A 57671-nucleotide genomic window follows, 5' to 3' on the forward strand; every position below is an offset into this window, starting at 1 on the left:
CTTATACAGAAGATTTTGAAAAAGAAGTAGCATCACAAGCAGGAATTAGTTCTTCTGAATTAGACATTACTGCCAAGCATCAATTTATCAACTTAGGTTTAGCTTACAAGTTTTAAACCAACACTAATACATCATTAATCTCAAGCCTATTTGTGTAAACAGATAGGCTTTGTTAATTTTGCAGAGAATCTTTTTATGAATGAAGCCTACCAAAACTTATACTGTAGAAGAAGCCAAAAGAGCTTTAGAAAACTATTGTGTCTATCAAGATCGATGTCACAAGGAAGTAGAAGAAAAATTGGTAAAAATGAACATGATTCCACAAGCACAAGAAGTAATTCTACTCCATTTAATGGAGCACAACTTTTTAAATGAAGAACGTTTTTCAAAAAGTTTTGCCAGAGGTAAATTCAGAATAAAAAAATACGGTAAGGTTCGAATTGTTCAAGAATTAAAATACCGTGGCATTTCTGAATACAACATCAAATCTGCATTAAAAGAAATCTCTTCGGAAGAATATACTAACACCTTAAACGAACTTAGTCATCAAAAATGGGCACAAACCAAAGAGCCTAATTTTTATAAAAAAAAGAAAAAAGTAGTCGATTTTTTAATCAGAAAAGGCTACGAATATCATTTAATTTTAGAAAACTTACAGGTTTACGATTTATAGTTTTATTGAATTGAATCTATTTTTGAAAAGATAAAATCTTCTTGTAACATTTCTTTCTCAAAATCTTGCTTTCTATAAATTGCATTCGCTTTTCTATTTATCATCCTAAAAATAACAAACAGCCCTTGGGTTTGCTTTTTTACTTCAGGAATGGTAATGGCTGGAATACTTTTCATTTCCTGCAAACGCAAAGCCTGATTGTACAGTGCATTGATTCTAGCCCTCATTCCCTTTTCATCCAAAGTCTTTACAGTAATAGAATCCCTCATTAAAGTTACGTTTTCTACCAATTGCTCAGATAAACTCAACACTTCATTTGTTGTATTTTTTTTCATCAACTTTAGAGTCTCTTGCACTTTATGATACCCTTTCCAGTTTATAATAGAGTCTTTGTATACCAATTTTACACCAACAACAGTGTCAAACACTTGTTGGCTGTCTTTAGGACTAGCATACTTATTTTCTAATGAAACCGTTTTGTCATCAGACTCTTTTTTTTCTGATTGACAAGCCACAAGAATCACAACAATACAACTGATTAAAAGAATATTTTTCATGGTATCAAATATAACAAGAATCTTGCCTTTTTAAGGTGTAAGTATTTAAATTAGTAACGTCTAACGTAGGTAATAAAACTGAAAATCATGAACGTACCTAAACCCCTTATTTCAAAAGCTCTTAAGCAGTCTTTTGATTATGAAAACTATCTAGAGCAAATGCGAAACTTTATGAAAAATAAAGCTACCTCTGGAGTTCAACAAACCGAAGAATTAATTTCGTACACCAAGCTGAACCAAGTCCGAATGAAACGTTTGACCAAAACAACACAGTTAAACGATGCCATAATAAACACTTTAGGCCAGCTAAACGACTCCTATACTTGGTTAATACTTACAGAAAGTTGGTGCGGAGATGCAGCTCAATCTTTACCAATTCTTAATAAAATAGCAGAACAATCAGATCTTATTGACCTAAAAATTGCTTACCGTGATGAAAACTCAGAACTAATGCAATATTTTTTAACCAACGGTGGTGAAGCAATTCCAAAACTTATTGTTATTAACCAAGAGCAAAAAGTACTTGCCGATTGGGGACCAAGACCTAGTACTGTTTCCAAAATGGTAAAAGCATACAAAGAAAAATACGGAAAACTACAGCCCGAATTTAAAGAACAGCTACAAGTTTGGTACAATAAAAATAAAGGAGCAGATATTATAGATGACATCAACGTTATTTTGCTAAACATTATTCTACAATACGAAAACGTGATTTTAAATAAATAAGTACCATAATTGGCCGATAGCTAATATATTTGCATCAAAAGTTTTTTGTATGCTAGTTACATTTGATGATTTAGAAGATTTGGCTAAGGTGTTTTTATACCCTAGTAGTAAAAAATTCTATCCAGAACTATTGCATCAAATAGAAGAATCCGTTCGTGATTTTGTAGAAAACTGGTCTAAAAAACACGATTTTGAAGCTGGATACAAAATCGTGTACCAACGTTTTTTAATTGTAGCAATCAATCCCAATGCAAAGGTAACAACCTTAGTAATAGACGAGTTGGTTTCTTTTATTTTCAAACTACAATCTGAACATGAAATAGAGCTACTAGACAAACTAAATGTTTGTTTTAAACAAGGAGAACACGTTCAATATAAAGAAGTAAAAGAGTTTAAAAAACTTATTAAAAACAAAAGCGTTACCAAAAACACCGTTGTTTTTAACAACCTCATCAACACCAAAGCAGAATTAGAATCTGACTGGGAATTACCAGCTGAAGACACTTGGTATAATAGAATGTTTTAGAAACGTTTTGTAGATGATTCTAATCCTACAAAGGAATCTTTTTCACTACTAGACTTAACTCTAAATCTTAATGGCAAAGAAAATAATATATTTACGGGTCTATCGTTATGAAATACGGGTATGAACGTAGGCAAACCACTTAAGACTCTTCTAAATTCATCTTCTAAGATTTTATACTTCGACCTAACCTTAATATCACTCACTTCACCTAAAGTATTTATTTTAAAAATCGCTGCTAATTTAAATATCTCATCTTTGCCCTTAGAAACATTTAATGATTCTGCTAAACCTGTATTAAAGTTCTCAGCAACATAGTTATTTATTGCGTCTGAAAAAGCTTTTTTAGAACTTGAAACTTTTTTACCATCATGTTCCATTAAAAGACTTTGACTTTTTATGGATGCAAAAGGCACATCTTTTTTCTCTTTTATTTTATTCGCTAAAGATTCCCAATACGCTATTGTTCCTCTTTTTTCATCAATCTCATAAGTCTTTTCAATATACTTATTCTTCTTAGAAAGCCACAATCTCCACACGCCTATCCTCTTATTTTTATGCCTCATTCCCGACTGAATTAGCTTTCCCTCTAGATTATATTGTAAGTACATTCCAAACGGCACACTGTCTTTATAGGTTGTTGCACTTTGAACCTTAAACTGTCCTTTTATTAAAGGATTAGGAAAATAATTTAGGAAAACTCCTTTACCATCTAAAAATTTTACTTTTTTTTCTATTTCACCGTTTTTTTTGTAAATATCCGAAAGTGAATATAACTTACCGTGTTCGTACTTTCTTTCCTGAAATAGCTCACCATTAGGATATAATACTTTTAAAACACCGTGATATTTAGTCAACGAATCTGCTTCATACTCCATTACAAAACCAGTACTCATGATCTTTCTACCCTTACCTACCCCAATCGATTTATCATATTGGAATTCTTCCGTCACTCCTCCCTCCTTATTATATGCTTTATAACTACTCAAAGTATTATTCATTGTATAAATACATTCAAATCTTCTTTTACCATCTTCATATATTTCCCAAAATCCAATCTCCTTACCTTCTAAAAAACTTCCTTTTTGTAAATAACTACCTTTAGGACCTTTGTATGTCCAATCTCCACTTTTTTCCCCCATCCTATACTCTCCTTCTACAATCATTTTTTTTTTATAATATTCTTTATAAATACCATGCTTAATTTCTGGCTGTTCTTTCAAAACATAATACTCTTTTGTAGTTTTCTTAAATCCTTTAACTTTTTCTATAACTTTTTGAGTATCTAAATCCTGACTAAAAGCTACAATACAGAACAACAAAGTAAATAGTGAGATCAATCTTTTCATAATATTAATTTTTAAGCCCTTTAAATATAATTCATACAGCACAAAAAAAGTCATACTATAGTATGACTCTTTTGTGTTTTTTTATTTAAATCGAATTTCAATTTTCTTCTACAATACCAAAATCCTTTAAGAACTCTGTAACTGAAACACTATTATCAACATTAAAATCTCCAATTTTAGTTCTTCGTAGTGCAGATAAATGAGAACCTGAATTCAATGCCAATCCAAAATCGTAAGCGAGAGATCGGATATAGGTTCCTTTGCTACATGCTACTCTAAACTCTACATTTGGCAACTCTATTTTGGTGATTTCAAATTCTGAAATCGTAATTTTTCTTGATTTTATTTCTGTGGTTTTACCTTCTCTAGCCAATTCATACAAACGTTTTCCTTCTTTTTTGATGGCTGAAAAAATTGGAGGTTTCTGATCTATTTCTCCTACAAATTTTTTGGTTGTAGCATGTATCAAAGCTTCGGTTATGTGATTTATAGAATAAGTTTGGTCTATATCCGTTTCCAAGTCGTAACTAGGTGTTGTTGCTCCTAAGGTAATAGTACCTGTATACTCTTTATGCTGAGCTTGATAAGTTTCTATTTTTTTTGTGAATTTACCTGTGCATAAAATCAACAAACCTGTAGCTAAAGGATCTAAAGTGCCTGCATGTCCTACTTTAATGTTTTTTATACCATAGTGTTGTTTAATTGCCCATCTAAGTTTGTTTACCACCTGAAAACTTGTCCAATGCAAAGGTTTGTCAATCAACAATACCTGCCCTTCTTTATATGCTTCTAAACTCTTCATGTATTATTTTGCGTAGGTATATACAATAGCAACAACCCCTACAAAAGCACAATAAACAGAAAAGTATGTCAATTTACTTTTTCTTACCAAAGCAATCATCCACTGACAAGCTAAAAGTCCAGCTACAAAAGCAGCCACAAATCCTACTCCCATAGGAACGGCTTCTGCAGAGGTAAAATGAATATCTCCTCCTAAAACATCTTTAGCTATTTTTCCAAAAATTAAAGGAATTACCATTAAAAAAGAAAACCTTGCCGCTTTGCTTCTATCAATCCCCAATAAAACAGAGGTAGAAATAGTAGCCCCTGAACGAGAAATCCCTGGTAGCATAGCTATAGCTTGCGAAACTCCTACAATTACAGATCCTATAATAGAGACATCTTTTTCTGTTGTTTTTGCTTTATCTGCTAGCAGTAGTAGAATTGCAGTTACAATTAACATACATCCCACAAAAAAGATGTTTCCTCCAAAAAAAGACTCTAACTGTTTTTCAAACAGCAAACCTACAACGACTGCAGGAACCATTGATAGCACAATTTTTATAGAGAACTGCAACTCTTGATTATTTTTAAACTGAAACAGGCCTCTTAGAATTTCTCCTATATCTTTTCTAAAAATAACAATCGTACTCAGTGCTGTTGCAAAATGCAATACCACAGTATAAGTTAAACTTTCTTCTGGCACAGAATGATCTCCTAAAAGAAATTTTGCCAATTCTAAATGCCCACTAGAAGAAACGGGTAAAAATTCGGTTAATCCCTGAATAATTCCTAAAATAATTGCTTCGATAATTCCCATGATATTTACTTAGTTGGTTTTGTTAAAATAGCCCAAATTTCAATTCCAAAACCCAACAATACTAAAGTAGGTGCTAAGCGAATTCTTCTAAAATTGTACATTGCTTGGTTAAAAACTTCTGGGTCATCAGAGCCACCTCCAGACATTAGAACAAAACCAACAGCAATAAACACCAGCCCTATAATCATCAATTGGTAGTTTCTTTTTCCAAACACAAAATCTTGTGCAAATTTTTGTTTCATATCTTAAAAATAAAGTTGATCTGTTTTTAATCGCAAAAAGCGTTGGGTAGCTAAAAAAGAGCTAATGGCCGTAATAACAAATGCTACAGCAAAAATTCCACCAATAACAATGGCTAAAACTTCTACATCTTCCATTAGAGACAGTACTGGCAGTTTGTGATCTACCTTGTAACACAAAGTCAGAATAATAACAGATGCCAAAAAAGCACCTAACAAGCCTAAACGAACACTACCCCATATAAACGGTTTTCTAATAAAAGATTTTGTTGCACCCACCATTTGCATGGTTTTAATAGTAAATCTTTTAGAGTATATTGACAACCGTATAGAGCTGTTAAGTAATAACACAGCAATAAACGAAAGCACCGATGCTCCTACCAACAACCAAAAACCAATTGTTTTGATATTCTTGGTTAGCAAATCTACCAAAGGAGCATCATAAGCTGCTTCTGTAATATATGCATTTTTTTCCAAGTCTTTGGTAATAAAAATCAATTGTGAGGGACTTACAAAATCTGCTTTCAGTTTAATTTCGTAATAGCTTTTAAGCGGATTATCACCTAAAAAAGTAAGAAAATCTTCTCCTATTTCTTTACTAAAGTCTTTGGCTGCCTGATCTTTTGATACAAAGTGATAAGTATTGACAAATTCCTTTTCTTTTAAAAATTTTTCCAATCCCTTTTTTTCAGTTTCAGATAAATTATTTTTTAGATATAACGTAACCGAAATCTTTTCTTTAAAGTAGCCACTAAGCTTACTGTATTTTAATACTGCCAACCCTAAAAATCCAACCAACATTAACACCAATGTAATACTTAGTACTACAGAAAGATATGAGGCTTTTAATCGTCTTTTCTGATATTTTTCAAAAGATTTAGACATCTACTATTTTGTTGATTTTTGAGTTGCAAGGTAGTATTTCGCAAGTAACTATGCAATTTTGATGTACACCTTTGCATTGTGTTTTCTGCTTTTATTTTTGTTTGATACAATTCGCTCTTAATCTCCGCGTGAATTCTTTATCTTTGCAACATGGAAGAAACTAATAGACAGAAAAAAATAGCTGGGGTCATTCAAAAAGATTTGGCCGAAGTACTACAAGCAGATGCTAGAAACGGAATGCGTGGTGTAATTATTTCTGTATCTAAGGTACAAGTAACAGCAGATTTAGGACAAGCTAAAGCTTATTTAAGCGTTTTCCCATCCGAAAAAAGAGAGGAAATTATCAAAGCGGTTACCAAAAACACTCCTGCAATTCGTCATGAGCTAGCACAACGTACCAAACATCAATTAAGACGTATGCCCAACTTACTTTTTTATGGTGATGATACGCTAGACTATATAGAAAACTTAGACAATTCTTTAGGCGGAAAAGACACCAACCCAATTCAGAATCCTGAAATTCTTGACAAAAGAAAAAAACTGTAATCATTCCCCTTTTGAAGTTTCCGTTCTACATTGCACAACGTTATCTTAAATCTAAAAGTGGTAACAATATTATCAACATTGTAACCATTTTGGCTTGCTTGGGTGTAGTAGCCGGAACCATGGCTTTGTTTATTGTGCTATCGGTATTTTCTGGCATTAAAAGTTACAGTGCGCAAATGTTGCAGAGCAATACACCCGATATTAGAATATATCCCTCTAAAGGAAAAACCTTTGCTGTATCTTCTGACTTTTTAAAAAAATTAGAACAAAGCCCATCAAACATAAGGTACGCAAAAGTATTAGAAGAACGTGCTTTTTTTAAAAATGGTGAAAAAGAAGAAATTGCCTATATCAAAGGGGTAGACTCGGTTTTTAACAAAGTGGTTCCCATAGATTCTTTAATGATTTTAGGAAATTGGTTTGCTTCAGAAAGCAAAAACACTTGCATTGTCAGTTACCAGCTCTATCGTCAGCTAGACTTAAACATCTTTACAGATCGATTAGACACCTATGTTCCCAAAGCAGGGAAAGGATATATTAGCAATCCTAAAAATGCTTTCCGAGAAGTATTTCCGCAAGTAATCGGAGTTTTGAGCAGTCCTAACGAAGAAGATAAAAAATACATTTATGCTCCTTTACAGTTAACTCAAAACTTACTAGACAAACAAAAAAATGAAGTAAGCTATGTTGATGTAAAAGTAGCTGACTTAAAACAACTGAATTCTGTTGTTTTGTTTTTACAAAAACAATTGCCTGATTATAGAATTCTAAAGAATGAAGAAATTAACAGTTCTTTTTATAAAATTCTAAATTCCGAAAAACTTATTGCGTATTTGGTTTCTCTTCTGGTCGTGGTAATGGTTTTATCTAATACTAGCGGAACCATTATTATGGTAATTGTAGACAAAAAAGAAAATATTAAAACTTTGCTAAATATAGGAGCGTCCTTAAAAAGTGTAAGACGAATTTTTGCACTTTATGGTTTTCTTCTCAATCTCTTTGGTATGTTTTTCGGACTGCTACTTGGTGGATTTCTTGTATGGATTCAATTACATTTTGAACTTATAATGATAACACCAAACATAGCTTATCCGGTAGGCTTTGAATGGCAAAATGTTATTTTAGTTTGCTGCACTATTGTAACTTTTGGAGCATTGGCTAGTTTGTTAGCTAGCGGAAGAATTTCAAAAAGATTTGTAAAAAAACACTAAACACTAGTTCAAAAAGATTCTTACGCTAACTAGTTTGAAATTACCACTATTATTTTTGCATAAAATTTTCTAGGTTTCCAAAACGCTCTAAGATTTCATCCATTACGCTAAAAACTCCAGCAGCGGTATCTTCGGTAACCAATCGGTTTCTGTATTCTTTTACATCACGAATTCCTTTAAAATAGTTGGCATAATGTCTACGTGTTTCCATCACTGCCTGACGTTCACTTTCTTTCCAATCAATTTCCATTTGCAAATGCCTGCGAGCTACTTCTACACGATCTGCAATAGATGCCGTTGGCAAATGCTTTCCTGTTGCAATAAAGTGCTTTACCTCTTTAAAAAACCATGGGTTTCCAATACTTGCACGTCCAATCATAGCTCCGTCCAGTCCATATTCGTCTCTCATTTCAATAGCACGTTCGGGCGTATTTACATCACCATTTCCAAAAACAGGAATGTGCATTCTTTGGTTATTTTTAACAGCAGCAATTCTTGTCCAATCAGCATTTCCTTTGTACATCTGGGCACGTGTCCTTCCGTGTATAGAAATGGCTGCACACCCTACATCTTGCAAACGCTCTGCTACCTCTTCAATCATAATAGAATTCTCATCCCAACCTAGCCTAGTCTTTACTGTTACAGGCAATTTAGTGTGCTTTACCATTGCATCTGTCAACTTAACCATCAGGTCTATATCTTTTAAAATTCCTGCTCCTGCTCCTCTACTTACCACTTTTTTTACTGGACAACCAAAGTTGATGTCAATAATATCTGGCTTAGAAGCCTCTACAATTTCTACCGTTCTAAGCATCGATTCTAGATTGGCACCAAAAATTTGTATTCCAACAGGACGTTCTTTTTCGTAAATATCTAATTTTTTAACACTTTTGGCAGCATCTCTAATCAATCCTTCTGATGAAATAAATTCTGTATACACCACATCTGCTCCTTGTTCCTTACACAAAGCTCTAAATGGTGGATCGCTAACATCCTCCATAGGAGCTAGTAACAACGGAAAATCTCCCAATTCTATATTGCTAATTTTTACCATAATCGTTTGATTTTAAAGGGTTGCAAAGATACAAAAAAGTCCTTCTTAAAAAGCATTAAGAAGGACCTTCTGTATATTTAGATATTTTTTAGACTTCAGATTCTGGGGCCAATTCTATTTCCAACCCATCCAAATCTTCTGTGATGGGAATTTGACATCCTAAACGAGAATTGTCTTCTACATAAAAAGCTTGATCTAACATATCTTCTTCAGCATCTTGCATTTCTGGCAACTGATGCTCTGACAATACATAACACTGACAAGAAGCACACATAGCCATTCCTCCGCAAGTTCCCTCTACTGGCAACTCATAGGCTTTACACAATTCCATAAGATTCATTCCCATATCCGTAGGGGCCTGCAACTCATGAATTTCTCCTTCTCTATCTTTTATTTTTATGGTAATATCAGACATAGTCCAAACTTTTTATGATGTACTAAAAATTAGTTCGCAAAGATACAATCAATTCCTTATAGATAAAAGAATCTTATTGATTAAAAATCATCCACAACTTGACTAAGAACAACATCTACTAAACAATAACAAACATTAACCTTAAAAAAATTGACAGAAATCACCTTTAATCCAAAAAAATAGTTATTTTTACGTTGTATGAATGTTATTCATTATACACTAGTTATTTATTATACCCCAAATTGCTTTAAAATGACTAAGTTAAATTACAATGTTTTTGACAAAATGATAGAAGGTGTTCAGGTTTTAAGTGAAAATCTAGAATATCTTTACGTCAATGAATCTATGGTAGAACAAAGCAAAAATAGAAAAGAAGATTTGCTAGGTTATACCGTGATGGAAAAGTATCCTGGTTTTGAAAAAAGCAAAGCCTACGATTTTTTTATAGAGGTTTTAAAAAATCAAAAGCCACATTCTTTTATAAATGAATTTGAGTTTCCGGACGGAAGCAGGGCATGGTACGATTTAAGAGTTCATCCTGTTGAGGATGGAATTCTTGTTTTAACTTTTGATATTACTGAACAAAAACGTTTGGAAAAAGAACTACAACAGCTAAACGAAATACTCGAATTTAAAGTTACTGAAAGAAATAAAGAGCTGTTAGAAGCTTTGGCTCGTGAAAAAAAATTAAATGCTATGAAAACTGATTTTGTTTCTATGGCATCCCATGAATTTAAAACTCCTTTAACTGCCATTATGTCTAGCTTATCTTTAATTGAAAAATATTATGAAATTAATGATTTTGCTAAATGTGAAAAGCATTATCAAAGAATCAAAACATCGGCTCATAATCTTACGCATATACTAAACGGTTTCTTGTCTTTGGATCAGCATCAAAAAGGAAAAACAACAAGTTCTGAAGAAGTATTTAATGTAAAAGCTTTTTTTATTGAGACTCTTACACAACTAGACGGAATTAGAAAGAAAAAACAAAACATACAATTTACACACACAGGAGACGATTTAGTTTCTTTGGATAAAAGATATTTAAGAAACATTGTATTTAATTTAGTTTCCAACGCTATAAAATATTCAAATCAGGACATAACAATACAAAGCATAATTGATCATGAAAAGTTTTCAATATGCATTGAAGATCAAGGAATAGGTATTCCAGAAGAACAACAAAAAGAATTATTTAATAAGTTTTTTAGAGCCTCTAATAGCAATCAAATAGAAGGTACTGGCCTTGGAATGAATATTGTAAAACATTACTTAGAAATTATGAATGGTAAAATAACTTTTGAAAGCAAAGTTAACCAAGGAACTAAATTTACTGTTATCTTCCCTAAAAATAAATCAAACTGTTTTCAAAATGCAGCAACCGCCTAATAATATATACTACTGCCAATAAGACAAACAACTACCTAAACTACAACCCTAACTCTCCCCTTGCCACATGAATAAAGCCCTATCAAACCAAAACGATTACCGTGTTTTTGATAACATGATGGAAGGTGTACATGTATTAACTCCAGAATGGAATTATTACTATCTAAATGAAGCAGTTATAAAACAAAGTAAGCTTGATAGAGAAACTCTTGAGAGCGGGACAATGTTAGAGATTTTTAAAGGGATTGAAAATCTGCCTGTTTATAAATTTTACTATGATTGTATGCATACCAGAGTCCCTATGAGCATGATAAATGAATTTGAACACCCTGATGGCAGTATTGGTTGGTTTGAATTAAGAGTCGAACCTGTCCCAGAGGGGATACTGGTAAGATCTTATGATATTACGGAACAAAAAAAACTAGAAAAAGAATTCAGTAAACTGAATGATATATTAGAATTTGAAGTTTCTGAAAGAAATAGAGAATTATTATGGGCACTTGAAAGAGAAAAACATTTAAACAAACAAAAATCTGAGTTTGTTACCATGGCTTCTCACAACTTTAAAACACCATTAACAGCCATTTTATCAAGCTTGGCTTTGATAGAACGATACAGTAAAACCAATGAAATAGAAAACTGTATCAAACATTTTAAAAGAATAACTTCTTCTGTACATAATTTATCACATATTCTAAACAATTATTTATCTTTAGACGAACATCAAAAAGGAGTCAAAAAAAATAACCTCGAAAAGTTCTACACTCTTTCTTTTTTTAAGGAAATCATTTTACAATTAGAAGGAATTACAAAAAAAAATCAAACAGTTATTTTTAATCAAAAAAAAGACTGTTTTGTTCTTCTCAATAAAAAAATATTAAAGAATATAATTTTTACACTTATATCAAACGCTATTAAATATTCCAATAAAGATATTGTTGTAACTACATTGGTTCAGAAAAATAATTTAACTATATCTATTGAGGATAAAGGTGTTGGAATACCTGAAGAAAAACAAAAACAACTATTTATTGAATTCTATAGGAAATCTAGCACCCAGACTCTTCCATCGTCTGCTCTAGGCTTAAACATTGTAAAGCATTATGTTGATTTATTGGGTGGTAAAATTTCTTTTACAAGCGAAATAGACAAAGGTACTAAATTTACGATTGCCCTTCAGAATTGCGTTATTAACGAAAACATCGGAAAAGATGAAGATTTAATTTACGCTTAGTTTAATAATCTTTTCATTATATCTAATAGCTCTGAACACTCAAATGGTTTCAGTAAATAATCATCCGCACCTAAATCTAATCCTTTAAAAACACTCATTTTTTCAGACTTAGCTGTTAAAAATATAAAAGGTATTTTAGCAGTCTTTGGGCTCGACTTTAATTGTTTTAGTACATCATAACCATTCAATTTTGGCATCATGACATCGCATATAATCAAATCAGGACAAAATTTTTTGACAACCTCAAGGCCTTTTAAACCATCCTCAGCAATTTCAATCTGGTAACCATAAACCTCTATAAGTTCAGAAATATTTTCTCTTATTAAAAAATCATCTTCAATGATCAGGATCTTTTTCATAATCGATGAATTATACATAGCAATAGTGTAAATATACATTAAAAAGTTGTAATTAAAACTAAATCATTTGTTACAAAATATGCCAGTATACAACAACACCATTCTTAAAATTAACATTGTTTTATAACAAAACAAATATATAAAAAAACCTTTATTACTCGTAATAAGCAATAAAGGTCGTATATTTTTATAAATTCTGTAATTTTATGCCATTGAATGATATACGTTTTGAACATCGTCATCATCCTCTAGTTTTTCTAAAAGCTTTTCAACTTCAGCTTGTTGCTCTTCATTTAGTTCTGTGGTAGTGGTTGGAATTCTCTCAAAACCAGAAGACAATATTTCAATATTATTTTCTTCCAAATACTTTTGAATGTTTCCAAACTGACCAAACTCTCCATAAATTAAAATCCCATCTTCTTCTTCAAAGACTTCTTCAACCTCAAAATCTAACAATTCTAATTCTAGCTCTTCTAAATCCATAGCTACCGTTTCTGGATTTATTCTAAAATTACAAGTATGATCAAACATAAATGCTACCGAACCAGAAGTTCCTAAATTTCCATTGCATTTATTAAATGCAGCTCTAACATTGGCCACTGTTCTATTATTGTTGTCTGTAGCAGTTTCTACCAAAATGGCTATTCCATGAGGAGCATATCCTTCAAACAAAGTCTCTTTATAGTTAGCAGTATCTTTATCAGAAGCTTTTTTAATGGCTCTTTCTACATTATCTTTGGGCATGTTAGCTGCCTTAGCATTCTGAATTACTGCACGAAGTCTAGAGTTGGTATCAGGATTTGGACCTCCTTCTTTAACTGCCATTACGATGTCCTTTCCAATTCTTGTAAATGTCTTGGCCATTGCAGACCAGCGTTTCATTTTTCTCGCTTTTCTAAATTCAAATGCTCTACCCATTTTATGACTGATTTAATATTAAAATTGAAGCTGTAAAACGTATCAAACTTCAATTGTTATTTTATGATTTAGGAATGTAAAAATATTATTTTTTGACGAAGCTATAAAACCCTATAAAAAATTTATCTCACTGTAATTTACTATCACTAATTATACCTGGATAACTCCTAAATTAAAAGGAGTATCTATAGGTGCATGGTTGGCTGCTTCTATTCCCATGTCAATCCATTTTCTGGTTTCTAAAGGATCTATTACAGCATCTGTCCATAATCTGGCCGCAGCATAGTAAGGAGAGGTTTGCGCATCGTAGCTGGCTTCTATTTTAGACAAAATTTCGGCGTGTCTTTCTGGAGTAATTTCTTCTCCTTTTCTTTTAAGCGTTGCTTCTTCTATTTGTGCCAACACTTTGGCTGCCTGAGAACCTCCCATAACCGCTAGTCTTGCCGATGGCCATGCCACCATAAACCTAGGATCAAATGCTTTTCCACACATGGCATAATTTCCTGCTCCGTAAGAGTTTCCTATTACAATAGTAAATTTTGGAACCACAGAATTGGCAACAGCGTTTACCAATTTTGCCCCATCTTTTATAATTCCTCCATGCTCACTTTTACTTCCCACCATAAATCCTGTTACATCTTGCAAAAACACCAATGGAACTTTTTTCTGATTGCAATTGGCAATAAAACGAGTAGCTTTGTCAGCAGAATCGGAATAAATAACACCACCAAACTGCATTTCTCCCTTTTTACTTTTGATGACTTTTCTTTGATTCGCCACGATTCCAACCGCCCATCCTTTGATTCTTGCATAACCACAAATAATACTTTCTCCGTATCCGTTTTTGTAAGCTTCAAATTCAGAATTATCTACCAATCGCTCTATGATTTGATTCATATCGTATTGATCTGCACGAGATTTAGGTAAAATTCCATAAATCTCTTCTTGTAACTCCCTTGGCTCTGCCGCTTCTTTTTTGCTAAATCCTGCTTTTGTATATGCTCCTATTTTATCTACAATATTCTGAATTGTAGTTAAACAATCTTTATCATCTTCTGATTTGTAATCTGTAACCCCAGAAATTTCGCAATGGGTGGTAGCCCCTCCGAGGGTTTCGTTATCAATATCTTCACCAATAGCAGCTTTTACCAAGTAACTTCCTGCTAAAAAAATACTTCCCGTTTTGTTTACAATTAAAGCTTCATCACTCATAATAGGCAAATAAGCTCCTCCTGCCACACAGCTTCCCATCACAGCAGCTATTTGAGTAATTCCCATACTACTCATTTTGGCATTGTTCCTAAAAATACGGCCAAAATGTTCTTTGTCTGGAAAAACCTCATCTTGCAAAGGCAAATACACCCCTGCACTATCTACCAAATAAATAATAGGTAGCCTGTTTTCTATGGCTATTTCTTGCGCTCTTAAATTCTTTTTTGCAGTTATAGGAAACCAAGCTCCAGCTTTTACTGTTGCATCGTTTGCGACAACGATACATTGCTTTCCTTTGATGTATCCTATCTTTACTATCACTCCTCCTGATGGACATCCTCCGTGCTCTTTGTACATTCCTTCTCCTACAAAAGCTCCAATTTCTACAGAATCAGCTTGGGGATCTAACAAAAAATCGATACGTTCTCTTGCGGTCATTTTTCCTTGTGCATGGAGTTTTTCAATTCTTTTTTCTCCTCCTCCTACATGTACCTTGGCAAGTTTCTTTTTTAGTTCTGATAATAACAACTTGTTAGCGTCTTCGTTTTTATTGAAGTTGATGTCCATTTTCTCCTATTTTTTCAGGGGTCAAAAATACAAATAACCCATGGAACATAAACTATGCTTTTTTAGTTGTTTTGCTCACCTAAATAATTACCCTGTTTTTATTTACCTAGGTAATTATATTTTTATATCTTTGAGATAACTTATAAAAATAATATCATGAAAAAAGTAATTGTATTGGGGGCAAGCAACAGCAAAACGTCTATAAACAAACAACTGGCTATTTACGCAGGTTCTTTATTAGAGAATGTAGCAGTAAAAATTTTAGATTTAAATGATTACCAATTACCTATCTACGGAATGGATTTAGAAAACGAAGCGGGAATTCATCCTGAAGCTGAAAAATTTAACAACGACTTACAGGAGGCAGATGCCTACATAGTTTCGTTTGCAGAGCATAACGGCACGTATACTGTTGCATTTAAAAATGCTTATGACTGGGCTTCTAGAATAAATGCAAAAGTTTGGGGAGACAAGCCATTTTTAGCCTTGGCTACATCTCCAGGAATTAGAGGCGGTGCAAGTGTTTTACAGGCTGCAGTAGATCGTTTTCCGTTTATGGGTGCTCAACTAATAGGCTCGTTTTCTCTTCCCTCATTTTACGACAACTTTAACGAAGGAAGACTCATCAATACAGAATGGGATGAGAAATTAAGAAAAGAAATTGATGGGTTACAACAAGCATTAAATTAAAAAAATTATGGGCGATTTTTCTAAAGAAGTCAATTCATCATTTCCTTCAGAAACCATAAAAGCTCAGTTAAATATTCGGTACACAGCACAATATTTATCGAGCCTAACAGAAAATTGTTTAAAACCTTATGGTATTTCTAACGCACAATATAATATTCTAAGAATTTTAAGAGGTGCTAAAGAAGCTATTTCTATGAGTATTGTAAAAAACAGAATGATAGAAAAATCTCCTAATGCCACTCGTTTAGCAGATAAACTATGCGAAAAAGAATTGATTGAAAGAGTCCGTTGTGAAAAAGATAGACGAGCAGTGTATGTTTCTATCACCCAAAAAGGTTTACAGCTGTTAGAACAAATCAATTTTTCTGAAATAGAAAAACAAATAGGTGCTTTAAGTAATGAAGAAGCCTTGATATTGAATTCATTACTAGACAAAATCAGAAACTAAAAGTTATGAAATTAAACAGTATTTACACCGTATACAAATCTCCTTTTGTAATGATGGGGTCTATTGAGTTAAGACAACCAATTCCCTCTTTTAAAATTCCCAACGCAAATCCCTTTTTACTATTACACCACTACGGCCCGTACTTTATAAGTAAGGAAAACAATCCTTTTGATTTGGGAGCACATCCACACAGAGGTTTTGAACCCATTACTTTTTTGATACAGGGAGAACAAAAGCACCGAGATTCTTTAGGAAACATACAAACCATAAAAAGTGGTGGTGTACAATGGATTACATCTGGAAAAGGAATTTTACATGCTGAAGGCCCTACAAAAGAGTTTCTAGAAAAAAGTGGTAATTTAGAAGGAATCCAATTGTGGCTAAATTTACCCAAATCAAAAAAAATGATGCCTCCAAACTATCAGCAGGCCAATATAGAACAAATGGAATTTGTAGAAAAAAATGGAGCTAAAATTACTATTATAGCTGGTAATCAAGCTACAAAAAAAGGAGTGATTAAAACTCAGACTCCCGTAAATGCTTTTTGGGTAGATTTAGAAGCTGATGCATCTCAAAAAATTTGGATTCCGAATTCACACCAAAGCTTACTTTATGTAATTAACGGAGGTGTTTTTATAAACAAAAAAGAAACTTTAAGCTATGGCGAACAAGCTATTGCTACCTTTAAGAATGATGGAGAAGGAATTGAGATTCAAGCATTAAAAAAATCAAAATTACTTTTTCTTTCTGGCGAACCCATAGATGAACCCGTAGTAATGGAAGGTCCTTTTGTAATGAACACCAAACAAGAAATCTATGAAGCTTTTATGGATTATCAAGCTGGAAAAATGGGAAATTTGCAATAATTTAATCCGTACATAAACAATTATCAGCAGTATTTACTTAAGTTTACATTAAAAAAGATAGTGAATAAGAAGAGTATTTTTATTTTTTGCATGTTATTGATTGTAGTTGGTTTTGTATTCTATATCTCTAACCAAAAGGATAAAGCTGTAACAATAACCCCACTTACAGCCCAGCCCAGTGTCGTAGCTGCTTCAGAAACTGTCTCTTATCAATTTTCTTCTTTTTTACCAACTGCAAACCAAACAGTATACCATCACCAATACTATGCTCTAGAATATAACGAGGAGCACGAACAACCCAACTGGGTTTATTACTTGCTAACCTCAGCTGCTGTAAAAGGTACTGCCAAAAGAAAAGACGATTTTAGACAGGACCCTAGTATACATTCAAAATCTGCTACCTTAAATGACTACAAAAAAAGTGGCTATGACAGAGGCCATTTATGCCCAGCGGCAGATATGAAGCAAAATAAAACAGCTATGTCAGAAACTTTTTTTATGTCTAACATGTCTCCTCAGCTACCTAGTTTTAATCGTGGCGAGTGGAAAAGATTAGAAGCTCAAGTTAGAGAATGGGCTGTACAAGAAGATTCTCTATTGGTTGTTACGGGGCCTATTTTTAAAAACAATATAGACGTAATTGGAGATGAAAAAGTAACAGTACCTGGTTCTTACTATAAGGTTATCTATGATCTTACACCTCCTCAAAAAATGATTGGATTTGTTTTACCTCATGTAAAAAAGCCAAAGCCCTATAACACGTATCAAACTAGTGTTAACGATATAGAAGCACTTACTGGTATTGACTTTTTTTCTATTCTTAACGATTCTGCAGAAGAAGAACTTGAGTCATTACGTAACTGGGAATAATCACAGGTGCAAGCAACCTAATATTATACTACTTTAGTACCATGGTAAAGAAATAACATCCTTTACTTATCAAAACATCAAAAAAACAAACAATATAAATTTTGAACAAGCACCCACATAAACATCATGATGATGAGCTAATAACCATCAAAGAATATCACAAAGCAAACATGATGTTGTTTAACACCAAAGAACTAAAAACCACCGATACTGTTTTGTGTACTTTAACCTCTATAGACCGAATGAGTTTTTTACCCAATGGCATAGAACACCATGAGTGCAAACGTTCCGAATTAAGCGAACATTTTTTAGAAGTTGTAAAAAGAAACTTGATTTTGGCTTTTTTTGACAAAATTGAAATTGAACCTTTTGATGTTTTAGACGTACAAACTGAGATAGATTTTTTATTTGAATAACAAAAATTGATACCTATGGGAATACATGAATTTAGTAAAAATTATTTTTTAGATTTTGTTATTGATGACAACAAAAAAGAACAAATTGAATTTGAATTAGTTACAGTAGACAGAAACACCTTACAACCTACTGTAAGCTACAAAAAATTAAAAACCGAAACTCCAACAGATTGGTTTCAAGAAAAAATTGGGGAAGAAATTTTAGCAGGTAGACATCCTGAAAAATTCATCAACAGTTTTTACGAAAACACCAAACGTAAGTTAATCAATACTCATTTGATTAAATATAATATTAAAGGCTTAGATGCTATGAATGCGCAACAAAGCTTAGATTTTCTTTTTCAATAGAACCGAATCCACTGTAAAATAAAAAAATGGCCTTTAATAGAATTTCTACTAAAGGCCATTTTGTATATAGTTATTAGATAGTCTTTAAAAGTGCAGCTTCACCCCTGTTCTTAAAACCTGAGTTTCATAATAATTCTCGTAAAGAGCTGTAAAATTACTTCCGTTCACTTGCTGTTTAATTCCATATTGATTTAGAATATCAGTAAACGCGAAAAAGTATTCTGCCTTACCTTCCCAAAACTTTTTCTGAACTCCTAAGTCTAAAGAACTCCTACTAAACTGCCTTCCTTGTGCAATGTTCTTTGGAGCCATATACAAGTAACTTAATTGTACATTCCAGTTGTTTTTTAACTCTAATGTAGAATTCACCTTTGTATTCCAAGTAAACTCTTCTCTATTTTCTACAGTAAAATTCTGAACTATTGGAAATAGTACCTCCCCTGTAAATCCATCAATTGTATTCTGATATCCATTAAAGTTTACGGAAACTTTCCAATTGTCTACAACTTGCCAATCGTAAATTACTTCTAAACCTGCATTGATTCCACTACCAGTATTGGCATAACTTTTTACAATTACATTAGAATTGAATCGAGCATTCATGGCATCCACATAAATACGTGTATATGGATTATCGATATGTTTGTAATAAGCCGCTAAAAACAAGGAGCTTTTGCTCCATCTCGCTTTGTATGCAATTTCTCCCGCATTCACAAACTGAGGTCTTAAATAAGGGTTTCCAACCTTTAACAATTCATGATCGTCAGACTTAGCAAACATTCTTAACTGCGGTTCTCCAGGTCTATCAATTCGTCTGTTGTAGAATAATGAAATTTTTTGTTTGTTGGTCAGTTTATAACTGAATCTGATGTTTGGAAACAACTCAAAATACTCATAAGCATCTTCTTTTACATCAAAATAAATATTATCCTCATCAACTTTATAAGTTACATAGGTCTGCTCTGCTCTTATTCCACCTTCAATATCAAAATTTGGTTTTTCGTAAATTAAATTCGCATAAGCAGCATAAATGGTTTCTTCCCAATTGGACTCATTCCCCATATTTGGATAAATTATTGAATTCGGTTGATCATCCGTTGCTGTATAATCTACGGGTAAATCTCTATATTGAACTTTAGCTCCTGTTTCTAACAAACCACTACTAAACGGTTTAGAATAATCTACACTCCCCACATAAATATGCTCAGTTGCCAAAATATTAGTAATATCCCTACTTTGTGCAATGGCAGAACTGTCATTTATGTAATAAGTCTCATCTTCCCATCCTTTCACGTATTGCAATCTTGCTTTTAAATGATGACCTGGTTCTGTATATTGATGTTCATAATCCGCAGCAATATTAAAATAACCTGTAATCTCTTCTTCGTTCCAATTGGTATAACGATATCTTTGATTGGTATCCAAATTGATATAAGGTACCTGTGCTGTATCTGTGTGTTTTTCCCAATCGTATACTGATGAGATTTTGATTTTATTCTGTTTGTCTAATTCAAAATCTACTCCTCCTTTAAAAATGTAGTGAATTTGCTCTCTGTTTTCAGGTACTTGAGAAATGGTATTTCTCCCATCGTCATAATTACGAGTTGTAAACTCATTATTGGGTAACTTTTCCAAAAACAACACTTCTGATTGTAAAAAGAAATTCACCTTGTTTTTTTGATAGTTTAAGTCTAAACTAGGAATGTATTTAGGAGTAAAATCGTAGCTCCCTAATTGTGTTGGTAAATCCTCTTTTCTTTTGGATAGTACTCCTAATCCATAGGTAAAACCTGCAGTACCATTCAAGCCTTCTTTCTTTTCTTTTTTGTAGATGATATTGATTGCTCCTGCCATTCCACTGGCATCATACTTAGCAGATGGGTTATTGATAATCTCTATTTTTTGGATGTTACTAGCAGGAATGTTATCCAATCCTTTCTGATTTCCAAAACCTGTTAAACTAGATTGTTGACCATCAATTAAAATTAGCACCTTATCACTTCCTCTTAGCAATACTTTTCCTTCCTGATCTACAGCAATACCTGGCATTCCTTTTAAAGCATCTAAAATGGTTCCACCTCCTTGCGAAATAATATGATCTGTATCGTAAGTCTTCTTTTCCAAACCTTTACTCAACTCCGATTTATTAGCTTTGATGTTTACTGCATCTAGCTGGGCAATATCTTCTTCTAAAACTATCGTTCCAAAATTTATGTACGGACTAATTCCTCCTACAAAAACTTCTTGAATTGTTTTTTTATAACCTAAAGGTGATACAATCAATTCATAGGTTCCTGCAGCTACATCTCTAAATAAAAAAGCTCCTTCTTCGTCTGTAAACCCTTGTTTTTGTTGATTTGCATCTTTGGTTTTTAAAGTAATTGATATATAAGACAAAGATTCATTTTTGTCTGTTTTCACAACTCCTGACACCGTTGTTTTTTGCCCAAACCCTACAGAAAAGCTTAGTAATACTAGTAATTGAAAAAATAGTTTCATCTTTTGATCGTGTAATTGATAGCTACAAAAAAATATGATTATCGCTATGCTATTTTTAGTTGATTAAGTTGATTGTTTTTTGTCTTTGTATTTTTTGTGTTTCAGTTAAAACAAACTGCTTTACAAAAAAAACTTCTTTTGGTACTTCGTACTTGGACAATTCCAAAGATGAAAAGTTTAATGAGATCTCCTCCCCTTCAATGACTAATATCAATTTCTCTCCCAAAGTCTCATCTGATTTTCCAGCTACAAAAAATCGTTGAGAAATGATTTTGGAAAGTTCCCTTTCTATTTGTTCAGGATGTAATTTTACTCCTCCTGAATTGATGACATTGTCAAATCTTCCTAACCATTCAAACTCGGTCTCTGAATGAATTTTTACGATGTCGTTAGTGATTACTTTTTCATCACTTAATAGAGGGGCATTGATTACTAAACAATCTCGTTCGTCTTGGGAGATCGTAATGTCTGGTAGTAATTTATAATTACTTGTCCACTTCCCGATACGATATTTCGTATCCTCAATAGCACTCGAACTGACAAGATTTAATTTTTTAACAGCAATATGTGTAACGGTTTCTGTCATTCCATAGGTAGCAAAACATTCTGTAGAAACTTGTTGCAATTGTTCTTGTAGGCCTACAGACACCACGCCTCCACCAATAATTAACTTTTTTACCAATTGTAAATCCCACAAACTAGCTTTTACCTGCATAGGTACCATAGCACAGAAATCATAGGTTTCAAAAGAGTCTTCTAATGGATTACTAATAGGCTCTACAACATCTAGGTGCCAACCTAATTCCAATGCTCTAACCACCATCATTTTTCCTGCAATGTATTCGGTAGACAAACAACACAATGCTTTGGTCTCAGCACCCAATTCAAAAAAGGCTCCTGTCGCTTTGGCTGAATTTCGCATGTACTCCTTTTGAATAGCAATCAATTTAGGAGTACCAGTAGATCCCGAAGTTTTTACAATTAAAGTCTCTGAATCTGAAAACCACTCTTGTAAAAACCAAAACAAATCTTCTGAAACATCTTCTGAAAAAGAAATGAGTTCTAACTGAGACTCGAAATGTTCTCCATTTAACCGAAATGAAGGATGCATATTAAAATTTGACATGAAGTTCTTTTTCTAGTTCGTTTTGTTTCACAGCTAATTTCTCTAAAAATTCTTGATGTGACTTCGATCCTGCATGAAAAGGTTTGTGCAATTTTCCTTGTTGAACCGAAGCTATTCTTTTAAAATATGCTTGTGCTTTTTCAGAAATCCAAACATGAGAAAATTGCTCCCAGATATAATCAATCGCTACTTTATTCGGATGAATTAAATCGGCTTCGTAAAATCGATAATCTCTTAAATCATCTAGCATTATCTCATAACTCCCATAATAGTACACACCTTTTTCTTTTTTTACTATCGTGGCTACGGAAGAAAGTAGATGTGCTTTGCTCAGAGAGTTCTCTACCAATCCATCCTTGGTATGTCTCACCGGACTTACCGTAAAAATAATTTGAGTTAATGGATTTACTTCTTGAATTAAAGAAACAATCCTCTGTAACGAAGCTATAACCTCATCAACAGAGAGTATTTGTTTGGAAAACTCTGTTTGTGGAATTTTATGACAATTCGCTACCAGTTCCTTATTTTTTAAATACTCATATACCCAACTTGTCCCTAAGGTGATAATCACATGGGAAGTTTCTTTTAGAAAACTCAAACAACTCCCTTGTGCTTGGTGAATATTGGTTATCACCTTATCAACACTTAAAGCAGATAGATCTGAGTGATGATGCAACGAATGAAAGACTTCTCCATGCTGAACGATTTCTGCTTTTGTATATTCCTTTTTTGAAATGGTATCCGCAAGTACTTTTTCAATGGCTGTTGGACTAAACAGAACTCCAAAAGGATTAATGAGTGTATTGAATTTAAAATAATCCAATTGCTGTCCAATATTCTCAGAAAAACAAGATCCCAACAAGAGAATCTTAGACGTATGGTCTATTTGATTTTCCTGTTGGGATTTGAATTTTATTTTAGTTCGTAGTTCCATTGTTTAGTTCTTAGTTTATGGTTCATAGTTTTTGGAAAATGATTACCCCTACTGCTCCATCAACTAACAAACGACAACTACTACAAATACTCTTGTACTTTCTCTATTGCTTCAGACAATCCTGCTGGGTTCTTACCTCCTGCAGTTGCAAAGAACTTTTGTCCTCCACCACCTCCTTGGATTAACTTTCCAAGTTCGCGAACAATTTTACCAGCATCGTATCCTTTTTCTTCTACTAAGTTTTTTGCAATATAAGTAGTTAAGGTTGCTTTTCCATCGTTCTCTGCTCCTGCAAAGAAGAATAAATTTTCAACCTCACCTCCTAATTCGTGCGCTATATCCTTAATGGCTGCAGGATTCATATCTATTTGTGTTGCTAAAAAGTTGACTCCATTGATCTCTTTAATTTTAGACTTTAGATTCCCTTTTACATGTTGAGCTTTTTCTTTTAATAAAGCTTCAATTTCTTTTTTAAGACTTGTATTTTCATCTTGTAACGATGCAATAGCTTTTACAGGATCTTTTGCGTTTTTTAAAGACTGCTTTACATCTACCAAAACTTTATCTTGTTTCATAAAGTATTCTTTGGCAGCAATTCCTGTAATGGCTTCTACTCTACGCACTCCTGCAGCTACAGCACTCTCTCCCGTAATTTTAAAATGCCATATATTATTGGTATTGGCAACGTGTGTTCCTCCACACAATTCTTTAGAGTTTCCAAACTGAATCATGCGCACCATGTCTCCATACTTTTCTCCAAACAAAGCCATTGCTCCTTTATCAATTGCTTCTTGCATAGGAATTTTTCGAAACTCTTGTAGCTCTAGCTTTTCACGAATTCTTGAGTTTACAAATTCTTCTACCTCCTCAAGTTCATCTGCAGTTAACTTAGAAAAATGAGAAAAATCAAAACGCAAATAATTGGCGTTTACCAAAGAACCTTTTTGCTCTACATGAGTTCCTAAAATGGCTCTTAAAGCTTGATGCAATAAGTGTGTTGCAGAGTGATTGCAATTAGAAGACTCTCTGTTTTTTACATCGACCACTGCCTTAAAAGTATCTGTAGGGTTTACTGGCAAATGCTTGGCGATATGAATTATTAAATTGTTCTCTTTTTTGGTATCAATAATATGTGTTACGTTTCCGTTACTTGCTTCCAAAAATCCTCGGTCTCCTACCTGACCTCCTCCTTCTGGGTAAAAAGGTGTAATGTTAAATACCAACTGATACAATTCTCCATCTTTTTTTGATGTTATTTTTCGGTATCTTGTAATTTTAACTGGTGATTTTAGATAATCATACCCTATAAATTCTTCATCTGCATCTTCTTTTAAAATCACCCAGTCATCCATATCCATTTCGGCTGCTGCTCTAGAGCGATTTTTTTGTTTTTCCAAAGCTGCTTCAAATTCAGCCTCGTTTAACGAATAACCTTTTTCACTTAAAATTAATGCTGTTAAATCTATTGGAAAACCAAAGGTATCGTACAATTCAAAAGCTTTATCTCCAGAAACTTCTTCTCCTGTGGTGTTGGCTATTACTTCATCTAACAAACCTAAACCTTGACCTAAGGTACGTAAGAAAGAGGCTTCTTCTTCTTTCATTACATTTCTTACCAATTGCTTTTGCTCTACAATTTCTGGAAAATAGTCTCCCATTTGATGTGCCAATACATCCACTAGCTGGTAAATAAACGGATCTTTTTTATTTAGGAAAGTAAATCCATAACGGATTGCACGTCTTAAAATTCTACGAATTACATATCCTGCACCAGTGCTAGAGGGCAACTGTCCATCGGCAATGGCAAAAGCAACCGCACGTACGTGGTCAGAAATTACGCGAATGGCAATATCAATCTCTTCATTTTTACCGTAAGTAAAACCTGTCTTAGACTCCAGTTCATGTATTAATGGCGTAAACACATCCGTATCATAGTTAGAGGTTACCCCCTGTAGAGCCATACACAAACGTTCAAACCCCATTCCAGTATCAATATGTTTGTTGGGTAAATTTTCTAACGAACCGTCTGCTTTTCTGTTGAATTGAATAAATACTAGATTCCAAATTTCTACTACTTGTGGATGATCCATGTTTACCAATTCCTTTCCATCTACTTTAGCTTTTTCTTCTGCAGAACGAATATCAACATGAATTTCAGAACAAGGTCCACAGGGTCCTTGTGCTCCCATTTCCCAAAAGTTATCCTTTTTATTCCCTAACAAAATTCGATCTTCGGCAATGTGCTCTTTCCACATTTCGTAAGCTTCTAAATCTCTCTCCAAGCCTTCAGATTCATCTCCTTCAAAAATAGTTACATAAAGACTATTCTTGTCAATCTTATAAACTTCGGTCAATAATTCCCAAGCCCAAGCAATGGCTTCTTTTTTAAAATAATCACCAAAAGACCAGTTCCCAAGCATTTCAAACAAAGTGTGGTGGTAAGTATCAATTCCTACCTCTTCCAGATCGTTGTGTTTTCCAGAAACCCTCAAGCATTTTTGCGAATCTGTTACTCTAGAGTTCACTACTTTTTTTTGTCCTAAAAAGTACTCTTTAAAAGGCACCATTCCTGCATTTACAAACATCAAACTAGGATCATCCTTAAGCACCATAGGAGCAGAAGGCACAATTTTATGTTGTTTGGATTCAAAAAACTCTAAAAACTTTTTTCTAATATCTTGAGATTTCATATATTATAATGTAGGTTAAACAATTCTTAATGAATTATTTTTAAAACATTTTGTAATATTGCACGTTAAATAATTCAATCAATTGCTTTTTGATTTGATTGGTGACAAAAATAGTTAAATTAGTTTCATGGCGAAAGCAAAATTTTATTACGATTCCGAGACACTATCCTACCAACCCATACAAAGAGATCCTAAGAAAACACTTAGAAACACATTGTTGTATAGTTTGGCTATTTTACTGATTGGATTGATTGGTTTTGTTGCTTTTAGTGCTGTGTTAAAATCTCCTTCGGAACGAGCAACGTTAAGGGAGCTGAACAACTTGAAATTTAACTACCAACTTTTGGAAAATAAAATGGCTCAAGCCGATGCAATTTTAGAAGAAATTCAACAACGAGACAACAATATTTACCGTATTATTTTTGAAGCCAAGCCAATTTCTAACGAAGAACGAAATGCTGGTTTTGGTGGAGTTAATCGTTACAAAAGCTTAGACGGATACAAAAACAGTGAGTTGATTAAAGAAGCTACTCAAAAAATGGATATTTTGTCTAAACGTTTGGTAGTCCAATCCAAGTCTTTAGATGAAATTGTAAAACTGGCCAAAAACAAGGCCGAAATGCTAGCCTCTATACCAGCTATACAACCTGTGGCAAATAAAGATTTAAAACGCATGGCTTCTGGGTATGGAATGCGTATTCATCCAATTTATAAAACTCGTAGAATGCATTGGGGAATGGACTTTTCTGCTCCGCAAGGAACCCACATATACGCTACAGGAAACGGTGTGGTAAAAACCGCAAAAAAATCTAGAAAAGGATTTGGAAATCACATAGTCATAGATCACGGTTTTGGATACGAAACTACGTATGCACACATGAGTAAATTTAACGTACGAAAAGGACAAAAAGTAAAACGCGGAGATTTAATTGGATTTGTGGGAACTACAGGATCTTCTACAGCTCCGCATTTACACTACGAGGTAAAAAAAGGAAATCACAAATTAAACCCAGTGTATTTTTACCACAACGACTTAACTCCTGAAGAGTACGAAACCATGCTTAAATTATCTTCTCAAGAAAATCAATCTTTAGATTAAAATGCACATAGACCTGCCCAAAAAAAGATACTACAAAATAGGAGAAGTTGCCAATGCTTTTGGTGTTCCTTCTTCTATGATTCGTTATTGGGAGCAAGAGTTTGAGATGATAAAACCTAAAAAAAATAGCAAAGGGGATCGAATGTTTACCCAAGCGGACATTGAAAAACTAAAATTAGTTTACCATTTGGCCAAAGAACAAGGATATTCGTTAGAAGGAGTCCGAAAAAAGCTACGAGAACAACCGCACAAAACCAGCAAACAAGTAGCCCTTGTTAGTAGACTAGAAGCTATTAAAACAGAATTGATTAAAATTAAAAATCAATTGTAAAGACAATCTGTCATTCTAAAAAAATGGTATACTTTGTGTATCTTTATAATCAAATTAAAAAAATTAATTATGAATCCATTTTCTATTGAAACTACAACATCCAAACAAGCGGTGTTTATGAACAGAGTTTACGCTTGGATGAGCGGTGCTTTGTTAGTAACTGCGTTTGTAGCATGGTGGGCAGCAACCACACCCGCCTTTTTAAACGTCTTATTCCCTCCTGAAGGAGGAATTAACAAATTGTTGTTTTATGGTCTTATTGGGGCAGAAATTGGTCTGGTATTTTGGATTTCAGCAAGAATTCAAAAAATGACTTCAGAAAGGGCTAGTTTGCTTTTTGTAATTTATGCCATTTTAAACGGATTGACCTTATCAACTTTATTTATTGCCTATACTACAGGATCTATTGCTTCTACCTTTTTTGTAACAGCAGGTACTTTTGGAGCTATGAGCTTGTATGGATATACCACCAAGAAAGATTTAAGTAGCTGGGGAAATATCTTATTTATGGCATTGATTGGTTTGATTATTTCATCACTGGTAAATATTTTTCTACAATCTTCTACTTTTTACTGGATTGTAAACAGTATTGGAGTTTTGGTCTTTGTAGGATTAACCGCTTATGATACACAAAAAATCAAACAAATGGCAAATCAGATGAACTCCGAAGAAGAAGCAAAGAAAGGAGCCGTAATTGGTGCTTTGTCTTTATATCTTGATTTCATCAACCTGTTTATTTTCTTACTTCGTTTTTTGGGAGATAGAAGATAACCTGATGTTAACATTAGCAATTGCAAAGCCAGTGATAAAAAATCACTGGCTTTTTTTATGAGCTGAATTCTTTAAAATTCATTTCCATGTCTTCTAAGGTTTATAAACTTTGTTTTATATTCGTTTGTTGAATTAAATTTTTCTTGTAAAATGAATATCAGAAACTGGATTATTCTAACTATCAACTCTTTACTATTTATTGTTGTCATTTCCCTTTCTATCTTGTTTTATCGTCAATTTGCCAAAACGTTAGATCAAAAAGTATTGTCACAATTAAGTTCTATAGAACGTTTAAAAAGGGTACAAATAGAAAAGTATTTAGAAAACCAGTGGAATGATTTTTTACAGAGCACATCCAAAACTAAAATTCATATTCCCTCTGATAAAATAGAGCAGTTACCTTTTAGAGTAAAAGAATCTGGAATGTATGACTTTACTCCCATTTCTAAAAACGGTAAAATGTTGATAGGAATGGTGCTTGTAGAAAATGATAGCATTGTTAAACTAGACACTTTGCCAGGCAACTACATACAACAAGTATTACTTGAAAGAACTGGAATGGGAAATAGTGGAGAAACCTATTTGGTAGGCAAAGATTATAAATTACGTTCAGCTTCACGCTTTTTTCCTGACATGCACCCTTACGCTATTGTGGCCAAAAGCCAAAGTGTACAGCGTGCTTTTAGAGGTGTATTTAAAAAAGGTATTTACAAAGATTATAGAAATATTGAGGTATATAGTGCTTATCACAACATTGAATTCTCTAACATTAACTGGATTATTTTATCAGAAATGGACGTAGAAGAAGTAATGCTACCTTTGAATGAAATGAAGTCTAATTTGTTAATTATTGCAGGAAGTATTTTTATTATAGCACTAGTACTTGGTTTGTATCTAACACAATTTATTACCAAACCTCTAAAAAAAATGTCTTCACAAATTTTAGACATGACCAAAGGGAACTATAATATCGAAATTCAGACATCATCGTATTTTAAAGAAATCAATCATACCTTAGATACTCTAAACACCTTAAAAGATTCTTTGGTTAGAGCCATTGATTTTTCTAAAGAGATTGGAGAAATGAAATTAGATACCACTTACAAACCCAACTCATCATCTGATGTTTTAGGAATTTCTTTGGTAAAAATGAAAGATCAATTAAATGAGTACCAAACCAAGCTAAGACAAATTAACATCAATAAAAAAAGAATTTTAATTGAAGGGCAAGAAAGTGAACGTAAAAGATTGGCTCAAGAATTGCACGACGGAATTGGTCCTTTGTTAACCAGTCTTCGTTTTTTTGTAGAAAACATGCAAATAGAGCCCACTAAAAAAGGTGAAATGAAAGAAATTATAGATCACACCATCTCAGAAGTTAGAAGTATGACCTATGCCTTAATGCCTCCTTCTTTAATTGATTTTGGGGTTGGAGAAACCTTAAAAACTTTTGTAAAGCTTATCCGAAACACAACCCAAATAGATATTGAGTTTGACAATTCCATAAAAGAAGAACATTCTAAAATCACTACCAATATTGGTATTTCTATTTTTAGAATTTGTCAAGAACTCATCAACAATACCGTTAAACATGCACAAGCCGAAAAAATTAGAATTTCTATCACAGAATTTGACGAGTACCTTTCTATTTTTTATTTTGATGACGGAAAAGGCTACAACCCAGAAACTGTACAACTAGGATCTGGACTAACCAATATAAAAGAACGTGTAGAAATTTTTGATGGATTGATTTATTTTGATTCAGAAGCTCAAAACTCTACAGTAGAAATAGAAATCCCCTTATTACATGAATAAAATAAATATTATTGTAGCAGACGATCATCAGTTATTTAGAGACGGACTTACCGCATTGCTAAATAAATACAAGCATCTAAATGTTTTAAAAAACGTTGAAGATGGAATTGCTTTGTTTCAAGAATTAAAAAATATCAAACCACAACCAGACATTATTCTACTGGATCTTTCTATGCCTAATATGAATGGTTTTGAAGCTCTAAAAAAACTAAAAAAAGAATATCGAGACATTAAAACCATTGCTATTTCTATGCACAATGACGGAAATTACATTGCCAGATGTGCACAATATGGTGCTAAAGGATATTTATTAAAGAATACCGACGAAGAAGAAGTAATACAAGCAATTAAGCAAGTTTACGACGGTCACAAATACTACAATCACGAACTGTCTCAAAAAATGATTGACAGCATGGCAAGAGTAGACAATGCCAAAAAACTTACTAAAAAGGAAACTCAGATTTTAGAAATGATTTCTAAAGGGATGACCACCAAAGAAATTGCAACAAAACTATACATTAGTACCCGAACCGTAGAAACTCACCGATCTAACATGCTAAAAAAGCTCGAAGTTAAAAACACTGTAGAACTTTTAAACACAGCAACTTCGCTAAACATTATTGAATAACATCCGTATAAACACGTAGTAAAAAATACCATTTTTCTCATATTTACAAAGCTTTATTTAGGCCGTATCTTTACAAAAGTAAACCCTTAAATTACAAGCAATTATGAAGAATTTGATATGGATATTAGCCATTGCCTTTGTAGGAACGGCAACAGCACAAAAGAAAAGTGAATTACAAGGGCCTGCAGCCAAAAATTACAAACCATGGCAGCACAATGTAGAAGCTACTGTATCTGTACAGTCTGTAAACAAATCTACATTAAAAAGTAAAGATGCAAAAAACTACAAGCCCTGGAAAAAAGAGGCAAAAGCGACAGAAAAATTAATTTTAGCTTCTAATTATAATAGAAATAAATTACAAGGACCTGAAGCTAAAAATTACAAGCCTTGGTTAGATTAATGCAAATTAGCTCAACAAAAAACTCTTTGATTTTACATCAAAGAGTTTTTTACTTTTTTAGGCTTTTACAACTTCTATAGGTACTGATCTACGTTTTCCCAAGGCCCTCCGTTAATAATATCTACCCCATGTCCTTTTAAAAAATCTGTAGCTTGCTGACTTCTAGCCCCGCTTCTGCAAACAGCAATAACAGGCTTTTCATACCCTTTTACCACATCTACCTTGGCAGGCAAAGTTTGCAAAACAATATGTTCAGAACCAGCAACATGCCCTGCATCGTACTCTTCTGGGGTTCTTACATCCAATACAACTGCTCCGTTTTTTAAATATTCTTGAATTTTCTCATTATCAAATTGACTCATATCTTATACTTTTTTTCTTAATTACAAATTTAACAAATGTTTTAGTATAAAAAACTTTACAAAACTTACAATACCATCTTTATTTAGGTTTGATTACCTTTGCAAATCAATTACAGCATATGAAACACAAAGCAGGTTTTGTTAATATTATTGGAAATCCGAATGTAGGAAAATCTACATTGATGAATGCCTTTGTAGGTGAAAAGCTTTCTATTATAACTAGCAAAGCACAAACCACCAGACATCGTATTTTAGGGATTGTAAACGATGAACACCATCAAATACTTTTTTCTGATACACCAGGAATCATAAAACCCGCATACGAAATGCAGGCCTCTATGATGGATTTTGTTAAATCCGCTTTTGAAGATGCCGATGTTTTAATTTACATGGTAGAAATAGGTGAAAAAGAACTAAAGGATGAAGCTTTTTTTGAGAAAATTAAAAGTTCTAAGGCTCCTGTTCTATTACTCATCAACAAAATAGACACTTCTAATCAAGAGCAAATTGAGGAAAAAATGCAGTATTGGCAGTCTAAAGTTCCCAATGCCAATGTGTACTTAATTTCTGCTTTGGAAAAATTTAACATCCTACCTGTTTTTGATAAAATCAAAGAACTTTTACCAGAGTCTCCACCTTTTTATCCTAAAGATCAATTAACAGACAAGCCCGAACGTTTTTTTGTAAACGAAGCCATTAGAGAAAAAATTCTGTTAAACTATAAAAAAGAAATCCCTTATGCGGTAGAAATTCTTACTGAAGAGTTTTTTGAGGAAGATGAAATTATAAGAATTCGTGCTATAATTATGGTCGAAAGAGAAACTCAGAAAGGAATTATTATTGGTCATAAAGGAGCTGCTCTTAAAAAAGTGGGAATGGATGCCAGAAAAGATTTAGAAGCTTTTTTTGGTAAAAAAATATTTTTAGACCTGTATGTTAAAGTCAATAAAAACTGGAGATCTAACGACCGACAGTTAAAGCGTTTTGGTTACAAAGAATAAAAAAAGATGATGGCTATTTTTCCATCATCTTTTTTTTTTAATGTGGTAATTTATCTTTAATTACTCCGTAACAGTAAGTTCCTAAAACAGCAAAGGCAATAACGATTAATAGACTAAAAAAACCAGAACCTACCAACGTAAACATGGGACCAGGACAAGCTCCTGCCAAAGCCCAGCCCAACCCAAAAATAACACCTCCAAAGAGGTAACGTTTTACACTCATTTCTTTATCTTCTATACATATAGGAACTCCGTAAAAACTTTTGATATTGAACCTTTTTATGATTCGTATTATCAAAATTCCTAAAACAACAGCAACTCCTATAATTCCATACATATGAAAAGATTGAAAGTTAAACATTTCATAAATTCGAAACCAAGAAGCAGCTTCTGATTTATACATGGTAATTCCAAAAAGGATTCCGATACTTAGATACAAACTATTTTTCATAGGTATAGACTTAAAAAATAAAAGGGTAAAAAACATGAATCATTATCAATCCTCCAATAAAAAAACCAATGACTGCTATTAATGATGGTAGTTGCAAATTGCTAAGTCCAGAAATTGCATGACCAGAAGTACATCCTCCTGCATATCTAGCTCCAAACCCCACCAAAAAACCACCTACGGATAGTAGTAATATATTTTTGGGGCTTACATCTACAAACATCTCTGTTGGCAAGTATGAAGTCTCTGAGCTTGTGATCCCATACACTTTTAGACTTTCTACAGTTTCCTGACTAATTTCTACTCCGTCTTGAATACTTAGAAAATTAGCCGCTATAAAACCGCCAATTACAGCACCTATAGCCACCAAAAGATTCCATTTTTGTGCTTTCCAATCAAACTGAAAAAAAGAAGTTTTTTTTCCTGCACCACAAATAGTACACAAAGTCCTTAGATTAGAAGACATTCCAAAACGATTTCCCATCATTAGCAATAAAAATAAAACTAATGCTATTAAAAAACCCGAAACATACCAAGGCCAGGGCTGCAAAACAAACTCCATAATTGTTTACTATAAATATTTAGGCAAAAATAGTTAAGCTTGCTGAATTGAGCTGTAACAATTGTTACAAGTATAAAAAAATCAATGTTTAATTTAGCAAACTGTAAGTTTTGTTTCTCTGTAAACGACTGCATTACCCCCAAACCTTTTAGAAAATCGTCTTTATGGAATCATTTATTTCTAGTTTTAGCAACAGTATATCTTGGCTTATTCAAATGATTACTTTTCAGACAGCTTGGTATCAGAATTATTTTTGGGGATTGATTCTTATTTCACTCCTTATATGGGTTTTAGAAATTTTATTTCCTTGGAGGAAAAATCAAAAAATTATACGAAAAGATTTTTGGTTAGATATGTTTTATATGTTCTTCAATTTCTTTTTGTTTACCGTTTTTATGAGTGGATTTTATCAACTTTTTAGCACTTTATTACATTTTTTAGGCTTTCGCATAAATTCCCTTGCTATCTTTAATCTGAACGACAAATCTTTAGGAGTTCAGCTGGTTGTGTTTTTTGTGCTTAGTGATTTTTTTCAATGGTTTACTCACTTACTCTTGCATCGATTTGATTTTTTATGGAGATTTCATCAAGTACATCACAGTGTAAAAGAAATGGGGTTTGCTGCACATTTACGCTATCATTGGATGGAAAACATACTGTACAAACCCTTAAAAACTTTGGCCGTTATGCTAATTGGCGGATTTGAACCTGAACAAGCTTATTGGGTTCATTTTTTAGCTATTACTATGGGGCATTTAAACCATGCCAATATTCGAATTACTTGGGGCCTATTTAAATATATTTTTAACAATCCTGTAATGCATCTGTATCATCATGCATACAAGCTACCTAAAGCAAAAAGATTTGGAGTAAATTTTGGAATTAGCTTAAGTCTATGGGATTTTATTTTTAACACACATTACCTACCCAAGCCAAACAAAAATCTAAAAATTGGTTACAAGGGAGACGAGCTACTACCCAAAACATTTAGAAAACAATTTTTTGTAGGCTTTAAAAAGTAAATTATTTTAACAATTCTTCTACATATTTAAAATACCTGCTTGTGTCTCTTAAGTAAGAGTATCCTGCTATTTTCTCTTCTACTTTTCCTTTGTAATTCATAAAAACAACCATCGGAAATGATTTAGATGGATTGTATTCTTTTAGCAATTCTTTATTAATTTGCATTTGTTTTTCAGAAATAATATCTACTCGTCTTGGTACATCTACTAAAACCAAATTTAGTTGACTTGATTTTTCTAAAAACTCTGTAGAGTGAAAAAAGTCTGCATCTAATTTTTTACAAGGAGCACACCAGTCACTACCACTAAAATACATTATAATGGGTTTTTTATTCTTTTTTGATTTTTTTAATGTTTTTTCAAAATCTTGAGACCATTTTAACTCTGTTTCTTGAGAAAAAACAGAAAGTCCCACCAATAAACAACAAAAAAATACAACCTGTTTCATAATACTACTAAAGATTAACTATAAAAAACTCTTTTCTAAAGGTTTAGAAAAGAGTTTCAAAAATAATGCCTTCTTGTTAGATTTTCTAATAATTAAATAAATTATTGAATCAATCTAAACTCTGTTCTTCTATTTACTGCATGCTCTCTTTCGGTACAAGAAACACCATCAGAACAACGGTTTTTTAACTTATTTTCTCCGTAACCATTAGCCACCAATAAGCTTTCGTTAATCCCTTTTGTTTTTAAATAATTTACAACTGCCAAAGCTCTTCTTTCAGACAAATCTTGGTTAGATGTTTTAGAACCTCTAGAGTCTGTATGTGATGCTATTTCTAATTTCACCCCAGGATTGTTTTCCAAAACAGTCATCAACCTTTCGTCAATTAATTTTTTTGCTTCGTCAGTTAAGGTAGCACTTCCTAGGTTCCAGTTAATTGGTAAAGCTTGATATTCTATCAAAGAACACTCAACCTCTTTCCAGGTAGTTAAACCTCCTTTTTTTACCAAAACTTCTTTGGTTATTGTTTCAAACACAGCAGGAACTATTTCTTCTGTAGTATACGCATCTTTTACCAAAACAGTTTTGGTTATGGTTTTGTATTCTGCAGGTATTATAATTTCCTCCATACGTGCAGGCTCTTTAATTACTTGTTTTGTGTAAGTTGCTTTTTTTTCTGCTACAAGATTAGGAGTTGCAAAAGCATCTTGCTTTAATTCTACCGTAGGAACCGATGTGTATTGAGCAGGATACCCTTTATAACACCAATATTTACAATCGTCTGGATTGCTAGACTCACAATCTGGTTTTTCTGGACTTAGTTCCCATCTTGCATAAGCAGGTTTTACTTCTACCACTACTGTAGAGTCTTTAAAACTAGCAGGAGTTAAAGTTAACATGTTAGAAGCATCTTTAGAAACATATTCAACAGTTTCAGTTCCCCATACAGCAGGAACAAATTCGTACCTTTTAGATGCTTCTTTTACCAACACTTCTTCTGTAACAGTTTTGTACTCTGCTGGTATTTCTTTTAAAACTTTGTACGCAGCCTTTACCTCTACTTGTTCTTCTTTATTTTCGTATACATCGGGGGTAGTACACCTTACATAACACTTTCCTGGTTCAGGATTTAGTGGTAAGTCTTGGGCAAAAGTTGTTACTGATACCGCTAAAAACACAATAGCATAAATATTTTTTTTCATGTTTGATTATAGTTTAGTTACTGCATCTAATTTCATTGATTTTTATTAAGCAAAAAAGTAAAAATTGATTTATTTCAATTTTATTAACAAAAAATTCACAAACCCCCATAACCAACGCAAAACACTAACATAAAGTTAGTTAAAAGTTAAATAGTTCTTTATTAAAGAATAAAAATACTTTTAAAACTGATTTAAATCACCATAAAAACCTCTTTACAAAACATCAATTTCTTTGATATATTTGCACCTTAAACCAGTCTATAATGTCTATTCCGTATTTGCATCCTTTTAAAAGTAATCTCGGCACTATTTCTCTGCCCAAAAAATTCACATATCCTTTTTACTACGAACCCCATCCTCTATGTGAAATAGCTGCCAAAGAAGTTCAAGAATACCTACAACATCAAAAAGAATGGTCACATCCTTTTTTTACTTCCGATAAAGAGAACGAAAAAGGCATTGGAAAAATGTTTGGAATTTTAGTGGTTAAAAATGTGAAAAATCAATTGGGTTATTTAGTGTCTTTTTCAGGTAAATTGGCGGGCACCAACACACATCGTTATTTTGTTCCTCCTGTTTTTGATATGCTACAACAGCAAAGTTATTTTTTACAAGAAGAAAAAGTTTTAAACCAGCTAAACTCCGAATTAGAAGCTCTAGAACAAGACAAAACATACAACACTTTACAAAAGCAATTAAAAGAATTTAAAAATTCAGAACAGCAAGAAATACAGCTGTTACGTAAACAGATTATTGCAGACAGAAAAAAAAGAAAACAACAAAGAACACTTGCTAAAAATCAACTTTCTGAACAGGAATACTCGGAGCTACTGAATCAGCTGGCAAAAGAAAGTATAGTGTCTAAAGTACAACTAAACCAACTTATACAAAATTGGCAACAACGCATAGAGAAGCTTAAAGACCAACTAAAACCCTATGAAAAAGCTATTTCTGACGTAAAAAACCTACGCAAAACTAGGTCCAAAGCACTACAACACTATTTGTTTAGCCAATATCAATTTTTGAATAAAGAAGGAACAAAAAAAAATTTATTACAACTGTTTAGCAATACCGCTTTTGAAATTCCTCCTGCAGGTGCGGGTGAATGTGCAGCCCCTAAACTGCTTCAATACGCATTTACCAACCAACTAATCCCTGTTTGTATGGCTGAGTTTTGGTGGGGAGACAGTCCTAAATCAGAAATAAGAAAGCACAAACAATATTATCCAGCATGCCAAGGCAAGTGCAAGCCTATTCTAGGGCACATGTTACAAGGCTTAACTATTGATGAAAATCCTTTGTTACAAAACCCTGCTATTGGAAAAGAAATCACTGTTATTTACGAAGACGAATACCTATTAGCTGTAAACAAACCGGCTGATTTTTTATCCGTTCCTGGAAAATCTATTAGTGATTCTGTTTACTCACGCATCAAACAACAATACCCAAAAGCCACTGGACCTTTGTTAGTTCATCGTTTGGATATGGCTACTTCTGGCCTGTTATTAATAGCTAAGAGTAAAGAAATACACGAACAATTGCAACGTCAATTTATCAAAAGACAAGTACAGAAATCTTACGTTGCTCTTCTTGACGGCCTGCCAAAACTTAATGAAGGAATTATTGACCTTCCTTTGCGATTGGATATTGACGATAGACCGAGACAACTGGTTTGCTTTAAACATGGAAAACCAGCCCAAACACGTTGGAAAAAAATTGCTTTTAAAGACGGAAAAACCAAAGTTCATTTTTTCCCCATCACAGGTAGAACACACCAATTAAGAATGCATGCAGCTCATCCAATGGGACTAAACACAGCTATTGTTGGCGATGATTTGTATGGAAAAAAATCTGACAGACTGTACTTGCATGCAGCTTCCTTATGCTTTACCCATCCTGTTAGCAAAAAAAAAATAGAACTAAAAATAGAGGCTGAGTTTTAATCAACTCAGCCTCTTAAGTGCAATGCAAATGGGGAGGTTAAAAAAAAATGCATTGCTATCTTATAATTCAAAACTAGTTTCTATAACAGTTTTGGAACTTCCACCAACAAACACGCTAAACTCTCCTGGTTCTACCACAAACTCTCCCTGATTGTTGTAAAACCCTAACTCTTTGTTTGTTAGAACAAATCTGATACTTTTTTCTTCATTCTTAGAAAGTGACACCAATTTAAAACCTTTAAGCTCTTTTACAGGTCTGGTTACACTTGCCACTACATCTCTAATGTACAGTTGCACTACTTCTTTTCCTGCTCTATCTCCTATATTTTTTAGGTTGACTTTTACCTCAACTCCTTCTGGTAGTGGAGTAACTTTGATATCACTATACTCAAATTTTGTATAGCTTAATCCATGTCCAAAAGGATACAAAGCATCGTTTTTTTGATCTTGATAATGAGACCAGAACACCACATCTTTTCCTGGAGCAACAGGTCTTCCTGTATTTTTGTAGTTGTAGTACAAAGGCACCTGCCCTTCATTTCTAGGAAAACTCATTGGTAATTTTCCACTAGGATTATAATCTCCGTACAAAACTTGAGCAATTGCATGACCGCTTTGTGTTCCTAACTGCCAAGCTTCTAAAATAGCAGGAATGTGCTTGTCTGCCCAAGATAGCACTAAAGGTCTTCCATTATTCAACACCAACACGATGTTTTTATTTACAGCATAAACTTCTTCTAACAACTCTTGCTGAACTCCAGGCAACCCAAGCTTAGTTCGACTTCTACCTTCTCCACTTTGAAAACCATGTTCTCCTAAAACCATCACTACTACATCGGCCTTTTTCGCAACTTTTTTTGCTTCAGAAAAATCGCTTTTATCGTTTTGATTGATTTGAACCTCGGTAATAAAATTAGGTTCTCCTAAAGCTACATCTGCTCCTTTGGCATAAGTAATTATATTTTGCTTGTACACCTGCAAACCTTCTAAAACAGAAACTGCAGTTTCGTCTTTCGCAGCAATTCTCCAACTTCCCAAGGGACTGGTTTTGTCTGCAGCCAAGTCTCCAATCACAGCTATATTCACTCCTTCTTTTGCCAAAGGCAATAAATCATCTTGATTTTTTAACAATACAATCGATTTTTTTGCCATGTCTAGCGAAGCATCCCTAACAGGCTTGCTTCCAACTACTTGTTTTTCTCTTAGCTCATCACAATACTTGTAAGGATCTTCAAATAAACCTAATTCAAATTTTGTGGTTAAAATTCTACGAACAGCATCATCTATCAAAGCCTCATTAACCTTGCCTTCTTTTACCAAGTCGGATAAGTGTCCTACATATGCATACGACTCCATGTCCATATCCGAACCAGCATTGGCTGCAATTTCTGCTGCATGTTTTAAATCTTTTGCATGACCATGAGCCATCATTTCCATAATAGATCCCCAATCTGAAACTACAAAACCATCAAACTGCCATTCTCCCTTTAACACGGTTCTTTGTAAAAATGTATTTCCTGTAGCAGGCACACCGTTTAGCTCGTTAAAAGAATTCATAAAAGTTTTTACACCTGCATCAATAGAAGCTTTAAATGGAGGAAAAATAATGTTATTTAGCGTAGAGGTTCCTACGTCTACTGTGTTATAATCTCTACCGGCTTCTGCAAATCCGTATCCTGCAAAATGTTTTGCACAAGCTAAGATTGTGTTGTGCAGAGACAAATCTTCGCCCTGAAAACCTTGTACTCTGGCTTTGGCAATTTGACTACCTAAATAAGGATCTTCTCCAGCTCCTTCCATTACTCTACCCCATCGTGCATCTCTAGAAACATCGACCATAGGTGCAAAAGTCCAATTGATTCCTGCAGCTGAGGCTTCTAAAGCAGCCATTTCTGCTGATTTTTTGATTGCCTTTAAATCCCAACTAGCAGCTTCTGCCAACGGAATAGGACTTAGGGTTTCGTATCCGTGAATCACATCAAAACCAATAATTAACGGAATTCCTAACCTAGATTCTTCTACAGCTACTTTTTGTACTGCTCTTACCTGAGCAGCTCCTCTTACATTTAGCATAGACCCCACCAATCCTTCTCTTAAATGCTTGTATTTTTTTGCTTGATCTCCCTGAACAGGAGCAGGCCCTGTTACATTCCAAAAACCGTTGTACTGATTCATTTGTCCTATTTTTTCATCCAAGGTCATTCTAGACAACAAATCTTCTACACGTTGGTTTACGTTATATTTTGGGTTTTTATATTTTATCTCGTCCGTTTGACTACAAGAAATAACACTGTAGGTTAACAAACTGAAAAATAAAAGTTGAACTCTTTTTTTCATCGGTATCTTGTTTTGTTAAAATTTAACGTACTATGCTTATTGATAAACCCTTACGTAATCAATTTCGAACCTAGCTTGAGTAAACTCTGGATCTATATTCCCCCCAAGGGTTCCGCCCATTGCTAAGTTTAAAATCAAAAATTGATTTTGGTAAAAAGGCCAATTAGCACTATTATTCTCTGTCGGTTTTTGATACGTACCTTTAACAACACCATCAACTGTAAATTGTATTTTGTCTGGTGTCCATTGTACTCCGTACACATGAAAAGCTGTAGAAACATCATCAACCTTATCGTAATGAGACACAAAAGAAGGGTTTCCTCCATGCCCAGAAGTTGTGTGGATTGCACTAGAAGTAACACCTAAATCATTTCCTGTGTGTTCCATGATATCAATCTCACCACAAGCTGGCCAACCTATTGTAGAAATATTTTCACCCAACATCCATATAGCTGGCCAAGTACCACCTCCTGCTGGTAATTTTGCTCTTACCTCTACTTTTCCATATGTAAAGCCAAATTTTCCTTGAGTTTTTAGGCGAGCTGATGTGTACTCTGCTCCACTATACAGTTGTTTTTTAGCAGTAATTTTTAACACACCGTTTTCCACTTTTACGTTGTCTGACTCTCTAGTATAGTATTGGGCTTCATTGTTTCCCCATCCGCCAGCACCTATATCGTACGTCCAATTGTCTGAGCATGGTGTTCCGTCTTCATTAAACTCGTCTGCCCAAATAAGCGTAGTTAAATCTCCTGTTGGCATGGCTGAAGCGACTACGCCATTACACCCATCGTTTTTAGGTGTTATTGTTTCTGCTCCCCCATCACTACCACAAGAAAAAAATGCAGTAAATAACAAGCTACTTATAATCCATTGTTTGTATTTCATTTTTCTATTTTTTATGTTAAAAATTCACCCACATCCGACTTGGTTTGTGGATGAATTTACAGATAAACTTATTCTTTACTACTCGTTGGTACCGTAGGTAAAGTCATCGATATAAGCATTTACCCACTCGTAATTGTTTTCTCCGTTAAACTGGACAACAATTCTACTGAACTTTGTTTCGGCACTGTACGTAGAGAAGTCAAATGTAAGCTCTTGCCAAGTATCGTACTCATAATTTTGTTCTACTACTACTTGTCCTTCCCATGGTGCATTGCTAGAACCATCTTGTAACTTTAGTGCTAGTTTTTTAGGTTCAGCGTGTGGCGTTTCTGGACTTGGCACATACACCTTTACTTTAAACACGTTTTTGGTTGATAGGTCGAACTTGTCAGTTTTTTCTTCATTCAAATCAAAACGAATGTTTGCATACTGCCCACCTTCATCTACATACTGTAATACGTTATCAGAAGTATTGATCCCTGTTTTTGATGGATTTGGAACTCCTACATTTACTCCTGCAGCATCACCTACCCAAGTAATGTTTCCGTTTCCTTCAAAATCATCAAAAGGATCGGTTCCTACCCCTGTATCTGGACAACCATTTGCATTGGTTCCTCCATGTAAGTTAGGACACTCATCATCTACATCTAAAACTCCATCTCCATCTGCATCGGTTTCAGGTAACATGGCTGCTGCCGAACCTTCTTTGGCCAATTTGTATTGCCATACACCAACACCAAAATTTATTTGTACAGTCATTATAGTTTTGTCTTCAGAAAAACTAACATTGCTATACGTAATTGTATTTGCTGCTTGGGCTACAGAGGTAATTTCTGCCCCATTGATTACTTTAGCCAATCCTAAGAAAGCTCCTTTTCCTGTTAAAGTGATGGTTTGTTCTGTTTCATTATGGAACCAAGTTCCTGAAGCAGAACCATCGTATGGAGCTACAGTCGAAGAACACCCATCTTCTTCTACATCTTCCCAGCTTGCTTCTCTCCATGTAGCATCTCCTAGTTCCGTAACAAAACTTCCATCACTCTTAAACTCAAATACATCATCAAAAAAGCAATCACGTGTTTTTACATCTGCCAAACCACTAGACCACCAAGAAAGATCTTCAGAGCTAGGTCCTACTGCCAAAGCTCCTTCGTTGTGCAACATTACCCATCTACCCACTACATCGGTTTGTGGTATTTGGTAAGTTATTAATTGCTCTTTTTCTACTGTTACACTTTCTTTTCCTTCTGCTTGTGCTGTTACTTTTATGGTATATGTTGCTGTTTCATCAGGATAATCGTAAGTTATCGGGACTCCTGCAGTTTGATGCATATCATCATTAGCTTCTGTACCAAAATCTATTTCATACATGGTAGCCCCTGATGAAGTAGGTGTTACAGTTGCTACTGTACCATCTCCACTTACTGATACCGTAAAATCTACATCTGACAACACACCGTTATTCATTTCGCTATCGTCGCTTGTACAAGCCTGCAACAGTGCTAGGACTGCTATAAAGCTTATTCCTTTTTTTATTAAGTTCATATGTATAAGGTTTTAAGGTTATTACTTTCTTTTAATAATTTGGATTTTGTCCCCATCTGTCTGTAGCATTGGCTAAGTTTAGCTCTACAGTTGGAATTGGAAATATTTCGTTTTTTCCTTCGGTATAATTCACGCTACCAAATTCTACAGGTTTGGTATTGTTATAATTTTGAAAAGCTTGAGAAGCTTGATTGGTTCTTACTAAGTCGAAAAAACGATGTCCTTCTGCCGCAAGCTCTAACCTTCTTTCTTTATAGACTGCTTGTAACATGTCTGTTTCTCCTGCATATGGAAAATCGTGTGAATTGTCTCCAAACGCTCTTGCTCTTACTTGGTTTAGATAACTTACCGCATTGGTTAACGACCCTCCACTTTGTATTTCTGCTTCCGCTGCCATTAACAGTACATCAGCATAGCGAATAGCACGATAATTATTGCTGTAGTTTAATGGATCTGACCCTGCCCTTTCATTTTCATCAGCTTGGGTTGGTAAGTATTTTTTAGTAAAAAACCCTGTGTTTTCTCTACTCTTCTCGTAAGAATCATCATTTCTTAAATCCCAAATCGTAACGTCTCTACGAACATCATCATCTTCATAAGTGTCGTATAGCACTTGTGTAGGTAAGTTGAATCCCCATCCTGCAATGTAAGGTGCAATTGCTTGGTTACGTGGTGCGTTTTGCTTTGGAAAATAGTTTCCTTCACTACATTGAATACAGTCCCATCCTGCACCTTCGACATTGGTGTACTGTATTTCAAAAACGGCTTCATTACTGTTTTCTCCTGCTTCGGTAAATAGTGTAGTAAAATCTACCAAATCGTAAACATCCGAATTGATAACATTTCCTAGCATTGTAGCAGCATCTGCAAATTTTGCATTGTTAAACTTCCCATGATACAAATACACTTTTCCTAACAAAGCTTGTGCTACTCCTTTGGTAATCTCATATTTTTCTGCTTGGGTTACTGGCAAATTATTGATAGCCTCTTTTAAATCTTCTTCTATAACGCTATACACCTGAGCGATACTACCTACGCGATTCATGTTATATTCGTCTCCCACACTAACTTGCTTGTTTGCAATTCTTAGCACCCCCTCTCTAGTTTCTGTTAAAAGAGGAATATCTCCATAAAACTTAGCCAATTCAAAAGCGTAATATGCTCTGAGAAAATAAGCCTGAGCAATAATTTCTTCTTTTCCGTCAAAATCAATTTTATTTTGATTTTCTAGCACGTAATTGGCTCTGTTCATCCCTGCATACATAAACTTCCAGACATCTCTTAATTGGTTGTTATCCGCTGGAGTATGTTCCATTTTATCAACTCTTTGTAACGTAGGTTGATCAAAATTTGCTGCATCTCCACCCGCAATGATATCGTCTGAAGCAGCAACAGCAACCGTAACATTCCAGTGCGTAGTTTGTAACATATCATAAGCTCCTATCAAAGCAGCCTCGTATTCTTCAGGACTGTTAAAATAATTTTCTGAAGTAGGTCCTACTGGATCCAATTCTACATAATCATCACATGATTGTAATATAGGAGTCAAAGTGAGTATTGCTGTGGTAAACAACAACAAGCTTGATTTTTTAAAGTTCTTTATATTTTTCATTTGTCTTTTTTTTAAGGTTAAAAACTTAGGTTCATCCCAAAAATATAGGTCTTTGCTACAGGATAGAAGCCTCTATCAATCCCTGCTCCAATTGGGTCTGAAGAAGAAGCAGAAGGATCAAAACCGTCGTAATCTGTAAATGTATGCAAGTTGTTTGCTGATGCATAGAATCTTAATTTATCTATACCGTATTTAGACAATGCTTCTTTTTGAAAAGTATACCCTACTTGCACATTCTGAATTCTGATGTAAGAAGCATCTTCTACATAGTAATCCGAAAAATAGTCTGTATTTATAGAAGCCCCTGATACCACTCTAGGTGTTGTTGTACTTGGGTTGCTTGCTGTCCAAGCATCTAATACTCTGACATTTTTATTTGCTAAAGTGTTTACTCTTTCATAATCTCTTACCATATCATTACCAAAAGACCCAAAAGCAGATGCACTAAAATCAATATTTTTATAGCTAAACCCTACATTCCAACCAGCTGTTAGATTAGGAATTGGATCCCCAATATCAGTTCTATCTGCTTCTGTAATTTGACCATCTCCGTTAGTGTCAGAAAATTTCAAATCTCCTACTCCTGCTCCACTATGATAAGTACCCTCTGGTGATGCAGCATCTAAAGCATCAATTTCTGATTGATTTTGATATATACCCTCTGTTTTGTATCCATAGAAATATCCTATTGCATGTCCTTTTTCCATTCTAGAAGGTAAAATACCTGTACCCAAACCAAAAGCACCTCCTTCTATAAATCCTGATTCGCTTCCAACATATAACACTTCATTATGTATGGTTGAAAAGTTAAAACTGGTATTGAATTTAAAATCATCAGAAAATTGATCTCTGTATGATATCATCATTTCAAACCCTTTATTCTCTACTGTTCCTGCATTAATTACGGGTGCCGATGAACCAATTCCTCCAACTCCTGTTAATCCAGATATTTGAGCTGCAATCAACAAGTCTTCAGTTTTTTTAGAATATACATCCGCTGTAATGTTAATTTTATTACGAAAGATTGAAAAATCAACCCCTAAGTTACTGGTAGTACTCGTTTCCCATTTAATTTCTGGATTCGCTAATTTCCCTATGGCTACTCCTGTTAACAAGTCTTCTACATTGTTTTCTTGATTGTTGCTATAAACTCCTTCTCCATCCAATCTAGAGATGTAAGCAAAATCATCAATTCTATCATTTCCTATTTTTCCGTAGCTCAATCTTAACTTTAAGTTGCTCAACCAATCAGTATTCTCTAAAAACGGCTCGTCTGACATAACCCATCCTAAAGAGAATGAAGGAAAATATCCCACTTTATTTTCTGGCCCAAACTTAGAAGAGGTATCTCTTCTAAACATTCCAGAAAACAGGTATTTTTCTTTGTAATTGTATTGTACTCTAGTAAAGTAAGAAGACAAACGCTCTTTGAACTGATTGCTTCCAATGGTATATTCTGCCTCTGTAAAACGATCTCTAACTTCTTCGAAATTTGAGATATTTGCATCCGAGAACGAATTGCTTCCTTCTCTTAATATTTCTCCAAACAAACCTGAATATTCTCCTCTGTTTTCTCTAACCTCTTGCCCCAACAATACATTCAAGCTATGTACCTCTTTAAAAGTATTGGTATAGGTTATTAAATTATTCCACGTATAATCATCGTAGGTATCCACATTATCCACCAACTCGTTTCTTGTAGTTCTTGTTAACGATTTCCCTACCCCTAAAAATGTAAGTGGTCTAAACACTGTAGATTCATCTGTTGCATGGTTAAACTGATATTTTGAACGAACCGAAAAATGATCTAAAAACTTATATTCTGCAGTAAATGTTGGGCTAATTTTCTTTACCACATTGGTATTATAGGTACTCGCTATTTGAGAGACTGGGTTGGCAACTTCAATGGCATTAGTGTTTACAATCCCAAATCCGTTTCTGTACTTTTCAAATCCTGCATCTTGCAAAGGCGTACTATCATACACACCTGTTAAAGGATCTGCATTAATGGCATTGTACAATACAGAACCTACTCCGTTTTCGGCTAAGTTGTTTTTTTCTGAATATGTGTAAATAGCAGTAGCCGATAATGATAACTGATCTGTTACATCGTACTGCAATTTTGTTCTCGCTGTCATTCTCTCATAGTTAGACTCCGCTCCTCCAACAATTCCATCCTGAGTTAAGTAAGAACCTCCAAAAGCATAAGCTAACTTTTTTGTTCCACCACTTGCAGAAAGGTTGATATTATACATCGGAGAAGTTTCAAAAACTTGATCTTGCCAATCGGTAGTTCCCATAGGAGTTACAGCACTTTTAGCTACATCATAGATTTGTCCTGTAACCGGTTGTTCAAAATACGTTAAACTCCCATTTGCTTTATTGACATAAGCTGCAAACTGAGCAGGGTTTAGCAAGTCTAATTTTTTACTAGTTTGTTGAAAAGCATAGTAAGTATCTAAGTTGAATTTTAATGGACTTTCTTTACTACCAGATTTGGTTTCAATTAAAATTACTCCGTTTGCTGCTCTTACTCCATAGATTCCAGCAGTAGCATCTTTTAATACATTTACGCTTTTAATATCATTAGGGTTAATAACCGATAAGTCTGTGATTGGGTTCCCATCTACCAATATCAAAGGTGCGTTGTCTCCGTTGGTAGAAATTCCACGAATCCTAATATTTGATGCTGCACCCGGAGACCCTGAAGAAGAGGTAATAGCAACCCCAGAAACCTGCCCCTGCAAAGCTTGTTCTACACGTACAGGATTTAACTTCTCTATAGTTTCTGTCTCTACAACAGAAACAGCTCCTGTAATTTCTTTTTTCTTTTGCGTTCCATAACCTATCAAAACTACTCCTTCTAACTGAGCAACATCTTCTGATAAACTTACATTGATTTCATTTTGATTCCCTACTGTAATAGTTTGTGAAACGTACCCTAAATAAGAAATTTCCAAAACGGTTTTTGAAGTTACATTTTGCAGCTCAAACATTCCCGAAAAATCTGTCATGGCTCCTTTGGTTGTACCTTTAACCAATACATTTACTCCCACCAAGGGTTCTTTTGTATTAGCCTCTGTTACGACACCTCTAATGTTTTTGGTTTGAGAAAAACCTAAAAATGACATTAGCAATAAAAAATACGTAATATAATATTTCATCATTTTTTGATTGTAAAAATTGAACATATCTCAAAACTACAACCCTTATAATGATTATTATAAAAAATCATCCCTACAAAAAACATACAGGTTCTATTTTTACACCAACCAGTAGGCTAATCAAGCATTTATAGAGCCTTAAAAAACAATAAAATCCTAAAATGTAGTGGTATTGTATAGGTTTTGTAGTGCTATATAACAAAAGATAGCTACATAAAAAAAGCTGTTTTTTATCAAAAAAGCAAGATTACACTTCAAAAGCTACAAAAAATGCAATCTGTCTTCGCAAGTTTTCATTATATATTCAAAATATAGTCTACTAAGTTTTGCTCACTTGTTAGGTCTATTTTTTTTCGTAGTCTATATCTTTTTACCTCTACACTTTTAGGAGAAATATTTAGCAGAGGAGCTATTTCTTTTGAAGATAAATTCAGTCTTAGATATGCACACAATCGTAAGTCGTGTGGCGTTAAAGCAGGATGTTTCTGTTTCATTATTTTGATAAAATCTTTATCAGCATTATTAAATGCTTCCTCAAACAATCTCCAGTCTCCTTGATTACTTAAATTTTTATCAATAATTCGAATTACATTCTGAATATTTTTTGGCTGCCCTTCCATCAATTCTTCTTTGATTGTACTTAGCAATTCATTTTTTTTCACAATACTCATAGTAGAACTTGCCAACTCTTTGCTTTTTACAACAACATCAGCTTCTAATTTTTCCTTTTCTAGCAAAGTCATCTTTTTATCATTTTCTAGCTTTTGCAACTGCAGCTCTCTTTGCTTTCTTAAAAGCAACCTTCTTTGTTCTCGTTTATGCCTTATGGTATACAATTGGTGCATAAATATTGAAAACAAGACGACAGCAATCACATAAATAAAAAGAAACAAGTTAGACAAATACCAAGGTCTATCAATCACAAAACTAAAATTAGCGACATTGCTTGTTTCTACACCATCAACTCTTGCTTTTACAGAAAACTGATAGGTTCCAAAAGGGAGGTTTTCTAGTACAATTTTTGGATCTGTAGACCAATTACTCCATGTGTTAGACAACCCTTTAAGTTGATATTGAAAGGCTACATGTTTAAACTTTTCGAAAACTGGTACGCTACAGTAAAACTCAAAACTGTTTTCATCGGGCTCTAACAAATGTTTTTGATGTAAAGCTAGATTTTGAGATTGTTTACCGAAAGAATATTTTTTGATTTGACTAATTTCAACCTCACAAGGGTTTCTTTCTTTCATTTTACTAAGGTCTAAAGTAATATAACCATCAGAATTTCCTATTAAGTAATTATCCTTACCTAAATAACAAATGTTTTCATATCCTGTAGCACCTTTTCTTAAATCTAAAGAAATAGGGTATGTAGCTATAATAGGGCTAGTACTTAAACGACCTTGCTCTAAAGACACTATTTTGTATTTTGCAAAAGCCCAAATTTTATCGCCTTTTTCCGTGCTTACAAAAACCCCTGAGTTGTAGTGTGAACCAGAAACATATTTAGATATTAACGTATCTTTTCTAAAATTTTTTGTTTTAGGTTGATAACGATAAACCCCGTTTTGATAAGCATAGAACACACCACCTCTGTACGTAAATATAGACGAGTTAAGCCCTTTTGGTAATGTATTTATTTGTTTAATGTTTTCTACTCTTGTAAAATCTTTATTTACATACAATTGATACACACCTTTGTATTCGTGATTTACAAAAATGATGTTTTCTCCATGCCTCTCAAAGTGACGACTAGATATAGTAAACCCTTCAACCTTATTCTTTAGTTGCCATTGCTGATTATTTTTTACAAACACATAAAGACCATTATAAGTTCCTTGTAAAAATTCATTTTCAGAAAGAGAGACCATCTTCCATCCTCCCATTATATTTGCAATCTTTTTTGCACGAGTGTCTTGTACCAAAAAAGTTCCTGAATTATGACCACATAACAAATCTCCTTGCAACACCTTTAGCGACCAAACTTGTCCTTCTGTATCTTTCACAAAAGAAAACCTATCATTGGTTCCCATTTTTTTACAAAACAACCCTTGATTGGTTCCTAAATAAACCAAACCTTTGTGTGTAATTGAAGTATAAACTGTTCCTAACACTCCTGTATAATCTTTATATACCCTAAAGGGAGAGTCTATATCTATAACATTAATTCCGTTATCTAACCCTAACCATATACTATGTTGATGATCTTCATACATAGCAAGCACAGTGTTGTTAGATAAACCCAATTCTTGATTTATTTGATACAAAACTTTTCCTTGCGGGTTTAACACAAAAATTCCTTTAGAAATAGTACCAATAACTATGTTTCCGTTATGAAGCTGAAGTGTGCTGTAAATGGCCCCTATCGTATTAGGCAGTTCATTTTCCCATAACACCAAATCTTCTTCTTGTTTTTGCCAAATTCCACGATTATCAGTTACAAACAGCAATTGATCTTGTACCGTATGCATACCAATAACTGCACTATTTTTAAGCAAATTAGCAGCGCTAATTAGCTCCGGATTTCCTTTAGACATACTATAAACTCCGTTACCGTATTCTTGGTAATAAAGTACATTTTCTACGGTAAATACATTTAAAATTTGTGTTTCAGCTTCGTGAACTTTTATTTTTTGAGTAGTTGTATTATAAAAATAAATTCGTTCTAAAGATTGAAAAACGACCCAATCCTCTACCAGTTCAATTCCCCAAAACTGTTCATCATCTAACAAATTTAATTCATTAGACAGAGAGGTAAATTCTAGTTGTCCTTTGTCATTCTTTTCCCAAAATCCAAAACCGTTGTAAAAACCTGTATAAATTTTTTCTCCATCAATCTTTACAGAACGCACTATAGTTCCATTGGGTGATGGATACAAGTTCCACGATGCTCCATCAAACTCCATCAATCCTTGGTTGTTCGCAATGTACATATGCTCATCTACTCCTTGCCCAATAGACCAATTCTGATTTTCTGCCTTGTAATCTAAAGAAGTGTATACGCTAATAGGTGGAAGTTCTTGTGCTTTAAGAAAATCAAGACATAAGAATAAGACTAAGAGAACACGAATTTGCATAATAAAGATAAAATTTATGTATCATGAAAATAAAAAAAAAGAACTACTTGACAGTCGTTCTTTCTAAGCTATGTTATAAGTAAGTGATGTAGGCTATTCTTTTTCCCAAGCTAAAAAACCTCCTTTTAAATCGCATGCGTTCTCAAAACCATTTTTTTGTAAAATTCTTAAAGCTGTAATACTTCTCCTCCCAGACTTACAATACAGGTAAATGGGTTTATTTTTATACAGCTTAACCAAATCTTTTTTAAAGCTAGGTAACAAGACATCCATATGGATAGCATTTTCTATATGTCCCTGATTGTATTCCTTTTCGGTTCTTACATCTATTAACTGAATATCTTCTTGCTGAATAGCTTGCCTAAACTCTGCCACATTCATTCTTTTAAACTTAATCTGAGCCGAAAGTCTTAAAGCAAAACTCAACCCCCAAATCACTAAAAAAATAATACAAATAGTTCTCATAAAACTCTTATAATGTTGACGGACAAACATAGTCTGTCGTTTTTATTCCCTGTTCTTTAATAGATTTAAATCCTCCTTCGACATCTACAAAGTTATGAATTCCTCTACTCTTTAAAATAGAAGCTGCAATCATACTTCTGTAGCCTCCGGCACAATGTACATAAAATTTACCTTTTGAGGGAAATTTTTCAAGATGATTGTTAATACTATCTAACGGTGTATTTACAGCACTAGGCAACCTTTCAGACAAAAATTCACTTTCTTTTCTAACATCAAAAAAAATAGCCTTTTGAACATCGTTTTCTAAATGTTTCGCTGTGATTTGACTCACTACATCATACTCCTTTCCGGCTTTCTTCCATGTTTCAAACCCTCCTTTTAAATACCCCAACGTATTATCAAAGCCAACTCTAGACAAACGTGTAACAGTTTCCTCCTCTTTTCCTTCAGGGATTATCAACACCAAAGGTTGTTGCACATCGCCAATTAGTGCTCCTACCCAAGGAGCAAAACCTCCGTCTAAACCTATAAAAATGGATTTAGGAATGTGTCCTTGCGCAAAATCTTTAGCGGTTCTTACATCTAGCACTAGTGCTCCTGCCTCATTCGCCAATCTCTCTAATTCATCGGGAGTTAATTCGTGAGTTCCTTTTGCAATAACCTCTCCAATATCTGCGTATCCTTCTTTATTCATTTTTACATTTAGTGGAAAGTATTGTGGTGGTGGCAGCAGTCCATCCGTAACTTCTTTTACAAACTCCTGTTCAGTCATGTTGGCTCTTAGTGCATAATTGTTCTGTTTTTGATCTCCTAAAGTTCCTGTAGTTTCTTTGCTTAGATTTTTTCCACAAGCAGAACCCGCTCCGTGCCCAGGATATATAATTAAATTGTCTTCTAAGGGCATAATTTTATTTCGTAAACTATGGTACAAAGTTGCTGCCAACTGCTCTTGTGTCATGCTTGCTGCTTTTTGTGCTAAGTCAGGTCTACCTACGTCTCCTAAAAACAAAGTATCGCCTGTAAATAACGCATGGTTGTTTCCCTGTTCGTCAATTAATAAGTAAGTGGTGGATTCTATTGTATGCCCAGGAGTATGCAAAACTTTGATTCGAATTTCACCCAATTCAAACTCTTGTCCATCGGTAGCAATAATGGCTTTAAAATTTGGTTCCGCATTGGGACCGTATACTATAGGAGCTCCTGTTTTTTTTGATAGTGTTACATGTCCACTAACAAAATCTGCATGGAAATGAGTTTCTAAAATATACTTAATTTTTGCACCATCGGCATGTGCTTTTTCTATGTAAGGCTGTACCTCTCTTAAAGGATCAACAATAGCAACTTCGCCGTTACTTTCTATATAATAAGCTCCTTGAGCCAAGCATCCTGTATAAATTTGCTCTATTTTCATCATCTTTTGATTTGGTCTTGTTTAGAGAGTTCTAAATTAATATACTTTCTTAGGTTATACAGTAACAAACGTTACATAGTATGTGTATTTTGATGACATATTTCTCTTTGTAAATCGTCTTTACAAACAATGCCATCGTAACAATCTACAGCTTCGTAAGTTCTTACAAACAGGTTTTCTTTTCCTAACAAATCAACCACACCTGCTTTAAAAAGTACATCTCTGGTAGGACCTATTGCTCCTGTAATAAATAATTTTATTCCACGTTGTTGCAAACCTTCTATATAATGTAAAAGCATGGCGTTGGCAGAATTGTCTATATAAGTAATCGCTTCTGCATTTAAAATTATTGCTTTTAGGGTTGTTTTTTGTTTCGCAATTAAACCATCTAGTTTTTCTCTAAAATAATCTTTGTTTCCAAAAAACAACTGTGCATCAAAGCGGAGAATTAATAAATCTTTTCGTTGATTAACTTTATCAAACCTAGAAATGTTTTTAAAGTAGTTACTATCTCCTATTCTAGCTAAAACAGCAATATGTGGTTGAGACGTTCTGTAAATTAACAACAATAAAGACGCTATGACTCCGACTAAAATTCCTTGTGTAATTCCAAAAAACAAAGTGATTAAAAATGTTGCTAATAGCAAAAAAAACTCATCTTTATGCTGTCTCCATAATTTAATAGGGTAAGATACGTCGAACAAATTGACTACAGCTACCAAAATCATAGCCCCTAAAACTGCTTTGGGTAAATCATAAAATAAAGAAGTAAAAAAAAGCAAAATCACCCCTACTACTAAGGCACTTATCCAACTTGCCAATAAAGTTTTTGCTCCCGATTGATTGTTGACTGCTGTTCTTGAAAAACCTCCAGTAGTTGGATAAGCTTGAAACAATGAACCCATAATATTGGCCATTCCTAAAGCTATTAGTTCTTGACTAGGATCTACCTTGTAATTGGTTTCTTTATCTTCTAATGATTTAGATATAGAAATTGCTTCCATAAAAGCAACCAAAGCCAAAGTAATTGCCAAAGGTATTAGGTCTACAACCGGAAGTGAACTAAAAGAAATCCACTGAAAGCTTGGTAATCCTGAAGGAATTTCTCCTATAACAGCAACTCCCTTTTCTTGCAAGGCAAACCAACGCACTACAACAATCCCAACAACCACCACAATTAATGCTGACGGAATTCTAGAAAAGTAGCGTTTGCTTATTACAATTATCACCATAGCCAAACTTCCAATTGCTAAAGTTGTTACATTTAATCCTAATATACCTTGCCAAAGTTGCACTATCACTTCATGGACTTTAGAACTTCCTTGAATTGAAATCCCAAAAACGTGTTTTAGCTGACTTAATCCTATCACTAATGCTGCAGCTGAAGTAAAACCACTAATTACAGGCTTGGATAAAAAATTGACTAAAAAACCCATTTTTAACACCCCCAATAACAACTGCACAGCCCCCATAAACAAGGCTAAAAACAATGCCATTGTAATGTAATTTTCTAAGCCGGTAATTTGCAACGCTCCTAAGCCTGCTGCTACCATTAAAGAATCCATGGCAACAGGTCCCACAGACAATTGTTTAGAAGTACCCAAAAAAGCATAAACAATCTGTGGCATTAAAGCCGCATACAGCCCATATACAGGAGGTAAGCCAGCTACTAAAGCATAGGCCATTCCTTGTGGAATTAATAGAATTCCTACAGTAACACCCGCCATCACATCACTATATAAATCTGACTTTTTATACGTTGACACCCAAGTTGTAAAAGGAAAATATCGTTTCATATTGTTTACTTATACAGCAAAAGTAAGGCTTGTATTAGGCTGTAGCAGTAACAAAAGTTACAGACACAAGTACCCCTAAAAAAACATTAGATATGTTTTTTTATCAACAATAGTTTAACGAATTTTACGGCCTGATTAATCAATTTATAGACTTACATGGCAAACGCACAAAAAGAAGTCATTCTATTAAAAGTTTCTGGGCAAGACAAACCAGGAGTTACTGCTGGTTTAACCTCAGTTCTTGCACAATACAAAGCTACTATTTTAGACATTGGACAAGCAGACATTCACGACACCCTTTCTTTAGGTATGTTGTTTGAAGTTCCTGCAGGCAAAGATTCGGGTCCTGTTTTAAAAGACTTATTGTTTAAAGCGTATGAGTTGGGAATTAGCATAAAGTTTATTCCTATTTCTCTAGAAGACTATGAAAATTGGGTTTCCTCTCAGGGAAAACCTAGGTATATTGTTACCATTTTAGGAGAAACCTTAGCCGCTGAACAAATTGCTGCCGTAACCAAAGTCATGGCAGAAGAAGGATTAAACATAGACTCTATTAAGCGTTTAACAGGTCGTACTTCGTTAATTCAACAAAACGAATCTCCTCGTTCTTGTATTCAGCTGTCCGTTAGAGGCACTGTACTTAATAAAGAAGAAATGACTTCTAAGTTTATGGATATTTCTAGAACTCTAAATGTCGATTTATCTTTTCAAGAAGATAATATATATAGAAGAAACAGACGTTTGGTTTGTTTTGATATGGATTCTACACTTATCCAAACCGAAGTTATTAATGAATTAGCCGATTTGGCTGGTGTAGGAGATCAGGTAGCAGCCATTACAGAATCTGCAATGCGTGGAGAAATAGACTTTAATACAAGTTTTAAAAAACGTATGGCTATGTTAGAGGGGCTAAGCGAAGATGTTTTACAAAACGTTGCTAAAAATTTACCAATTACTCAAGGTGCTCATCGTTTGTTTAAAGCCTTAAAATATTACGGATTTAAAACGGCCATTCTCTCTGGAGGATTTACCTATTTTGCACATTATTTACAAAAAGAATTGGGGATTGATTACGTTCACGCAAATGAACTAGAAATAAAAGAAGGTGCATTAACAGGAAACTATATCGGCGAAATAGTTGATGGAAATAAAAAAGCAGAATTCCTAAAAGCCATTGCTGAAAAAGAAGGGATTCACATCAACCAAACCATTGCTGTAGGTGATGGAGCTAACGATTTGCCAATGTTAAATTTAGCAGGATTGGGGATTGCTTTTCATGCCAAACCAAAGGTAAAAGAAAGTGCAGAAAGCTCTATTTCTAGCCTAGGATTGGATGGAGTTTTATATCTATTAGGCTACCATGACAGACACATCGATTTAGATTAAACTTACCAAACCAACCCATAAAACAAGGCCTTTCTATTCAAACTAGAAAGGCTTTTTTATTTAGAAGATGTTTTATTTCTTATAAAACTCTATGAACCTTATGATTGCTTAATTGATATTTTTGTTGGCTTTCTACACAAGTAGCAAATCCCTTTTCATTAAACTCCAAACGGTGTCCATACTCGCTAACCCAACCAATTTGTTTGGAAGGATTACCCACTACCAATGCATATGCGGAAACAGACTTGGTAACCACTGCACCGGCACCAACCATAGCGTATTCTCCTATAGTGTTTCCACAAATAATAGTGGCGTTTGCTCCGATACTAGCTCCTTTTTTTACCAAAGTCTCTACATAAGCATCTCTTCTAACCACAGCACTTCTTGGGTTTGTAATATTTGTAAACACCATAGAGGGTCCTAAAAACACATCATCTTCACATACAACACCACTGTATATTGATACATTGTTTTGAATCTTCACATTTGCACCCAATACTACCGATGGTGAAACCACTACATTTTGACCAATATTACATCTTTCTCCTATTTGGCAATTTGGCATGATGTGCGAAAAATGCCAGATTTTAGTCCCTTTTCCTATCGTAGCACCAGCATCTATAACAGCTGTTTCATGCACAAAATAAGTTTCGTTTTTCATTTTACCCAATTTTTCTAAGAAATATTAACCTATTAGTTTTTGTTTCCAATGACTCCATTGGTATTTTTTTGCAAAAATATAAATCAGTAAAGGAAATAACCCCGCAACAAGCCCAAGCTCTAACCACAAATTTGGCTGAGATTGGTCTCTAAAAACAGCATGTGTTTGAAAAGCAGTCCAATCTGTAGTAACCAATAGTGCAGTAATTAAATTGTTAGCAGCATGAAAACCAAGAGATAGCTCCATTCCCTCATCCATCAAAGTAATCACTCCTAACAAAAAACCTGTTCCTATATAAAAAATCATAATTCCGTAGCCCAACTTTGCCACTTCAGGATTGCTTAAATGCATCAAACCAAAAGCCACTGAAGTAAATAATAACGGAAACCAATTGGTTTTAGTTGCCAAACCTAAGCCTTGCATTAAATACCCTCTAAAAACGTATTCTTCAAAACTAGTTTGTATGGGAATCATCAACAAAGCAATAACAAACAACACCGCAAATTTTTCTGCATTAAAATTCCAGATTACTTCTTCGGTATTTAGTGCAGCACCCAACAAAATCATTGCAGCGTTAATTCCTCCCCAAATTAAAAAAGAAAAACAAATTCTTTTCCAATCTACTGATGGTCGTGCCGTGGTTAAGTGAGTCCAACGAAAACGATGCAAAAAACGAACTGCGACAATCAACATTAACATTCCTCCCAAAAAAGGAAAGGTCATATACAATAAGGTTAAATTAGAATCCATTAAAGTCATCAAATAGTTAAAATCCTCTACTTTGCTTGCATCTGCAAGTCCTTGAGATACCAAGCTCTGAATTTTACTGCTGTAAGGAATTGAAAAAAGAAACACCCCAACAGTGATTAAAATAATTCCTCCGATATAAGCAAACACTCCTGTTTTTCCTTTTCTAGCTTGTGCTATATAGTTATTTTCCATTCTTTTTT

56 protein-coding genes (2 of these 56 only partly in view) are annotated in these 57671 nt (G+C 34.0%); 24 read left to right on the forward strand and 32 right to left on the reverse strand.

Annotated features, from left to right (window positions below; all coding sequences use genetic code 11):
• Both FS85_RS0105440 and FS85_RS0105445 read left to right on the forward strand, forming a co-directional pair.
• On the forward strand, window positions 1-116 hold the final stretch of the coding sequence (locus FS85_RS0105440; protein ID WP_010135083.1) for an outer membrane beta-barrel protein. It extends 478 nt beyond the left edge of the window; the window shows 116 of its 594 coding nt (coding positions 479-594); its start codon lies off the left edge, out of view; it ends in the stop codon at window positions 114-116.
• Window positions 117-199: 83 nt separating this feature from the next.
• The gene (locus FS85_RS0105445) at window positions 200-673 is read left to right on the forward strand and encodes a regulatory protein RecX (RefSeq protein WP_010135084.1); all 474 of its coding nucleotides are present in this window, start codon (window positions 200-202) and stop codon (window positions 671-673) included.
• A gap of 2 nt (window positions 674-675) precedes the next feature.
• Here the strand turns inward: FS85_RS0105445 and FS85_RS0105450 are convergent, their stop codons facing one another.
• Window positions 676-1230, reverse strand: a complete 555-nt coding sequence (locus tag FS85_RS0105450; RefSeq protein ID WP_010135086.1) for a hypothetical protein — start codon at window positions 1228-1230, stop codon at window positions 676-678.
• An 87-nt stretch (window positions 1231-1317) separates the two neighbouring features.
• On the opposite strand from FS85_RS0105450, the gene FS85_RS0105455 reads away from it, so the two are divergent.
• Together FS85_RS0105455 and FS85_RS0105460 are read left to right on the forward strand one after the other, a co-directional pair.
• A complete protein-coding gene (locus FS85_RS0105455; RefSeq protein WP_010135087.1) occupies window positions 1318-1956 on the forward strand; it encodes a thioredoxin family protein in 639 nt (212 codons plus the stop codon).
• A 49-nt stretch (window positions 1957-2005) separates the two neighbouring features.
• Window positions 2006-2482, forward strand: coding sequence for a hypothetical protein (locus FS85_RS0105460; RefSeq protein WP_010135088.1), 477 nt, complete (start codon window positions 2006-2008; stop codon window positions 2480-2482).
• Here FS85_RS0105460 and FS85_RS0105465 read toward each other — a convergent pair.
• From FS85_RS0105465 to FS85_RS0105485, 5 genes are all read right to left on the reverse strand, one after another.
• Window positions 2479-3828, reverse strand: coding sequence for a toxin-antitoxin system YwqK family antitoxin (locus tag FS85_RS0105465; RefSeq protein ID WP_139062157.1), 1350 nt, complete (start codon window positions 3826-3828; stop codon window positions 2479-2481). The genes FS85_RS0105460 and FS85_RS0105465 overlap by 4 nt on opposite strands.
• A gap of 97 nt (window positions 3829-3925) precedes the next feature.
• Window positions 3926-4630, reverse strand: coding sequence for a tRNA pseudouridine(55) synthase TruB (gene truB / locus FS85_RS0105470; protein ID WP_010135090.1), 705 nt, complete (start codon window positions 4628-4630; stop codon window positions 3926-3928).
• A gap of 3 nt (window positions 4631-4633) precedes the next feature.
• Window positions 4634-5428 carry an undecaprenyl-diphosphate phosphatase gene (locus tag FS85_RS0105475; RefSeq protein WP_010135091.1) on the reverse strand — a complete coding sequence of 265 codons (795 nt, stop codon included), beginning with the start codon at window positions 5426-5428 and terminating at the stop codon, window positions 4634-4636.
• Window positions 5429-5433: 5 nt separating this feature from the next.
• The gene (locus FS85_RS0105480) at window positions 5434-5670 is read right to left on the reverse strand and encodes a DUF3098 domain-containing protein (protein WP_010135092.1); all 237 of its coding nucleotides are present in this window, start codon (window positions 5668-5670) and stop codon (window positions 5434-5436) included.
• 3 nt (window positions 5671-5673) lie between these two features.
• Complete coding sequence (locus FS85_RS0105485) at window positions 5674-6552, reverse strand: cell division protein FtsX (RefSeq protein WP_010135093.1); 879 nt, start codon at window positions 6550-6552, stop codon at window positions 5674-5676.
• A gap of 150 nt (window positions 6553-6702) precedes the next feature.
• On the opposite strand from FS85_RS0105485, the gene rbfA reads away from it, so the two are divergent.
• Window positions 6703-7098, forward strand: coding sequence for a 30S ribosome-binding factor RbfA (gene rbfA / locus FS85_RS0105490; RefSeq protein ID WP_010135094.1), 396 nt, complete (start codon window positions 6703-6705; stop codon window positions 7096-7098).
• Window positions 7099-7109: 11 nt separating this feature from the next.
• On the forward strand, window positions 7110-8309 hold the full coding sequence (locus FS85_RS0105495; protein ID WP_010135095.1) for an ABC transporter permease: 1200 nt from the start codon (window positions 7110-7112) through the stop codon (window positions 8307-8309).
• 49 nt (window positions 8310-8358) lie between these two features.
• Here FS85_RS0105495 and dusB read toward each other — a convergent pair whose 3' ends face one another.
• Together dusB and FS85_RS0105505 are read right to left on the reverse strand one after the other, a co-directional pair.
• The gene (gene dusB, locus FS85_RS0105500; RefSeq protein ID WP_010135096.1) at window positions 8359-9363 is read right to left on the reverse strand and encodes a tRNA dihydrouridine synthase DusB; all 1005 of its coding nucleotides are present in this window, start codon (window positions 9361-9363) and stop codon (window positions 8359-8361) included.
• Between the two features lie 88 nt (window positions 9364-9451).
• Window positions 9452-9778 carry a 2Fe-2S iron-sulfur cluster-binding protein gene (locus FS85_RS0105505; protein ID WP_010135097.1) on the reverse strand — a complete coding sequence of 109 codons (327 nt, stop codon included), beginning with the start codon at window positions 9776-9778 and terminating at the stop codon, window positions 9452-9454.
• A gap of 252 nt (window positions 9779-10030) precedes the next feature.
• On the opposite strand from FS85_RS0105505, the gene FS85_RS15170 reads away from it, so the two are divergent.
• Both FS85_RS15170 and FS85_RS16085 read left to right on the forward strand, forming a co-directional pair.
• Window positions 10031-11170, forward strand: a complete 1140-nt coding sequence (locus FS85_RS15170) for a PAS domain-containing sensor histidine kinase (RefSeq protein WP_050809617.1) — start codon at window positions 10031-10033, stop codon at window positions 11168-11170.
• A 67-nt stretch (window positions 11171-11237) separates the two neighbouring features.
• Complete coding sequence (locus tag FS85_RS16085; RefSeq protein WP_050809618.1) at window positions 11238-12404, forward strand: PAS domain-containing sensor histidine kinase; 1167 nt, start codon at window positions 11238-11240, stop codon at window positions 12402-12404.
• On the opposite strand, the gene FS85_RS0105525 is transcribed toward FS85_RS16085, so the two are convergent.
• The 3 genes from FS85_RS0105525 to FS85_RS0105535 form a co-directional block, all read right to left on the reverse strand.
• Window positions 12401-12763 (reverse strand): response regulator transcription factor, encoded by a 363-nt coding sequence (locus tag FS85_RS0105525; RefSeq protein ID WP_139062158.1) that lies wholly within the window; start codon window positions 12761-12763, stop codon window positions 12401-12403. The genes FS85_RS16085 and FS85_RS0105525 overlap by 4 nt on opposite strands.
• Window positions 12764-12967: 204 nt before the next feature.
• Entirely contained in the window at window positions 12968-13681 is a 714-nt protein-coding gene (locus FS85_RS0105530) for a YebC/PmpR family DNA-binding transcriptional regulator (RefSeq protein ID WP_010135102.1), read from the reverse strand.
• 150 nt (window positions 13682-13831) lie between these two features.
• On the reverse strand, window positions 13832-15460 hold the full coding sequence (locus tag FS85_RS0105535) for an acyl-CoA carboxylase subunit beta (RefSeq protein ID WP_010135103.1): 1629 nt from the start codon (window positions 15458-15460) through the stop codon (window positions 13832-13834).
• A gap of 156 nt (window positions 15461-15616) precedes the next feature.
• Here FS85_RS0105535 and FS85_RS0105540 point away from each other — a divergent pair, with 156 nt between their 5' ends.
• The 6 genes from FS85_RS0105540 (at window position 15617) to FS85_RS0105565 (ending at window position 19098) form a co-directional block, all read left to right on the forward strand.
• Entirely contained in the window at window positions 15617-16150 is a 534-nt protein-coding gene (locus FS85_RS0105540; RefSeq protein ID WP_010135104.1) for an NADPH-dependent FMN reductase, read from the forward strand.
• 7 nt (window positions 16151-16157) lie between these two features.
• Complete coding sequence (locus FS85_RS0105545) at window positions 16158-16598, forward strand: MarR family winged helix-turn-helix transcriptional regulator (protein WP_010135105.1); 441 nt, start codon at window positions 16158-16160, stop codon at window positions 16596-16598.
• Between the two features lie 5 nt (window positions 16599-16603).
• Entirely contained in the window at window positions 16604-17464 is an 861-nt protein-coding gene (locus FS85_RS0105550; protein WP_010135106.1) for a pirin family protein, read from the forward strand.
• 90 nt (window positions 17465-17554) lie between these two features.
• Window positions 17555-18334, forward strand: a complete 780-nt coding sequence (locus tag FS85_RS0105555; protein ID WP_010135108.1) for a DNA/RNA non-specific endonuclease — start codon at window positions 17555-17557, stop codon at window positions 18332-18334.
• A 101-nt stretch (window positions 18335-18435) separates the two neighbouring features.
• On the forward strand, window positions 18436-18750 hold the full coding sequence (locus FS85_RS0105560; RefSeq protein WP_010135109.1) for a hypothetical protein: 315 nt from the start codon (window positions 18436-18438) through the stop codon (window positions 18748-18750).
• A 15-nt stretch (window positions 18751-18765) separates the two neighbouring features.
• Window positions 18766-19098 (forward strand): hypothetical protein, encoded by a 333-nt coding sequence (locus FS85_RS0105565; protein WP_010135111.1) that lies wholly within the window; start codon window positions 18766-18768, stop codon window positions 19096-19098.
• An 84-nt stretch (window positions 19099-19182) separates the two neighbouring features.
• On the opposite strand, the gene FS85_RS0105570 is transcribed toward FS85_RS0105565, so the two are convergent.
• The 4 genes from FS85_RS0105570 to alaS all read right to left on the reverse strand — a co-directional run bounded on the left by FS85_RS0105570 (window position 19183) and on the right by alaS (window position 26347).
• Window positions 19183-21597, reverse strand: a complete 2415-nt coding sequence (locus FS85_RS0105570) for a TonB-dependent receptor domain-containing protein (protein ID WP_010135112.1) — start codon at window positions 21595-21597, stop codon at window positions 19183-19185.
• A gap of 55 nt (window positions 21598-21652) precedes the next feature.
• Window positions 21653-22723 carry an AMP-binding protein gene (locus FS85_RS0105575; RefSeq protein ID WP_010135113.1) on the reverse strand — a complete coding sequence of 357 codons (1071 nt, stop codon included), beginning with the start codon at window positions 22721-22723 and terminating at the stop codon, window positions 21653-21655.
• Complete coding sequence (locus FS85_RS0105580; protein ID WP_010135114.1) at window positions 22710-23657, reverse strand: GSCFA domain-containing protein; 948 nt, start codon at window positions 23655-23657, stop codon at window positions 22710-22712. The genes FS85_RS0105575 and FS85_RS0105580 overlap by 14 nt, the downstream gene beginning before the upstream one ends.
• 80 nt (window positions 23658-23737) lie before the next feature.
• Window positions 23738-26347: an alanine--tRNA ligase gene (alaS, locus tag FS85_RS0105585; RefSeq protein ID WP_010135115.1), complete on the reverse strand. Its 2610-nt coding sequence runs from the start codon at window positions 26345-26347 to the stop codon at window positions 23738-23740.
• A 127-nt stretch (window positions 26348-26474) separates the two neighbouring features.
• Here alaS and FS85_RS0105590 point away from each other — a divergent pair, with 127 nt between their 5' ends.
• The 6 genes from FS85_RS0105590 (at window position 26475) to FS85_RS0105615 (ending at window position 31391) form a co-directional block, all read left to right on the forward strand.
• On the forward strand, window positions 26475-27446 hold the full coding sequence (locus tag FS85_RS0105590) for a M23 family metallopeptidase (protein WP_010135116.1): 972 nt from the start codon (window positions 26475-26477) through the stop codon (window positions 27444-27446).
• A 1-nt stretch (window position 27447) separates the two neighbouring features.
• Window positions 27448-27777, forward strand: coding sequence for a MerR family transcriptional regulator (locus FS85_RS0105595; RefSeq protein WP_010135117.1), 330 nt, complete (start codon window positions 27448-27450; stop codon window positions 27775-27777).
• A gap of 69 nt (window positions 27778-27846) precedes the next feature.
• A complete protein-coding gene (locus tag FS85_RS0105600; RefSeq protein ID WP_010135118.1) occupies window positions 27847-28548 on the forward strand; it encodes a Bax inhibitor-1/YccA family protein in 702 nt (233 codons plus the stop codon).
• A gap of 150 nt (window positions 28549-28698) precedes the next feature.
• The gene (locus tag FS85_RS0105605) at window positions 28699-30363 is read left to right on the forward strand and encodes a sensor histidine kinase (RefSeq protein WP_010135119.1); all 1665 of its coding nucleotides are present in this window, start codon (window positions 28699-28701) and stop codon (window positions 30361-30363) included.
• Window positions 30356-30991 carry a response regulator gene (locus FS85_RS0105610; protein WP_010135120.1) on the forward strand — a complete coding sequence of 212 codons (636 nt, stop codon included), beginning with the start codon at window positions 30356-30358 and terminating at the stop codon, window positions 30989-30991. The genes FS85_RS0105605 and FS85_RS0105610 overlap by 8 nt, the downstream gene beginning before the upstream one ends.
• A gap of 103 nt (window positions 30992-31094) precedes the next feature.
• The gene (locus tag FS85_RS0105615; RefSeq protein ID WP_010135121.1) at window positions 31095-31391 is read left to right on the forward strand and encodes a hypothetical protein; all 297 of its coding nucleotides are present in this window, start codon (window positions 31095-31097) and stop codon (window positions 31389-31391) included.
• A gap of 74 nt (window positions 31392-31465) precedes the next feature.
• On the opposite strand, the gene FS85_RS0105620 is transcribed toward FS85_RS0105615, so the two are convergent.
• Window positions 31466-31753 (reverse strand): rhodanese-like domain-containing protein, encoded by a 288-nt coding sequence (locus tag FS85_RS0105620; RefSeq protein ID WP_010135122.1) that lies wholly within the window; start codon window positions 31751-31753, stop codon window positions 31466-31468.
• A 119-nt stretch (window positions 31754-31872) separates the two neighbouring features.
• Between FS85_RS0105620 and era the strand changes: the two genes are divergently transcribed.
• Entirely contained in the window at window positions 31873-32754 is an 882-nt protein-coding gene (gene era / locus FS85_RS0105625; RefSeq protein WP_010135123.1) for a GTPase Era, read from the forward strand.
• A 37-nt stretch (window positions 32755-32791) separates the two neighbouring features.
• Here the strand turns inward: era and FS85_RS0105630 are convergent, their stop codons facing one another.
• Both FS85_RS0105630 and FS85_RS0105635 read right to left on the reverse strand, forming a co-directional pair.
• The gene (locus FS85_RS0105630) at window positions 32792-33205 is read right to left on the reverse strand and encodes a DUF6691 family protein (protein ID WP_010135125.1); all 414 of its coding nucleotides are present in this window, start codon (window positions 33203-33205) and stop codon (window positions 32792-32794) included.
• A gap of 10 nt (window positions 33206-33215) precedes the next feature.
• Window positions 33216-33764 carry a YeeE/YedE family protein gene (locus FS85_RS0105635; RefSeq protein WP_010135126.1) on the reverse strand — a complete coding sequence of 183 codons (549 nt, stop codon included), beginning with the start codon at window positions 33762-33764 and terminating at the stop codon, window positions 33216-33218.
• Window positions 33765-33928: 164 nt separating this feature from the next.
• Between FS85_RS0105635 and FS85_RS0105640 the strand changes: the two genes are divergently transcribed.
• Window positions 33929-34786 (forward strand): sterol desaturase family protein, encoded by an 858-nt coding sequence (locus FS85_RS0105640; RefSeq protein WP_010135127.1) that lies wholly within the window; start codon window positions 33929-33931, stop codon window positions 34784-34786.
• 1 nt (window position 34787) lies between these two features.
• Here the strand turns inward: FS85_RS0105640 and FS85_RS0105645 are convergent, their stop codons facing one another.
• A complete protein-coding gene (locus tag FS85_RS0105645; RefSeq protein ID WP_010135128.1) occupies window positions 34788-35234 on the reverse strand; it encodes a thioredoxin family protein in 447 nt (148 codons plus the stop codon).
• 101 nt (window positions 35235-35335) lie between these two features.
• Window positions 35336-36436, reverse strand: coding sequence for an OmpA family protein (locus FS85_RS0105650; RefSeq protein WP_010135129.1), 1101 nt, complete (start codon window positions 36434-36436; stop codon window positions 35336-35338).
• Window positions 36437-36699: 263 nt separating this feature from the next.
• Between FS85_RS0105650 and FS85_RS0105655 the strand changes: the two genes are divergently transcribed.
• Window positions 36700-38379, forward strand: coding sequence for an RluA family pseudouridine synthase (locus FS85_RS0105655; RefSeq protein WP_010135130.1), 1680 nt, complete (start codon window positions 36700-36702; stop codon window positions 38377-38379).
• 60 nt (window positions 38380-38439) lie between these two features.
• Here FS85_RS0105655 and bglX read toward each other — a convergent pair whose 3' ends face one another.
• The 9 genes from bglX to FS85_RS0105700 form a co-directional block, all read right to left on the reverse strand.
• Window positions 38440-40716 (reverse strand): beta-glucosidase BglX, encoded by a 2277-nt coding sequence (gene bglX, locus FS85_RS0105660; protein WP_010135131.1) that lies wholly within the window; start codon window positions 40714-40716, stop codon window positions 38440-38442.
• Window positions 40717-40752: 36 nt separating this feature from the next.
• Window positions 40753-41604 carry a glycoside hydrolase family 16 protein gene (locus FS85_RS0105665; RefSeq protein WP_010135132.1) on the reverse strand — a complete coding sequence of 284 codons (852 nt, stop codon included), beginning with the start codon at window positions 41602-41604 and terminating at the stop codon, window positions 40753-40755.
• Between the two features lie 78 nt (window positions 41605-41682).
• Window positions 41683-43149 (reverse strand): hypothetical protein, encoded by a 1467-nt coding sequence (locus FS85_RS0105670; protein ID WP_010135133.1) that lies wholly within the window; start codon window positions 43147-43149, stop codon window positions 41683-41685.
• Between the two features lie 31 nt (window positions 43150-43180).
• Entirely contained in the window at window positions 43181-44761 is a 1581-nt protein-coding gene (locus FS85_RS0105675; RefSeq protein WP_010135134.1) for a RagB/SusD family nutrient uptake outer membrane protein, read from the reverse strand.
• 17 nt (window positions 44762-44778) lie between these two features.
• Entirely contained in the window at window positions 44779-47928 is a 3150-nt protein-coding gene (locus FS85_RS0105680; RefSeq protein WP_029489289.1) for a SusC/RagA family TonB-linked outer membrane protein, read from the reverse strand.
• Window positions 47929-48221: 293 nt separating this feature from the next.
• Complete coding sequence (locus FS85_RS0105685) at window positions 48222-51002, reverse strand: LuxR C-terminal-related transcriptional regulator (protein WP_010135137.1); 2781 nt, start codon at window positions 51000-51002, stop codon at window positions 48222-48224.
• 93 nt (window positions 51003-51095) lie between these two features.
• A complete protein-coding gene (locus tag FS85_RS15185) occupies window positions 51096-51467 on the reverse strand; it encodes a rhodanese-like domain-containing protein (RefSeq protein WP_083823630.1) in 372 nt (123 codons plus the stop codon).
• 7 nt (window positions 51468-51474) lie between these two features.
• A complete protein-coding gene (locus tag FS85_RS0105695; RefSeq protein ID WP_010135139.1) occupies window positions 51475-52878 on the reverse strand; it encodes an MBL fold metallo-hydrolase in 1404 nt (467 codons plus the stop codon).
• A gap of 71 nt (window positions 52879-52949) precedes the next feature.
• Window positions 52950-54674, reverse strand: a complete 1725-nt coding sequence (locus tag FS85_RS0105700) for a SulP family inorganic anion transporter (protein WP_010135140.1) — start codon at window positions 54672-54674, stop codon at window positions 52950-52952.
• A gap of 156 nt (window positions 54675-54830) precedes the next feature.
• On the opposite strand from FS85_RS0105700, the gene serB reads away from it, so the two are divergent.
• Window positions 54831-56060 (forward strand): phosphoserine phosphatase SerB, encoded by a 1230-nt coding sequence (gene serB / locus FS85_RS0105705; RefSeq protein ID WP_010135141.1) that lies wholly within the window; start codon window positions 54831-54833, stop codon window positions 56058-56060.
• A gap of 79 nt (window positions 56061-56139) precedes the next feature.
• Here the strand turns inward: serB and FS85_RS0105710 are convergent, their stop codons facing one another.
• The 3 genes in view from FS85_RS0105710 to FS85_RS0105720 are tightly spaced (at most 24 nt apart) and all read right to left on the reverse strand, a layout consistent with a single transcriptional unit that may run on beyond the window.
• Window positions 56140-56721: an acyltransferase gene (locus FS85_RS0105710; RefSeq protein WP_010135142.1), complete on the reverse strand. Its 582-nt coding sequence runs from the start codon at window positions 56719-56721 to the stop codon at window positions 56140-56142.
• Between the two features lie 24 nt (window positions 56722-56745).
• Window positions 56746-57663: a CPBP family intramembrane glutamic endopeptidase gene (locus FS85_RS0105715; RefSeq protein ID WP_010135143.1), complete on the reverse strand. Its 918-nt coding sequence runs from the start codon at window positions 57661-57663 to the stop codon at window positions 56746-56748.
• Window positions 57645-57671, reverse strand: the 3' end of a protein-coding gene (locus FS85_RS0105720; RefSeq protein ID WP_010135144.1) for an o-succinylbenzoate synthase. Its footprint extends 1008 nt past the window's final position; the window shows 27 of its 1035 coding nt (coding positions 1009-1035); its start codon lies off the right edge, out of view — the gene reads right to left on this strand; it ends in the stop codon at window positions 57645-57647. Before FS85_RS0105720 ends, FS85_RS0105715 begins: the two co-directional genes overlap by 19 nt.

This window comes from Ochrovirga pacifica (assembly GCF_000220525.1).
GTDB classification, from domain to species: Bacteria; Bacteroidota; Bacteroidia; order Flavobacteriales; family Flavobacteriaceae; genus Ochrovirga; species Ochrovirga pacifica.

Excerpts from the sequence above, each read along its gene's own strand:
- FS85_RS0105485 (WP_010135093.1), bottom strand. The coding sequence starts at position 6,552 with ATGTCTAAATCTTTTGAAAAATATCAGAAAAGACGATTAAAAGCCTCA.
- FS85_RS0105695 (WP_010135139.1), bottom strand. The coding sequence starts at position 52,878 with ATGAAAATAGAGCAAATTTATACAGGATGCTTGGCTCAAGGAGCTTAT.
- era (WP_010135123.1), top strand. The coding sequence starts at position 31,873 with ATGAAACACAAAGCAGGTTTTGTTAATATTATTGGAAATCCGAATGTA.
- FS85_RS0105635 (WP_010135126.1), bottom strand. The coding sequence starts at position 33,764 with ATGGAGTTTGTTTTGCAGCCCTGGCCTTGGTATGTTTCGGGTTTTTTA.
- FS85_RS0105505 (WP_010135097.1), bottom strand. The coding sequence starts at position 9,778 with ATGTCTGATATTACCATAAAAATAAAAGATAGAGAAGGAGAAATTCAT.
- FS85_RS0105445 (WP_010135084.1), top strand. The coding sequence starts at position 200 with ATGAAGCCTACCAAAACTTATACTGTAGAAGAAGCCAAAAGAGCTTTA.
- serB (WP_010135141.1), top strand. The coding sequence starts at position 54,831 with ATGGCAAACGCACAAAAAGAAGTCATTCTATTAAAAGTTTCTGGGCAA.
- FS85_RS0105475 (WP_010135091.1), bottom strand. The coding sequence starts at position 5,428 with ATGGGAATTATCGAAGCAATTATTTTAGGAATTATTCAGGGATTAACC.
- alaS (WP_010135115.1), bottom strand. The coding sequence starts at position 26,347 with ATGAAATCTCAAGATATTAGAAAAAAGTTTTTAGAGTTTTTTGAATCC.
- FS85_RS0105605 (WP_010135119.1), top strand. The coding sequence starts at position 28,699 with ATGAATATCAGAAACTGGATTATTCTAACTATCAACTCTTTACTATTT.
- FS85_RS0105575 (WP_010135113.1), bottom strand. The coding sequence starts at position 22,723 with ATGTCAAATTTTAATATGCATCCTTCATTTCGGTTAAATGGAGAACAT.
- FS85_RS0105685 (WP_010135137.1), bottom strand. The coding sequence starts at position 51,002 with ATGCAAATTCGTGTTCTCTTAGTCTTATTCTTATGTCTTGATTTTCTT.
- FS85_RS0105665 (WP_010135132.1), bottom strand. The coding sequence starts at position 41,604 with ATGAAATACAAACAATGGATTATAAGTAGCTTGTTATTTACTGCATTT.
- FS85_RS16085 (WP_050809618.1), top strand. The coding sequence starts at position 11,238 with ATGAATAAAGCCCTATCAAACCAAAACGATTACCGTGTTTTTGATAAC.
- truB (WP_010135090.1), bottom strand. The coding sequence starts at position 4,630 with ATGAAGAGTTTAGAAGCATATAAAGAAGGGCAGGTATTGTTGATTGAC.
- FS85_RS0105450 (WP_010135086.1), bottom strand. The coding sequence starts at position 1,230 with ATGAAAAATATTCTTTTAATCAGTTGTATTGTTGTGATTCTTGTGGCT.
- FS85_RS0105555 (WP_010135108.1), top strand. The coding sequence starts at position 17,555 with ATGTTATTGATTGTAGTTGGTTTTGTATTCTATATCTCTAACCAAAAG.
- dusB (WP_010135096.1), bottom strand. The coding sequence starts at position 9,363 with ATGGTAAAAATTAGCAATATAGAATTGGGAGATTTTCCGTTGTTACTA.
- FS85_RS0105620 (WP_010135122.1), bottom strand. The coding sequence starts at position 31,753 with ATGAGTCAATTTGATAATGAGAAAATTCAAGAATATTTAAAAAACGGA.
- FS85_RS15185 (WP_083823630.1), bottom strand. The coding sequence starts at position 51,467 with ATGAGAACTATTTGTATTATTTTTTTAGTGATTTGGGGGTTGAGTTTT.
- FS85_RS0105595 (WP_010135117.1), top strand. The coding sequence starts at position 27,448 with ATGCACATAGACCTGCCCAAAAAAAGATACTACAAAATAGGAGAAGTT.
- FS85_RS0105600 (WP_010135118.1), top strand. The coding sequence starts at position 27,847 with ATGAATCCATTTTCTATTGAAACTACAACATCCAAACAAGCGGTGTTT.
- rbfA (WP_010135094.1), top strand. The coding sequence starts at position 6,703 with ATGGAAGAAACTAATAGACAGAAAAAAATAGCTGGGGTCATTCAAAAA.
- FS85_RS0105645 (WP_010135128.1), bottom strand. The coding sequence starts at position 35,234 with ATGAAACAGGTTGTATTTTTTTGTTGTTTATTGGTGGGACTTTCTGTT.
- FS85_RS0105655 (WP_010135130.1), top strand. The coding sequence starts at position 36,700 with ATGTCTATTCCGTATTTGCATCCTTTTAAAAGTAATCTCGGCACTATT.
- FS85_RS0105615 (WP_010135121.1), top strand. The coding sequence starts at position 31,095 with ATGAAGAATTTGATATGGATATTAGCCATTGCCTTTGTAGGAACGGCA.
- FS85_RS0105570 (WP_010135112.1), bottom strand. The coding sequence starts at position 21,597 with ATGAAACTATTTTTTCAATTACTAGTATTACTAAGCTTTTCTGTAGGG.
- FS85_RS0105710 (WP_010135142.1), bottom strand. The coding sequence starts at position 56,721 with ATGAAAAACGAAACTTATTTTGTGCATGAAACAGCTGTTATAGATGCT.
- FS85_RS0105715 (WP_010135143.1), bottom strand. The coding sequence starts at position 57,663 with ATGGAAAATAACTATATAGCACAAGCTAGAAAAGGAAAAACAGGAGTG.
- FS85_RS0105530 (WP_010135102.1), bottom strand. The coding sequence starts at position 13,681 with ATGGGTAGAGCATTTGAATTTAGAAAAGCGAGAAAAATGAAACGCTGG.
- FS85_RS15170 (WP_050809617.1), top strand. The coding sequence starts at position 10,031 with ATGACTAAGTTAAATTACAATGTTTTTGACAAAATGATAGAAGGTGTT.
- FS85_RS0105610 (WP_010135120.1), top strand. The coding sequence starts at position 30,356 with ATGAATAAAATAAATATTATTGTAGCAGACGATCATCAGTTATTTAGA.
- FS85_RS0105670 (WP_010135133.1), bottom strand. The coding sequence starts at position 43,149 with ATGAACTTAATAAAAAAAGGAATAAGCTTTATAGCAGTCCTAGCACTG.
- FS85_RS0105640 (WP_010135127.1), top strand. The coding sequence starts at position 33,929 with ATGGAATCATTTATTTCTAGTTTTAGCAACAGTATATCTTGGCTTATT.
- FS85_RS0105465 (WP_139062157.1), bottom strand. The coding sequence starts at position 3,828 with ATGAAAAGATTGATCTCACTATTTACTTTGTTGTTCTGTATTGTAGCT.
- FS85_RS0105480 (WP_010135092.1), bottom strand. The coding sequence starts at position 5,670 with ATGAAACAAAAATTTGCACAAGATTTTGTGTTTGGAAAAAGAAACTAC.
- FS85_RS0105675 (WP_010135134.1), bottom strand. The coding sequence starts at position 44,761 with ATGAAAAATATAAAGAACTTTAAAAAATCAAGCTTGTTGTTGTTTACC.
- bglX (WP_010135131.1), bottom strand. The coding sequence starts at position 40,716 with ATGAAAAAAAGAGTTCAACTTTTATTTTTCAGTTTGTTAACCTACAGT.
- FS85_RS0105545 (WP_010135105.1), top strand. The coding sequence starts at position 16,158 with ATGGGCGATTTTTCTAAAGAAGTCAATTCATCATTTCCTTCAGAAACC.
- FS85_RS0105650 (WP_010135129.1), bottom strand. The coding sequence starts at position 36,436 with ATGAAAAAAAATATTTATGCTATTGTGTTTTTAGCGGTATCAGTAACA.
- FS85_RS0105535 (WP_010135103.1), bottom strand. The coding sequence starts at position 15,460 with ATGGACATCAACTTCAATAAAAACGAAGACGCTAACAAGTTGTTATTA.
- FS85_RS0105580 (WP_010135114.1), bottom strand. The coding sequence starts at position 23,657 with ATGGAACTACGAACTAAAATAAAATTCAAATCCCAACAGGAAAATCAA.
- FS85_RS0105525 (WP_139062158.1), bottom strand. The coding sequence starts at position 12,763 with ATGAAAAAGATCCTGATCATTGAAGATGATTTTTTAATAAGAGAAAAT.
- FS85_RS0105550 (WP_010135106.1), top strand. The coding sequence starts at position 16,604 with ATGAAATTAAACAGTATTTACACCGTATACAAATCTCCTTTTGTAATG.
- FS85_RS0105540 (WP_010135104.1), top strand. The coding sequence starts at position 15,617 with ATGAAAAAAGTAATTGTATTGGGGGCAAGCAACAGCAAAACGTCTATA.
- FS85_RS0105565 (WP_010135111.1), top strand. The coding sequence starts at position 18,766 with ATGGGAATACATGAATTTAGTAAAAATTATTTTTTAGATTTTGTTATT.
- FS85_RS0105460 (WP_010135088.1), top strand. The coding sequence starts at position 2,006 with ATGCTAGTTACATTTGATGATTTAGAAGATTTGGCTAAGGTGTTTTTA.
- FS85_RS0105455 (WP_010135087.1), top strand. The coding sequence starts at position 1,318 with ATGAACGTACCTAAACCCCTTATTTCAAAAGCTCTTAAGCAGTCTTTT.
- FS85_RS0105630 (WP_010135125.1), bottom strand. The coding sequence starts at position 33,205 with ATGAAAAATAGTTTGTATCTAAGTATCGGAATCCTTTTTGGAATTACC.
- FS85_RS0105700 (WP_010135140.1), bottom strand. The coding sequence starts at position 54,674 with ATGAAACGATATTTTCCTTTTACAACTTGGGTGTCAACGTATAAAAAG.
- FS85_RS0105680 (WP_029489289.1), bottom strand. The coding sequence starts at position 47,928 with ATGATGAAATATTATATTACGTATTTTTTATTGCTAATGTCATTTTTA.
- FS85_RS0105590 (WP_010135116.1), top strand. The coding sequence starts at position 26,475 with ATGGCGAAAGCAAAATTTTATTACGATTCCGAGACACTATCCTACCAA.